This window comes from Mycetocola sp. 2940, from assembly GCF_040548835.1.
GTDB lineage: Bacteria > Actinomycetota > Actinomycetes > Actinomycetales > Microbacteriaceae > Mycetocola_A.
The window spans coordinates 1-55,252 of record NZ_JBEPSK010000018.1; the positions used below are offsets into that span (position 1 = coordinate 1).

Sequence of the window (55,252 nt, forward strand, 5' to 3'; positions counted from 1 at the left end):
CGGCCCACGGCATCCGCGCGCCCACTTCACGCACTCCGGACCAAAACACCCGGCGCAGCGCGTGAACTCGACCGCACCGAGTGAATTCGCGCCCAGGACGCGCCCGACCCGACCGCCTACTTGACCGAGCCGGCCGTCAGGCCGCTCACGATGTACTTCTGAAGGTAGAGGAACAGTGCCATCACCGGCAGCGCAGCGAGCACCGCGCCTGCGGCGAAGACGCCCCAGTTGGCCGTGAAGTCGTCGGAGACGAACTGGTACAGCCCGACGGCGAGCGTCTGCTTCTCGGGGGTGATCAGGATGACGCTCGAGATGACGAAGTCGTTGGTGGTGGCGATGAAGCTCAGCAACCCGACGACGGCGAGGATCGGTGCGACGAGGCGCAGGATGATCGTGAAGAAGATCCGCGCATGCCCGGCGCCGTCGAGCTTGGCGGCTTCGTCGAGCGAGTCAGGCACCGTGTTGAAGAAGCCGTACATCAGGTAGGTGTTCACACCGAGGGCGCCGCCGAGGTAGACCATGATGAGCGCGATCTGGTTGTCGAGGCCCAGGATCGGGAAGACCTCACCGAGGGTGGTGAGCAGCAGGAAGATCGCAACGACAGCGAGCAACTGAGGGAAGATCTGCACGATCAGCAACGACAGCAGGCCGACGCGGCGGCCGGTGAATCGCATCCGGCTGAAGCAGTAGGCGGCGAGCGCGCCGAGGAACACGGTGCCGAGGGCGGTCGTGATGCCGATGACGAGGGTGTTGGCGAACCATGCCGCATACGGACGCTCGGGCGAGGAGAACAACTCCACATAGTTCTCGACGCTCAGCGACGAGAACAGCCCGTTCGACTGCAGCAGCGTGCCGCTCCTGTTGAGCGATGCCGAGAGCACGTAGAGCAGCGGGAACACCGAGAAGACGACCATGGCGATGCCGACGAGGTGCCGCCACCCGGTGGCCGCGAACCAGCGGGAGAACCGGAACGGCCGCTTCGCGGGAAGGAGCGGGGTCGGTGTCGTCGTCTCGGGAAGGACGGGTGCTGTCACGGTCATTAGTTCAGATCCTCCAGGGCCTTGGTCTGCCGGAAGCCCACAATGGAGATGATCGCCACGATGAGGAAGATGAGGATGGAGAAGGCGCTGGCGAGGCCGTAGTCACGGCTCGCACCGACGAATGCCACCTTGTAGACCATCGAGATCAGGATGTCGGATGCTCCGACGTTGATACCGGCGGCAGCGTCGCGGGGTCCGCCGTTGGTGAGCATGTAGACGAGATTGAAGTTGTTGAAGTTGAACGCGAACGAGGCGATCAGGAGCGGGGCAATCGACACCAGCAGGAGCGGGAACTTGATGCGCCGGAACACCTGCCAGGGATTCGCGCCGTCCATCCTCGCTGCTTCCTGAAGCTCGTCCGGTATCGACTGGAGCGCCCCCGTGCAGACGAGGAACATGTACGGGAAGCCGAGCCAGAGGTTGACGAAGAGGATGCTTCCCTTGGCCAGCCACTCGTTGGTGAGCCAGGGTATCTCGGCGCCGCCGAGCAGCGCGAGGTTGACGAACCCGAAGTCCTTGTTGAGCATGCCGGCCCAGACGAGCGCGCCGAGGAACCCGGGGAACGCGTAGGGCAGGATCATGAGGACGCGGTAGAACTTGCGCCCGCGCATCCGCATGTCGTTGAAGACGATAGCGAGGAACAGGCCGAGGGCAAAGGTGGTCGCGACGCTGAGGATCGCGAATGCGAAGGTCCACGCGGTGACGCTGAGCAGCGGCCCGCGGATGCTCTCCTCGGTGAGCGCCTTGACGTAGTTCTCCGCGCCGACGACGACGCTCCAGCCGGGCAGGAGCTCCTCGCCGGCCTCTGACGTGAACGCCCCGTTGCCGGTGTCCGAATAGACGACCCCGGACTCGGCGTTCGTCATCGTGTCTGCGGATGCGTCGTACGACAGCGTCGACAGGTACAGGAACGCACTGGAACCATCAGGGGTGCGCAGCGCCCCGTCGTTCGGGTCATCCGAGAGCGGCACACTCATGGCCGCAATGGTGTCCTGGTTGGCGATGATGTCGGTGAAAGTCAGGGTGTTGTAGCCGGGAAGCGCGACGGCCTTGCCACCGGAGATCTCGGCGTCGGAGACCTCGCTGAGCGGTGTCTCCGTGTTGCCGACCGAGACGTCGCCGTCCGGGTCGGTGACGAGGAAGCTGAACTCACCGAGCCGTTCGACGACCGTGAGCCCGTAGCTCGGCGATTCGGGCACGCGGTACTGGGCGGACTGGATCAGCGAGGTGACGGCATCGTCTTTGGTGCTGTTGTGGCCGGTGCCGTAGTTCGTGAACGAGATGTATGCGGTGTACCCGATGACGAAGATCTGGAAGATGAGCAGAAAGACCAGTCCAGGTGCCAGATACTTGGCCGGCAGCATCCTCCTGGAGAAGTAGATGACGTTGATCGCTGCCGTGCCGATCACGACGATGGCGAAGAGAAGCCAGTCCTGCTTGAGCACGAGGATGAACAGGGCGTACACGGCGATCGCGTCGACGACGGCCAGCAGGCCGATCTTCACGAGAAGCGCGACGACACCGCCGGATGCCTGCTCGGCGATGCGACCGGCGCGCCTGGAGCGCTTCGATTCGGGGACCTCCGGGGAGGTGTCGTTCCTGGTGGGCAGGGTGCCTGTGCTCATTGTCGCCTCAGTGTGTGTGTCGATCGACGGGACGAAAACGCCGGCCGGGGATGCTGCCCGGCCGGCGTTCGCGTGTCGTTACTCTGCGATCGCGGCCTGGATGTCGGCGGCCATGGTGTCCCACAGCGTCGCCGGGGCACCGCCGTCGATGATCGCGGCCTCGGTGACGCCCCAGAACTGCCAGACCTTGCCCATCTGAGGGATGGACGGCTGCGGAGCGCCGGTGGCGCCGACCTCACCGAACGCGGCGACGATCGGGTCGGACGCGGCCGCTTCGAACGACGCGGTCAGCGCCGGCGGACGCTGGCCCTTTTCGAACAGGGCGGTCTGGACCTCTTCGGTGCCGATGAAGTTCGTGAGGAACTCGTTGGCGGCGAGGGTGTTCTTGCTCTTCGCCGAGACGAAGAAGCCCTGGACGCCGACGAACGGCTGGGCGACTTCGCCACCGGCCGACGGGATCGGGTCGACGGCCACGTCGATGCCGGCTTCCTGCGCCGGTCCGACGTTCCACGGTCCGGTGATGAAGAACGGGCTGGCGCCGGAGTTGAACTTCTCCTTGGCGATGTCACCGGTGATCGACGTGCTCAGCAGGCCGGCCGCGCCCTGCTCGGCGAGCCAGGCGGCGAACCCGGTGCCCGCGCCGATCTGGAGGTCGTCGGGGTTGTAGCTGCCGTCGGGGTTGGTGCCGAAGACCGGGGCGCCGAACGAGGTCTGGAACGGGTACATGTGGTACGGGTCGCCCTCGGCGGAGACCTGGATGAGGAACGGGAACTCGGTGCCTGCTGCCCTGCCGTCGGCGACCATGTCGTTGTAATCCGTGGGCGCCTCGGGCGCGAGAGCGGTGTTGCGCAGGAGCGCGATGTTCTCGATCGCGTACGGCACGCCGTAGGTCTTGCCCTCGTAGCTCATTGCCTGGATGGCGACGTCTTCGAAGCCAGCGGCGGTGTCGCCGAGTTCGATCGGCTGCACGACACCGTTGGTGACGAAGCCGCCGAGCCAGTCGTGCGCGCCGATGGTGATGTCGGGGCCCTTCCCGGAGGGAACCTGAGCCGTGAACTCCTCCTGGATCTTGCCGAAGTCCTTCTGGACGAGCTTGACCTTGACGCCGGACTCCTTGGTGAAGCTGGCGGCGGCATCCTTGAGGACGGGCGCGCGGTCTGCGTCGACCCAGACCGTCAGGGTCGTGTCCGCCTTGGCGTCATCGCCGGAGGAGGAGCCCCCGCCTGCGCAGCCGGCGAGTGCGAGCGTTGCGATCGTTGCGACCGCGCCCGCTTTCAGAAGTGAAGAGTTGTTCACCCTCATTGGTGTGTGCCTTTCATCGGGATCTGTCGAGCGAGTACCGGCCTCATTGCCTGTGCGGATGCCGGGTGCTGTGTCCCGGTTCCCCGTGCGGGGAACTCCTCGTCAGTGAAAGGCCGTTCTCTCGTGCCGGCATTTACTGCAAGCGTTTCCAGATATACCCGCTCGGAGATCAAAGTACAACCGCGGCTCGCAAGATGCTTGCGTAATCGTGACCTTCGAAAACCGATGCTGAGAGTAAGCGCTTCCACAGATGGAAGGACGTGCCTTAGAGTGGCGGCATGAATTCACGTACCAGCCCCGAGTGGTGGCGTTCGGCTGTCATTTACCAGATCTACCCCCGCTCGTTCGCGGATGCCAACGGCGACGGCCTGGGCGACCTGCCGGGCATCACGTCGCGGCTCACAGCCCTGCAGTCGCTCGGCGTTGACGCGATCTGGCTCTCCCCCTTCATGACCAGCCCCCAGAAGGATGCCGGTTACGACGTCTCGAATTACTGCGACGTCGACCCGATCTTCGGAACGCTCGACGACTTCGACGCCATGACGACGGCCGCGCACGCGAACGACATCCGGGTCATCGTCGACCTCGTACCCAACCACTCCTCGGACGCGCACCCCTGGTTTCAGGCCGCCCTCGCGGCCGCGCCGGGCTCGCCTGAGCGTGCGCGCTACATGTTCCGGGACGGACGCGGCCCCAATGGCGAACAGGCTCCGAACAACTGGCAGAGCGTGTTCGGCGGCCCGGCCTGGACCCGCACCGCGAATCCGGACGGAACCGGAGGCCAGTGGTACCTGCACATCTTCGATTCCAGCCAGCCCGACTTCGACTGGGGCAACGAGGAGGTCAGGGAGATGTTCCGCGGCGTGCTGCGGTTCTGGCTCGACCGCGGTGTCGACGGCTTCCGTGTGGATGTCGCCCACGGCATGGTCAAGGCCGATGGTCTGCCTGACTACACCCCGCCCCTCGAAGCCGGAAGCATGGGCGGCAGCACGCCGCTCGGCCTGGAACCCGGCATCGACGACTTCGAAGACATCGACGGCGGCGCTCCGTACTGGGGCCAGGAGGGTGTGCACGAGATCTACCGCGACTGGCACCTCCTGCTCGAAGAGTACGAGGGCGACCGTGTCCTCTGCGCCGAGGCGTGGGTGAACCCCCTGTCGAAGATGGCGGAATGGGTTCGCCCCGACGAGATGCAGCAGGCCTTCAACTTTCCGTACCTCGAGACGCCGTGGGAGGCATCCGACCTGCGCTCGGTCATCGACGAGTCACTCGAGGCATTCGGCGCGGTCGGAGCTCCGAGCACCTGGGTGCTTTCGAACCACGACGTCGTGCGACACGCCTCACGGCTCGCCCTGACGGCCGAGAACCCGCAGGGGCACGGAATCGGCCCGAAGAGCCCGGGCCAGCCGATCCGCGAGACGGGTCTGCGGCGTGCCCGCGCGGCATCCGCTCTCATGCTCGCACTGCCAGGAGGCGCGTACCTCTACCAGGGCGAGGAACTCGGACTCCCCGAGGTCATCGACCTGCCCGATGACGCCCGTCAGGACCCGACCTGGTTCCGCACGAACGGTGAACGGTATGGCCGTGACGGATGCCGCGTGCCGATTCCGTGGGAGGCCGGCGCCCCCGCGTACGGCTTCAACAGCACCGGCACCACCTGGCTGCCGCAGCCATCGGACTGGGACGGCTACGCCCGCGACGCCCAGGCCGGCGTGGCCGGATCGACGCTCGAGCTGTACCGTGAGGCCCTGCGGCTCCGCCGGGAGCACACCCTCGGGCTCGGTACCGTGTCCTGGCTCGACGGGTTCGGGGAGTCCGTTGCCGCATTCAGCAACGGGCCGGTCACCGTTCTCGCGAACACCGGGGATTCCGCCGTGGCCCTGCCTGCGGCGTTCGCCGGGGCTGAACTGCTGCTGGCGTCTGCGGACTTCGACGGGGCATCCGTCGCCGCCGACTCCACCATCTGGGTACGCACCCCGTAGGTTCGGTTACTCGTCCACGGGGCGGACGGCTTCGGCCGGCCGCCCCGTGTTGGTTTCGTCGAGGCTGTCGGGCACCGGCACCGGGTGCTTAGCTGGTCCCATGAGGGCAGAGGATGCCGCGGCGAGCGGCCAGCATACGAACGAACCGCACGCAAACGGTATCGCGTCGCGCCTGAACTGGCTCCGCGCGGGGGTGCTCGGCGCGAACGACGGGATCGTATCCGTTGCGGCGATCGTCGTCGGTGTGGCCAGTGCTACGAGCGCGTTCTTCCCGATCCTCACCGCAGGGATGGCCGGGCTGGTCGGTGGTGCCATCTCGATGGCGCTCGGTGAGTACGTGTCGGTCTCGAGCCAGCGCGACAGCGAGCGTGCGCTCGTCGCCCGGGAGCGGCGGGAACTGCGCGAGATGCCCGAGGAGGAGCTCGACGAGCTGACCGGGATGCTCCGCGACCGCGGGCTGTCGGCGTCGACAGCGCGGCAGGTCGCCGTGGAACTGACCGACCGCGACCCCCTCGCCGCGCACCTCTCGCTCGAACTGAACATCGTCGAGGACGACATCGCGAACCCCTGGCACGCGGCCGTGGCATCCGCTGTGGCGTTCACGATCGGCGCCATCCTGCCCATGCTCGCGATCCTCCTGCCCCCGGTGGAGGTCAGGATCCCGCTCACCTTCACCGCGGTTCTTCTCGCCCTCGCCCTCACCGGGGCGCTCGGTGCGAAACTCGGCGGGAGTCCGCTCCTCAGACCGACGATCCGGGTCGTCGTCGGCGGAGCGCTCGCCCTCGGTGCCACGTTCGCGATCGGTTCCCTGCTCGGCACCACTGTCGCGTGACACCCGTCAGTCGCGGACGATCTGTTCGGCGTTCGCCGTAACCCAGCGCAGCAGCGGCAGCAGTTGCTCCGCCAGTTCGTGACCGAGTTCGGTGAGGCTGTACTCCACCCGCGGCGGGATGGTGGGGTGGGCGTCGCGCAGCACGAAGCCGTCGGCTTCGAGCGTGCGGAGCGTCTGGGCGAGCATCTTCTCGCTGATGCCCTCGATGCTCCGGCGGAGCTCGCCCCAGCGCAGCGTGTCGCCCGACAAGGCGACGAGGATGAGCACGCCCCACTTGCTCGTCACGTGGTCGAGCACCACCCGGCTCGCACAATTCGCTGCGAACACGTTGGCACGGGAATCCGGGGATCCCACCAGTTCGGCGAGCCGATCGGCCACTGCTTTCGTCTTCATCCGAGTAGCTTACCTAAAAGTGGGTACCTCCAATCGGGAAGTACCAGGCCCGGCCCGTGGTTCCATCGAGGGACGGGCCCGCATCCGCGGGCTCACGAAAGGAACTCATGACCATCGTCGTCACCGGAGCAACCGGATCCCTCGGCCGCCTCATCGTCGAGCACCTTCTCACCCGCGGCACGGCCCCCGACCAGATCGTCGCGGCCGGCCGCAACACGGCAAAGCTCGCCGAGCTCGACGCCCTCGGGGTACACACCGCCGTCATCGACTACGCGGACCGTCCGAGCCTCGACGTGGCGTTCGCCGGTGCCGACACTCTCATGCTTGTCTCCGGCAGCGAAGTCGGTCGCCGTGTCGAGCAGCACTCAAATGCCATCAACGCCGCGAAAGCCGCCGGAATCACGCGAATCGTGTACACGAGCACGTCGCAGGCCGACACCTCCGCGCTGATCCTGGCGCCGGAGCACAAGGCGACCGAGGAGCTTCTCCAGGCCTCAGGCATCCCCTTCACCCTCCTCCGCAACGGGTGGTACACCGAGAACTACGAGGGCACGATCCCCCAGGTTCGTGCCACCGGCGTCTACCTTGCCAGCGCCGGAGACGGGCGCATCGCCAGCGCGTCACGCACCGACTATGCGGAGGCTGCAGCGATCGTGCTCACCGCCGATGGCCACGAGGGCGCCGTGTACGAGCTGTCAGGGGACGTCGCCTGGGATGGCCACGACCTGGCCACGGCGTTGAGCGATGTGGTGGGACGCGACGTTACCTTCTCGTCGGTGAGCCCCGAAGAGCACACCGTCGCCCTCACCGGCGCAGGACTCGACGCGGGCACCGCCGGCTTCCTTGTGGCCCTCGATGCGAACACCCGCGACGGCCTGCTCGCAGCCACAACCGGTGACCTCGCGCGGCTTCTCGGCCGGCCAACGACCCCGCTGCGCGACGGACTCGCCGCCATCGCCTAGCTTCCGCAGGGCCTTCCGCGCGGCCTGAACGCTCGACAGGAGCGAACGACCCGTTTGGGGCGTCGCTTCCTGTCGAGCGTTTTCCTCTGCGCTCAGCTGGGAATGGATGCCTCGGCGCCGGCGTCGAGAAGCAACTCATGCAGAACGTCGAAAAGCTCGGGGTCCGCGGCCAGGGTGAAGTCGGCACTGGCTGCGGCTCCGTGCAGGCCGGCGACCCGGGCACCGGCCTCCTGCGCGATCAGGGCCCCGGCAGCGTGGTCCCACGGGTTGAGGCCGCGTTCGTAGTATCCGTCGAGGCGGCCGCAGGCGACCGAGCAGAGGTCGAGTTCGGCCGATCCCATCCGGCGGATGTCACGGACCTGGCCGATGAGGTGCTGCACAACGCCGGCCTGCCAGATCCGCCGCTCGGCGCTGTACGCGAATCCGGTTCCCAGGAGAGCGAGCGGGGCGGGCACCCCTTGAGTGGAGTGGATCGTTTCGCCGTTGAGCGTCGCCCCCTCACCCAGCGCTGCCGAGAACGTCTCACCGGCGGCCGGGTTCGTCACCGTCGCGGCGAGCGCCTTCCAGGTGAGCGGGTCCGGTTCGCCTTCGACGACGGCGATGCTCACGGCATAGTTGGGGATGCCGTAGAGGTAGTTGACGGTGCCGTCGATCGGGTCGACGACCCAGGTCAGGCCGCTCGTGCTCGATGACGCCTCTGACTCCTCGCCGAAGAACCCGTCGTGGGGTCTGGCGTCCGCCAGCAGGCTTCGGATGAGGGCTTCGGATTCGTGATCGGCGAGGGTGACGACATCCTCGACCGACGACTTCGAGGTCGTGGCCGGCACGCCCTCGGTCCGGCGCCGGAGGATGAGTTCGCCGGCTCTCAGGGCGATCTCGGTGGCCAGGTTCTGCAGCTCGCGTGTCATGGCACCAACGCTAGACCACGAGCGCGGCCGGGCTCAGGCGCCCGGCTCGCAGGCATTCTGGGACGAGTTCCCAGGAGGGCATGACACGCCCGCCGACCCCGCCCAGAGCCCGTCTTCGGCGATGCGGGCACGGATCCGGGTCAGCGCCGACTCGAGCACATCCTGTTCGGCGGGGGTAAGCGGATCGAACACGACCTCGCGCACGAAGGTCACGTGCCCGGGCGCTGCCGCGCGGATCGCCGCCCATCCGGCGTCGGTGAGGACGACATCCTGGCCGCGGCCGTCGAGATCGGAGTGCATCCGCTCCACGACACCCTTCGCTTCCATCCTGCCCATGAGATGCGACAGCCGGCTGCGCTGCCAGCCGAGTTCCGCGGCGAGGTCTCCCGCCCGCATCCGCGCCTCGGGTGTCTCGGACAGCGTCGAGAGGACCGAGTACTCGACGATGGAGAGGGACGAGTCGCGCTGCGCCTGCCGGTCGAGGGCAGCGGGGAATCCCCAGATGAACTCGCGGAGGGTGAGCCACACCTGTTTCTCGCGCTCGTCCAGCCACCGCGTTGACTGGGAGTTGTCTGCGTTCATCACCTGGACCTCCCATTTAGTTGACACGACAATCAAAGTCCGGCAGACTTCCTCTGTCAGACTAATTGACACATCAACTATTGGAAAGGTCTTCAATGACTAAGATCGCCATCGTCACCGGAAGCACCCGTCCCGGCCGCGTCAACCGCGGCGTTGCCGAGTGGGTACTCGCACAGGCGCAACTGCGCTCGGATGCAGAGTTCGAACTGGTCGACATTGCCGACTTCAACCTTCCGCTGCTCGACGAGGCGTACCCGGCCGCGTACCAGAACTACACGAACGACCACACCAAGGTCTGGGCCGAGAAGATTTCCGAGTTCGACGGCTTCGTCTTCATCACGGGTGAGTACAACCACACCGTCACCCCCGCGCTCGCCAACGCCCTGTCCTACCTGAACGCCGAGTTCAGCAACAAGGCGGCCGGCATCGTCGGCTACGGTTCGGCCATGGGCGTCCGCGCAGCCGAGCACCTCCGTGGGATCCTCTCCGAACTGCAGATCGCTCACGTTCAGAAGACCGGCATGTTCAGCCTCTTCACCGATTTCGAGAACTTCAGCACCTTCGCTCCGACCGAGCAGTCGGCAGCGACGCTCGCACCGGTTCTCGACCAGCTCGTGCCGTGGACCAAGGCACTCGAGTCCGTTCGCGCCGAGGCTCTCGTCGCCGCGTAATCTGCTTTCTCCAACAGGGTGCCCCCGCCGTCGGCGGGGCACCCTGTTGGAGTTAAGGCATCGCGCCGCCTGACGAAAAGCGGGAAAGTCAAGCCACCGTCGAAAGAGGCAGACGACCATAGGCTGAAGTCCGGAGCGGCCATTCCGTCAATAATTTCTGCCGCACCGTTGGGGGATTGCAAAACACATGACAATCAGTAGCGAAACGTTGACCCACGACCCCGTGACAATGCAGGCAGTGCCTCCGGCACCCATCGAGCGGACCCACTTCACCCGGATGGGCGGGATCTACGCCTGGGTCCTCGTGACGGTCGCCATCTTCTTTCTCGCGGCGATGCTCGCCGGGATGGAGGACGCCCAGGCGTCCTCTGCAGGCGACACCCCGAACGACCGCGTGAGCGTGGCCGTACGGGATCAGCCTCGGGGCGAGTGAACGACACAGGACCCGGTTGGTGAGGGCACCTCCTGCGTTCGTCGCGGTGATCCTCGCGTAATACGGTCGTAACGTTCGGCGGCGATACTGAGAAAGCAACGTAAGCCGTTGCGGGCTTACCGGGCCAAAAAATCTCGGGGGCGTGTGAGAGATACCGGCGTCTCCACCCTCGGCAAGCGGTCTGATCGTTCGTCCGGGTGGTCGCGGACGGCATCCTCATTTCCTGTCAATCGGTATGAAGTGAGAAGCTATGGCACTGAAGGCGATGGTCGTCGTCGGCAATCCGAAGCCGAAGTCGCGCACCCTCAAGGTTGCGACAACCCTGGTCGAGACACTCCTCGTCCCTGGCACGTACGACCTCGAGGTCATCGATCTGGCCGACCACACGGCCGAGATCTTCGCGTGGCCATCGGACGAGATGGCGGCACTCAACGCCCGTGTGGCGCAGAGTGATCTTGTCGTCTTCGCGTCGCCCACCTACAAGGCCAGTTACACCGGCCTTCTGAAGGCGTTCCTCGACCGCTATCCGGCGAACGGGCTCGCGGGGGTGACAGCCATCCCCGTGCACACCGGCGCCGACCTGTCCCACGCCATGGGGCCGACGGTCAACCTCGCACCACTGCTGGTGGAGCTCGGGGCCGTCGTTCCCGGCCGCGGGTTCTATTTCGTGGCCGGGCAGATGGACCAGCTCGACGAGATCGTCGGGCAGGCCGCCGCGGAATACGCCGCCAACCTCGGCCGCCTGTCGGCCGTCGCCGCGAGCACGCGCGGTGCCGCTTCTCCTTCATCATCGGCTGTCTAACCGCAACGGGGAGCTGAATAACATGACAATCGCCCCAGAACAGACGATGACCACCCACCCCGCGTTCGACCCCCGCGTTTTCCGCGACACCCTCGGGCACTACGCCTCGGGCATCACGATCATCAGCGGCATCGACGAAGAAGGACCCGTGGGATTCACCTGCCAGTCGTTCTACTCGGTCTCCACCGAACCACCGCTCGTGTCGTTCAGCGTCATGACGAACTCGACCACCTATCCCCGCGTGCGGGAAACCGGGCGGTTCGCCGTGAACGTTCTCGCACACGACCAGCACACGGTGTCCAATCAGTTCGCACGCAAGGGCACCGACAAATGGGCGGGCATCGACTGGTCCCCCACCCAGGCCGGAAACCCCGTGATCTCGAACACCCTCATGTGGCTCGACTGCGAGATCTGGGCCGAGCATGAGGCCGGCGACCACTACATCGTCATCGGCCGGGTCCACCAGATGAGCCCGCCGGAGTGGCACACAGCGGACCCCCTGCTCTACTTCAAGGGCCAGTACCGGCACCTGCGCGACCTCGAGGGGTGAGCTGTTCGCCGCCCGGGCTGGAGCGCCCGCAGCCCGGGTTCGGCGAACATGTCAAGGACCGAGGTCTCGGGTATTTCCGCTTCAATTCGACCGTATTTCGCGTGTGAGAACTCGGACGGAAATCGCCGGTATCGGCCAATCAGACTCCCGCCCAGCGGTTAGTTTTGACATCCCGATCGAAAATCCCTCCGTCGGAGAACCGACCGAAAGGCTCCAGCCGTCGATGATCACCACTGACACCGGGATCCCCGGCACGATCCCCGCACCTGAGACGGACGTCAGCGCCGTGGTCGCCGACCTGAACCGCGTCCTCCCAGCCGGAGCCGTGTCGATCGACCCGGACGCCCTCGACGAAGTGGCGCATGACCGTTCCCATCACCACTACGCCCGCCCGGCAGTGGTCGTCCGGTGCACCAGCACGGAGCAGGTTTCGGCGACACTCGCCGTATGCCATCGGCATCGGATACCCGTTGTCCCCCGAGGGTCAGGCACCGGACTCGAGGGCGCCTCCAACGCCAGGGACGGCGTGGTTGTGCTCGACCTGCGGGGAATGGACGCGATTGTGGCCGTGCACCCCCAGGATTTCGACGCGGTGGTGCAGCCCGGGCTGATGAAGAGCGTCCTCAACGCCCGGCTCCGCGAGGACGGCCTGTTCTTTCCTGCGGGCCCGGGCGTCGACGCGTCGATGGGAGGCATGCTTTCCACCCGGGCAAGCGGCACGAACGCCGTGCGGTACGGCACGATGCGCGAGAACGTGATGGCGCTGACGGTGGTGCTGGCCGACGGCCGCGTCATCCGCACCGGTTCGCGCACTCGCAAGTCTGCCGCCGGGTACGACCTCACGCACCTGTTCGTGGGCGCCGAAGGCACTCTCGGCGTCATCACCGAGGCGGTCGTGAGGGTTCACGGCATCCCCCGCCACAGCGCGGCGATGATCTGCGGCTTCACCGCCCTGTCCGACGCCACCGACGTCGTCTATGAGGCGCTGCGCCGGGAGATCCCGATCTCCCGGGTGGAGCTGCTCGACACGCCGTCGATGGTGGCCATCAACCGGTTCACCGGCTCCGGGTTCGCCGAAGTTCCCACGCTCATCTTCGAGGTGCAGGGCAGTGAGGCCGCGGTGACCGAGGAGTTGCGCGTCCTCGCCGCTCTCGCCGGGGAGCGCGGGGCGATCGACCTGCAGTCGTCGCATGATCCCGTGACCATCGACGCAATCTGGAGTGCACGGCACGACGCCCTGCCCGCTTCTGCCGCCCTGGTCGACGGTGCGCACACCTGGTCCACCGATGTCTGCGTGCCGATCAGCCGGCTCGCCGAGTGCATCGCGCTCACCCAGGCGGATGTCGAAGCGGCCGGGCTGCTGGCCCCGATCGTCGGCCACGTCGGCGACGGCAACTTCCACCTGGCCTTCGTGCTCGTCCCCGGCGACGAGGACTCGCTTGCCAAGGCGCACGAGGTCAACGACCGGCTGATCACCCGCGCCCTGGCGATGGATGGCACCTCCACCGGCGAGCACGGCATCGGGTTCGGCAAGAAACCGGCGTTGCGGCAGGAACACGGAGACTCACTCGAGGTGATGGCCGCGATCAAACTGGCCCTCGACCCGCACCGGCTGCTGAACCCCGGCGTGATGCTCGACGACGAAGCCTTCCGGGCGGCTCAGGCCTGACCCGGGACCGCGGCGAGGGAGCCACCCCCGAACGAAAAAAGCCCCTTCAGAGTGAAGGGGCTTTCGGGTTGTTCGATGCACAATCCCAGCGTGGCGAGTGAGGGATTCGAACCCCCGAATGCTGAGCAGTCTGATTTACAGTCAGATCCCTTTGGCCGCTTGGGTAACTCGCCAGACGCACTCGACCGACTTGTACAGACAACCGAAGGCGCTTGAAAATAGTACTCTGTGACGGAGCTTTTCCGCGAATCGGCGGGCGCTTCACGCCACCGGCGGCAGCTGCAGCAGCGCACCGGAACTTCGGCAGGTGTGAGCGGCGATGAGCATGGCGTCGTCGAGCAGCCGGCCCCACTCCGCGTCGCCCGCCGGGAACCCTGCCGTGACGAGGGTGTGCACCACTGCGGCGAGCGTGGCATCCCCCGCTCCCATCGTGTCGACGACGGGTCCGGGCAGGTCAACGATGGGGCGTGAGACGGTCGTCGTCGGCGTCGAGACGGATGCCCCGCTCCGGCCGGCCGTCGCCAGCACGTTCGCCGCACCGACCTGCCTCAGTCGCGCAACGAGTTGCGGCAGGTCGGTGCCGTAGAGCAGCTGGGCATCCTCATCGCCGACCTTGCAGAGCAGGGAGGCCGCCGCCAGGCGCTCGAAGTTCGACACGAACCGCCCAGCGTCGTGCAGCATCCCCGCGCGTGGGTTCGGGTCGAGAACGAGCCGGCGCGCGGGGTTCGCCACCGACTCTTCCAGAGCGGCGGCTTGCTCGTCATCGTCGAACGGAAAGCAGCTGACCACGACGAGGCGGGCATCGGCGATCGCCAGCCGCTCCTCGTCGCCGAACACGATGCGGCGAGCCCGGGCGGCGGCGTTGAAGACGTACCGGGGCTCGCCCTCGGTGCGGTCGCTCGTCGCACGGGACGAGCCGAGCAGGCCGGGGGTCGCGAGCAGCTCCACACCGTACTGGTCGAGGAAAGCGCGGATGCGCTGTCCGTCGGCGTCGTCACCGACCATCGCGATCAGGGTGGTGGGCACGCCGAGCCGGGACAATCCGACGGCGACGTTGAGCGCGGCACCGCCGACGAAATCCTGGCTCCCGGCGGCATCCCGGAGCTCGTCGATGAGCGCGTCACCGACGACAACCACTCGTTCATCGTCCCTGTGCATGGGCATCCCCCTTCGTCCGTTACCGAGCGTCCCACACCGGCGTGCGCGGCGCCACCGCCCGTCGTGTGTGCCGCGGTGCGTCGCTAAGCTTGCCACTGGCATCCACTCTTACCCAAAGGGGTCCCCATGGCGGGCATCGACGAGGTCGCGCGTCTGGCCGGCGTCTCGACGGCAACGGTGTCACGGGCGCTCAGCGGCCGGGGCTACGTCTCCGAGGCGACCCGGTTGAAGGTCGCCCAGGCCGCCGCCGACCTCGACTACGTCGTGTCGTCGAACGCGTCGAGCCTCGCCTCCGGCCGAACCCGCAACGTCGGGGTCGTCGTGCCGTTCCTCAACCACTGGTTCTTCGCCTCCGTCATCGAGGGTGCGGAGAGCGCCCTGCTCCGCCAGGGCTACGACCTGACCCTGTACAACCTCACCGGGGGCGGCGAGGAGCGCAAGAGCGTGTTCGACCACTTCCTGCTGCGGCAACGGGTCGACGCGGTCATCGCGATCGGCCTCGAACTCACCGAGGCCGAAGTCTCGAGCCTGCACGCGATGGGTAAACCGCTGATCGGGGTGGGTGGACCCATTCCCGGGGTGTTCAGCCTCACCATGGACGACGTCGCCGTCGCCCGGCTCGCCACCGAACACCTGCTCGGCCTCGGCCACACCCGCATCGCCCACATCGGGGGCGGCAAGGAGTTCGACCTCGACTTCCACCTGCCGTCCAACCGGCGCATCGGCTACGAGGGTGCGCTGCAGGATGCCGGTGTGCCGGTCGACCAGTCCCTGTTCCGTCCGGCGGACTTCACCTTGCCCGGCGGTTACGAGGCGGCCAAGCAACTGCTCGGCAGCCCGCACAACCGGCCGACCGCGATCGTGGCCTCCTCCGACGAGATGGCGATCGGCAGCATCCTCGCCGCCCGCGATCTCGGCCTCCACGTTCCCCAGGATCTCTCCATCGTCGGTATCGACGATCACCAGCTGTCGGCGTTCTTCGGCCTGACGACGATCGCGCAGTTCCCCCGTCGGCAGGGCGAGCACGCCGTCGAGGCGCTGATGCAGCTGCTCGAGCCGACCGCGGATGCCCCGGAGAGCACCGCCGTGCCGCTGCCGTACGAGCTCATCGTGCGCTCGTCGACGGCGCGGCCCGCGCCCTGACGTCGCCAGGTCACCCACTACGGTCGAAGTCACCCGGCGCACCGGGTGACCCCGTCCGGATCGGATGACGTCGGGGCCCGCCAGCGCCCCTGCCCCTTCTCCCGCGGAAAGCCGTAGGCTGGGCCCATGGCAGATTCATCGTTTGACGTCGTCAGCAAGGTCGACAAGATGGAGGCGGACAACGCCCTCCACCAGGCGCACAAGGAGATCGAGCAGCGCTACGACTTCAAAGGCACCGGGGCGTCCATCGCGCAATCCGGCGACAAGATCCTCATGAAGGCGAACAGCGAAGAGCGCGTGAAGGCGATCCTCGACGTGTTCCAGACCAAGCTCATCAAGCGCGGCATCTCGCTCAAGAGCCTCGAGTCCGGCGACCCATACGCGAGCGGCAAGGAGTACCGCATCGAAGCGGAGCTCAAAGACGGCATCACGCAGGAGAACGCGAAGAAGATCAACAAGATCATCCGCGACGAGGGCCCGAAGGGCGTCAAAAGCCAGATCCAGGGCGACGAGCTGCGTGTGCAGTCGAAGAGCCGCGACGACCTCCAGGAGACGATCGCCCTGCTCAAGGGCAAGGACCTCGACATCGACCTGCAGTTCATCAACTTCCGCTAAAGCCAGGGATGTGACTGCGGAGTCATGGGCGTCATCGAGTTCACCCTGACCCGCGTCGTGCATGCGGAGATTTCGGATGTCTTCGCCCGGCTGGCCGACATCAACGGGTACAACGAGTGGATGCCCAAAAAGGGAAGTACGCTGCGGCGCACCCAGCAGACCTCGCCCGGGCCACCCGCCCTCGGAACGACGTACCGTGACCAGACGACCTTTGGTCCGACTCCCGGCGAGATCGTCGGGTTCCAGCCGCCGCACGCGCTGGTGTACCACTGGTGGGACACGTCCAAACGAGGCACGGTCACGCTCGAGGGATGGCCTGCGTACCGACTCGAACCGAGCGCTGAAGGCTCCACGCTCGTGCATCACGACGCCAGGCTGCAGACGTACGGGATGTACCGGCTGGCGACCGGCCTTCTGCGCAGGATAGCGAAGAAGGAACGAACCGTCACGCTCGAGGCTCTTGCAGCGTCCTTCGAGACGAGCAGGCGTTCGCCGTGAGTGTTCTCGTCCTGGGTGCCGGGGCGGTCGGGTCGACCACGACCCGCGCCTTCCTGGATCGCGGCCTCGACGTTCTCGTGGCGACACGGTCGGCGACGGCTGTGCCCGGCGCCGCGGCCGTCGGGCTCGACGCCGGCGACGCCGACGCACTCACCCGGGCAGCGACCGGACGCTCGACGATCGTCGTCTGCACGAATCCGCCGTACCACCGCTGGCGCATCGAGTGGCCTCCGATCGTGGATGCCGTTCTCCGCGCCGCGCGGACGACGGGAGCGGACATCGTGATGATGGGTACCCTCTACTCGTACGGGCGGGCCACGATGCCGATGACCGAGCATTCCCCGGAGGAACCCGCCGAGTCGAAAGGCGAGGTGCGGCGCGACATCTGGTCGGCCTTCCGCTCGGCCACCGAGCGCGGCGACGTGCGCGCGGTCGAGGTGCGCGCGAGCGACTACTTCGGCCCGGGCGCGGGAGCCGAGGCCCACCTCGGCACGCGCTTCTTCGACCCGATCCTCGCCGGCAAACGGTCCACCGCGATCGGCGACCCCTCGTTGATGCACAGCTGGGCGTACCTGCCCGACATCGCGAGCACGCTCGTCGCGGCATCCGGGTTTCCCGGCGACTGGAGGCGCATCTGGCATGTCCCGGCCGCGACGACACTGAGCCGCACCGAGATCTGCGAACAGGTCAACGACCGTTACGGGGTTCGCGGGTCGATCTCCGGTCTGCCGGACTGGCTGCTTCGCGGGGTCGGCGTGTTCAATCCGGTCCTGCGGGAGGTCGCGGCGTCGAGCTATCAGTTCCGGATGCCGTTCTTCTCGGATGCCGCCGAAACCGAACGGGAACTCGGGGTGCGGGCCACCGACTGGGACGCGGCCCTCGACGCAACCGTGGCGTTCTACCGCGCGTAGCCACCCCGTCGCGAGTTGCTGAACGTGAGGGGGTGCACCTCGGGCGGAACCCCCTCAAATGCAGCATTTCGCGGTTACCGCCGCCGCACCACGAGCCGACCGATGAGCCCGGCGGCGAGCACCGCCACCCCGACCGCGATCCCGAGTGGCGGCAGCGTGGCGACGAGGAGGAGGCATCCGGCCATTCCGAGCACCTGCAGCCACCGCGGGAAGCGGCGCACCGCGTGCTCCTGCCGGAACGCCGCAAGGTTCGCGACGAAGTAGTAGAGCAGCACCCCGAACGACGAGAACGCGATCGCCCCGCGCAGGTCGGCGATGAGCACCACGACGATAACGATCGCACCCAGCGTGAGCTCTGCTCGGTGCGGGACCCTGTACCGCGGATGCACCGCCGCAAGCGCGCGCGGAAGGTCACCTTCGCGCGCCATGGCCAGGCTCGTGCGCCCGATGCCGGCGACGAGGGCGAGCAGCGCACCAAGTGACGCCGCGGCTGCGCCGACCCGCACGACCGGGGCCGCCCAGTCCCAGCCCCCAGACAGGGCCACCTCGACGAGCGGCGCCGTGGACGCCGCGAGATCGACCGGCCCGAGTGTGCGGAGCGCCACGACCGCCACCACGGCATAGATTGCGACGACCGCGGCCAGCGCGGCAACGATGGCGCGGGGGATGGTGCGTGCGGGGTCGCGGACTTCTTCGCCCATCGTGGCGATGCGGGCGTACCCGGCGAAAGCGAAGAACAGCAGGCCCGCCGATTGCAGGATGCCGTAGACGCCCGCGCCGAACAGCCCGGGCGACCCGACCGACGATGACGGCGACGCGAGCCCGGCGGCCACCACCACCGCGAGCACGAGGAGGGACGCCACGACGAGGATGCGGGTGAGGAACGCCGTGCGGGTGACGCCGAAGTAGTTCACCAGGACGAGACCCGCGACGGCGAGGACGGCGATCGGCTTCTCCCATCCGACGGGCGCTGCGTACGCCGCGAAGGTGAGGGCCATGGCGGCGCAGCTCGCGGTCTTTCCGACCACGAAGCTCCACCCGGCGGCGAACCCCCACCACGCGCCGAGGCGTTCCCTACCGTAGACGTAGGTGCCGCCCGACGACGGGTACTGGGCGGCGAGCTGGGCCGACGCCGTCGCGTTGCAGTAGGCGATGATCGCGGCGAGAACGAGGCCGACGAGCAAACCCCAGCCCGCCGCGGCCGCAGCCGGGGCGAACGCGGCAAAGACGCCGGCCCCGATCATGGAGCCCAGCCCGATGAAGATGGCGTCGCCGAGGCCGAGGCGCCGTGCGAGAGGGGTATGCGGTGTCACGCTCTTCACTCAACCACAGCGAGGTGAACAACAGGCGCCGCGGGGTGCTGACGTTGAGGGGGTCCGCCGCCGGCGGAACCCCCTCACACCCAGCAACTCGCGTGGGATGTCAGGCGAAGTCCGCCAGCCACAGATCCGGACCGAAGACCTCGTACTGGATGTCGCTCGCCGGCACGCCCCGGGCGATGAGGGCGCTCCGCACCGCCTGCATGAACGGCAGCGGGCCGCACAGGTAGTACTCGGCATACGCGGGGAGCTCGATTGTGCTGACGTCCATGAAGCCGGCAAGTTCCCCGTCGACCACCTGCGTTGGTTTCGACGGTTCGAGGAACCAGGTGGTGAGGGACGCATCCGGCATCGCCGCGAGATCGTCCTGGATCTGACGGCGAAGCGCGAAGGTGTCGACCGAGTTGTCGGCGTGCAGGATGGCCACCCGGCGCTTGCTGCCGATCCGGACCAGGTGTGACAGCATCCCGGCCATCGGAGTCACACCGATGCCGGCACTGGCGAGCACGATCGGGCGGTCGGTGAGCTTGAGGACCACGTCGCCGAACGGCGCACTGAGCGTGACCTCATCGCCGACCTGGACACTGTTGTGCAGCAGGTTGGAGACCTCTCCGTCCGGCGCGTCCAGACCGTGAACCCTCTTGACGGAGAACTGGCGATGCTCACCATCGTCGGCCCGGGTCAGGCTGTACTGCCGGGGCTGGTGCACACCGTCTGGCATGAGCATCTTGATGGTGACGTACTGCCCGGGAAGCGACGGCTTCACATCGCGTTCATCGGTTCTTTCCACCACGAAGGTCACGACGTCCTCCGTTTCCTGGATTCGCTGGGCGACGCGCCACGTGCGCCACACAGTCTCCGGCGTCAACCGGACGGCGTCGTAGAGGCCCCGCTCATTGTTGATCAGCAGGTTGGCCATGAGCCAGTACACTTCGTCCCACGCGGCGGCGACCTCGGGGGTGACGGCGTCGCCGAGCACGTCGACGATCGCCCACATCAGGTGGTCGTGCACGACCTGGTACTGGTCCGGGCGCAGGCCAAGAGAGACGTGTTTGTGGGAGATGCGGGACAGCAGGTGGTCAGGCAGCTGGTCCGGGGTGGTCACCAGCATGCTGGCGAACGCCGCGACCGATCCGGCCAGAGCCTGCTGTTGGCGGCCGTCGGCCTGGTTCCCCCGGTTGAAGAGCCCGTCCATCAGCCCCGGGTTCTCCTCGAACATGTGCGCGTAGAAACGCTGGGCGATCTCCTGGATGTTCTCGCCCACCACAGGAAGTGTGGCTTCGATGACGGGACGGGATGTGTCGGAAAGCATGATGCGCTCCTAATGCTCGACCGCCTGGGTCAGAGTGAGGGTGTGATGCGCGAACCGTGAGACCGACGGTCGAAAGCCTCGCGCTCGCCGTCCTCAGGGTATGCCCCATGACCTCCAGCCGCTATTCGAGGTGCTGACATTGAGGGGGTCCGCCGCCGGCGGAACCCCCTCACACCCAGCAACTGGCGGGAGGGGTCAGACCGGGAGCTCGTCGAGCGCGTCGTCCTCCTTCCCGTCCGAGACGCCGCGGGAGAGGGTCTCGCCCCGGAAGAACGCCGGACGGCGGATCGCCTGGACGATCATGATGACGATGCCCGACAGGATGACGGCCATGCCGAGGATGAACACGAGGCCGACGCCGCCGATGTTCGAGCCGGAGCCGTAGTCCGGGTCCATGCTGTCGATGATCGTGGTGAAGAACAGCACCGCGAGGATGAGCCCGCCGACCAGCGGGAACAGCAGCTGGAAGAAGAAGTTCCTGGCCGACGCGAAGACCTGCTTGCGGAAGTACCAGACCACCGCGAACGCCGTGATGCCGTAGTAGAAGCAGATCATCATGCCGAGCGCCGTGATGGTGTCCCAGAGCACGTCTTCGGAGATGAACCGCATGATCGCGTAGAAGGCGGATGCCACGACGCTCGACACGATCGTCGCATACCCGGGAGTGAGGAACCGCGGCGAGACCCGGGCGAACTGTGACGGCAGAGCACCGTAGTGGCCCATCGCGAGCAGCGTTCGCGCAGGCGAGACGAACGTCGACTGCAGCGACGCCGCCGAGCTGGAGAGCACGGCGATCGACACGAGGATGGCGAGCGGACCGAGCACCGGACCGGCCAGTGCGAAGAACACGTTGCCCTGGATCTCCTCATTGCCGAGCCCGAATTCGCCCGTGCCGATGCCGGCGAAACTGATCGAGGCGGTCGCGATGAGCAGGTAGAGGAGGACGATGATGATGATCGTGAGCGTCGCGGCCCGGCCGGGGGTGGACCGCGAACCCTTCGTCTCTTCGTTCATCGTGAGCGTGACATCCCAGCCCCAGAAGATGAAGATCGACAGGGAGAGGCCGGCGGCGAAGGCGCTGAACGACTCGACCGCGAACGGGTTGAACCACTCGAGGGTCACGGGTGTGGGGTCGAAGGCGGTGCCGTTGGCGACGTGGATGAACGCGACGACACCGAACAGGACGAGCACGAGCACCTGGAACCCGACGAGGACGTACTGCACCTTCTGGGTGGTCTGCATGTCGCGGTAGGAGATCGCCGTCGCGCCGAGCATGAACGCCAGACAGGTGGCCACGTTGATGATCGGGTTGAGCGCGAGGTCCGCGAGGTCCGGGTTGTTGAAGATCTGCGAGAGCATCAGGTAGAAGAAGTCCACGGCGATGCCGGCCAGGTTCGACAGGACGAGGATGGTGGCCGCGATCAGCCCCCAGCCGGCCATCCAGCCGATCCACGGTCCGAAGGCGCGGGTGGCCCAGGTGAACGACGTTCCGCTGTCGGGCATGGCCCGGTTGAGTTCCCGGTAGCCGAACGCCACGAGAAGCATCGGGATGAACCCGACGAGGATGATGGCGGGCACCTGGAGGCCGACCTCGGACACGGTCGGGCCGAGTGCCGCGGTCATCGTGTAGGCGGGGGCGATGCACGAGATGCCGATGACGATGGCACCGATCAGGCCGACCGAGCCGGCGCTCAGCCCTTTCTTCGACAGCCCGGTAGCGGGCTTCGTTGTGGACATGGGTCAATCCTCCAGAGTCAGAGCGGGGTCGCGGGGAACCACGACCATGGGGACGGACAGTTCGCGCAGCATCTTCGCCGCGGTCGTGCCCAGAAAGATGTGTCGCGGTTTGGCGAGCCGGCTGGATCCGACGAAGACGATCTCGCCCGGTTCCCAGTCCACCTGCCCGACGGCCTCCTCGACGCGGGTTCCGGATGCCGTGAGCACGGTGACGTCGATGTCCTTCGGCAGGTGCTCGGCGGCGTACGCGAGCACGCGTTCGGCGTGTGTTGCGGCGCGTTCGGCGATATCCGGCGGGGTCGCCATGTCGTCCATGTCGAGGGTGACGAGGGAGATCAGCCGCAGCGGCACGCGGGCCGCGCGGGCGACGAGGACGGCGGCATCCAGCAGTTCAGTGGCACCGGCTCTCGTGCCGAGGGCGCAGGTGACCCTGGTGAGTCGGTTCAGGCCGACGGTGGATCCCGACCCTTCCGGGGCGAGGGCCACAGGAACCACGGCGGAGTGGAGGAGGGCACCGGCCACACTGCCGACGGTGGCGCGGCCGAGGAGCCCACCGCGCGCTGCTCCGATGATGATCATCGACCCGTCGAGGTCACGGCTCACGTCGAGCAGGCCGCGGGCGAAGGATTCGGCGTAGACGATGTGGCCCTCGGACCTCACATCGCGCGGGACCGCCGCAGCGGCGTCCTTCAACCAGCCCTGCGCCGTCTCGTGGAGAAACCGCTCATACCCGGCGTCCGCCGGGACGAGCGTCGGTCGTGCTTCGCTCCGCAGCACGGTGACGATGTCGAGTGTGGCGTCCATTGACCGTGCCAGCCGCACTCCGAGCGCGAGCGCATCGGCGCCTGCCGGGGTATCGGTGTAGCCAACGATGTATCGCATGTGGCGATCGCTCCTTTGCGATTCCGGTCGTGTTGGGGTGCGGGGTCAGGCGCGGGCGGGCCGGGCGGGGAGCGGACGGTCGGAGTGCCTGGCGACGATGGCCTCGGCGGTTTCACGGCCGACGCGGATGGCGCCGTCGACGTGCTGGTACCCCTCGGCGGCGAGGTCACTGCACGACCAGTGGATCGGACCGACCGGCGTGCGCAGGTCAGCGCCGTACCGGGAGAGCCCGCCCATGTCGAAGCTGGCGGCGTATGCACCCCGCGTCCACTCCTCAGCGCCCCAGTCGCTCTCGTAGTAGACGACCGGGTCGAGCGCCTGCTCCCCGTAGTAGTGCGACAGCGAGGTGAGGATGGCCCGTTTGCGCTCCTCGGCGGTCAGGCCGAACATCGCATCGGCCTTGCGGTCTGAGACGAACCCGACGAGGGTGCCGCGCGGGTCAGCGTGGTTGGTGTTGTCGTAGGCCTCGTGCACGATCTCGTACGGGCTGAACGAGGTGCCGGAGAGGCCGGCATCCCGCCAGAACGGCGTCGAATAGACCGCGTGGACCTTGATGACGAACCCCAGCGAGAGGTGCTGGTGCATCTGCTGCTGGCGACGCGGCAGCGGCGGCTGGAAATCGATCCGGGAGTACAGGTTCGGCGGAACGGCGACGATCGCGTGCTTCGCGGTCACGGTCATGCCGTCGGCCACCGCGGTGACGCCGCCGTCGCTCCACTGGAGCCTCCGTACCGGCTGGCCCAGGAACACGTCGTCGCCGAGCTTCTCGGCCAGCAGCAGAGGCACCTGCTGCAGTCCACCGATGACCCGCTTGTCGAGGATGAAATCCGCGTCGACGAGGTGCGAGAAACTTCCGGCGGATGCCGCCATCAGGATGGCCTGCAGGGCCGAGAACGCATGCGCCGGCTTGGTGATCATGGCCTCGGCGATGAACAGGGCGATGTTGTCGCGCGCTTCGACGTCGTCGGTCTGGCTTTCGAGCCACTCGATCCAGGTGACCGAGTCGAGTTCCTCGGCCATCGGGTGCGCCCAGGGTTCACGCGCGCCGATGTCGGCGACGAGGGCATCGAGCACGTGGATGAGCCGTTCCATCTCGCGCTGGGTCGACGCCCTCACCGGAAACAGCTCCCCCGTGAACCGCGTCAGTTCACCGACGGCGTTGATGTAGACGCTGTCACCCTCGCGGTAACGGGAGTAGGTCTCGAGGCCGAGCTCAGCGAGCGTCTCGATCAGCGCATCCTGATCGGGCGAGACCCACTGGCCGCCGATCTCGAGAGTGGCCCCCTCGATCTCGTTCGTCCACAGGCGCCCGCCGACCCGGTCGCGCGCTTCGAGCACGGCGACACTGAGGCCCGCTTCGCGCAGTTTCGTGGCCGCGGTGAGGCCGGATGCCCCGGCGCCGATGATGACGACGTCGCGTTGCAGTTCGGTCATGAGTTTTCCTTCCTTCTTGCCGCGAGTTGCTGGGTTTGAGGGGTGGGCCACAGGCCCGACCCCCTCAAACCCAGCGACTCGCGGAGAGCGGGCTACAGCGCAGACATCACGTGCTTGATCCGGGTGTAGTCCTCGAGCCCGTACGACGAGAGGTCCTTGCCGTACCCCGACATCTTGAACCCGCCGTGCGGCATCTCGGCGGCGAGCAGGATGTGGGTGTTGATCCAGACGGCGCCGAAGTCCAGGTCACGGGAGACCCGCAGTGCGGTGCCGTGGTCTGAGGTCCAGACGCTCGACGCAAGAGCGTACGGCACGTCGTTCGCCATCTCGATCGCCTGCTCCTCGGTGGAGAAGGTCTGCACGGTCAGCACCGGGCCGAACGTCTCCTCCTGCACACAGGCGTCGATCTGGTTGACCCCGGTGATCACCGTCGGGGCGTAGTAGAAGCCCTTTTCACCGACCCGATGGCCGCCGGTGACGACCTTGGCGTGAGCCGGCAGGCTGTCGATCACGTTCGACACCTTCTCGAAGTGGGACGCGTTGTTGAGCGGGCCGTAGTAGGCGTCCGGGTCCTCCGCATCTCCGGTCCTGGTGGCTTCAGCCGCCTTGACCAGTTCGGCGACGAATTCGTCGTGGATGGATTCGTGGACGAGCACCCGGGTCACTGCGGTGCAGTCCTGGCCGGCGTTGAAGTAGCCGGCCCCGGCGACACCTTCGGCGGTCGCGGCGATGTCGGCGTCGGCGAAGACGATCGCCGGCGCTTTTCCGCCGAGCTCGAGGTGGGCGCGGTGCAGGTTCTTCGCCGCGGATGCCGCGACCGCCATCCCGGCGCGCACCGATCCGGTGATCGACACGAGGCCCGGCACGGGATGCTCGGTCATGAGCTGCCCGGTGGACGCGTCCCCGAGCACGATGTTGAGCACACCGTCGGGGAGGATGCCCTGCGTCAGGCGGGCGAGCACGAGCGTCGACTCGGGGGTCGTGTCGCTCGGTTTGAGGACCACGGTGTTTCCGGCGGCGAGGGCCGGTGCGATCTTCCAGATCGCCATCATGATCGGGTAATTCCACGGGGTGACCTGGGCGACCACACCGATCGGCTCGCGGCGGACCCAGGAGGTGTGCCCGTCGAGGTACTCCCCCGCACTTTTGCCTTCGAGCACGCGGGCGGCGCCGGCGAAGAACCGCAGGTGGTCTGCGCCGGTGATCACCTCTTCGACGCGGATCGTCTCGCGCGGCTGGCCGGTGTTGCGGTGCTGCGCTTCGACGAGTTCGTCGGCGTTCGCCTCCATGGCATCCGCGATCTTCAGCAGCATCGACTGCCGCTGGCCGGGAGTCGTGCGCTTCCAGGTGGTGAACGCCGTGCGCGCAGCGCCGAATGCCGCATCGACGTCGATGTCTGTCGACACGGGAGAGACGGCGACGACGTCGCCGGTCGCGGGGCTGACGACGTCGATCGTCCCTGGGCCGGCGGCGTCGACGAAGGAGCCGTTGATGTAGTTCTGGAGCAAGGCCATTGTTCTTCCTTCCATCACTTGTGCACGAGGTGCCTTACGTGGCCGGGATCATCGTGTACTTCGTCGAGAGGTATTCGTGGATCCCCTCGAATCCACCCTCGCGGCCGATCCCGGACTGCTTGACGCCGCCGAAGGGGGCGGCGGCGTTGGAGATGACGCCGACATTGAGGCCCATCATGCCGGTCTGCAGCTTGTCGATCATGCGCTGGCCGCGGGCGAGGTCCTTCGTGAAGACGTAGCTGACGAGACCGTACTCCGTGTCATTCGCGAGCCGGACGGCATCCGCTTCGTCCTCGAACGGAACGATGGCGAGGACCGGTCCGAAGATCTCCTCGCGCAGGATGCTCGAGCCCTGCTGCACGTCGGTGATCACGGTCGGCTCGTAGAAGCTGCCCTGGCGGTCGACGGCCTTGCCGCCGGTGAGGACCGTCGCGCCCTTGGCGACGGCGTCGTCGACGAGGTCGCCGGCCTTCTTGACCGCGCGGTCGTCGATGAGCGGCCCGATGGTGACGCCCTCTTCGGTACCACGGCCGATCGCAAAGCCCTTGACCCGGTCGGTGACCCTGCGGGCGAATTCGTCGGCGATCGACGCGTGCACGATGAACCGGTTCGCGGCGGTGCAGGCCTGGCCGATGTTGCGGAACTTGGCCGCGATCGCGCCGTCCACGGCGGCACCGAGGTCAGCGTCGTCGAACACGACGAACGGCGCGTTGCCGCCGAGCTCCATCGAGGTGCGGAGGACGTTCTTCGCCGACTGCTGGATGAGCTTCTGACCCACCGGGGTGGAGCCGGTGAAGCTCAGCTTGCGCAGCCGGGGGTCGTCGAGCAGCGGCTCGGTGACGGCAGCGGACGAGGACGTGGTGAGGACGTTGACGACCCCGGCGGGCACCCCGGCCTCTTCGAGAAGCTTCGCGAAGTACAGCGTGGTCAGCGGGGTGAGCGATGCGGGCTTGACGATGACGGTGCAGCCGGCGGCGAGCGCGGGGGCGATCTTGCGTGTCGCCATCGCCAGCGGGAAGTTCCACGGGGTGATGAGGTAGCACGGTCCGACCGGGTGCTGGGAGACGATCATGCGCCCTGTGCCCTCGGGGTTGGTGCCGTAGCGGCCGGTGATCCGCACGGCTTCCTCGCTGAACCAGCGCAGGAACTCGCCGCCGTAGGTCACTTCGCCGTTCGACTCGGCGAGGGGCTTGCCCATCTCCAGCGTCATCAGGAGCGCGAACTCGTCGCGGCGTTCCTGCATGAGGTCGAAGGCCTTGCGCAGGATGTTCGACCGGGTGCGCGGCGCGGTGGCCGCCCACTCGTCCTGCACGGCAACAGCCGCGTCGAGCGCCGCGGTGGCGTCGGCGGCGGATGCGTCGGCGATCGACACGAGGAGGTCACCGGTCGACGGGTCGAACACGTCGATGGTCTTCTCGGTCTGGCGCCATTCGCCGCCGATGAAGAGGCCGGTGGGTACCTTCGCGAGGAGTTCGGTCTGGGCGGTGGTGGGCGATTCGGTCTGGATGGTCATGCGTTCTCCAATGCGGTGAGGACGACGTCGATGCCTTCGGTGAGCAGGTCGACGGGGATCGAGAGGGGCGGGAGGAAGCGGATGACGTTGCCGTACGTTCCGCAGGTGAGCACGATGACGCCTTCGGCATGGCAGGCCTTCGCGACACGGCCGGTCAATGCGGCATCCGGTTCGTTCGTGTCGGGGTCGACGAATTCGACGGCGATCATGGCGCCGCGGCCGCGGATGTCGCCGATGCGCGGGTCCGTCGTCTGGGCGGCGGTGAACCGGTCGACGATCACGCTGCCGATCCGGCGGGCGGCGCCGGCGAGGTCGTCGTCGATGTAGGTGTCGATGGCGGCGAGCGCGGCCGCACAGGCCAGCGGGTTGCCGCCGTAGGTTCCGCCGAGGCCACCGGGGTGGGTGGCGTCGAGGATCTCGGCGCGGCCGGTGATCGCCGAGAGCGGGAGCCCGCCGGCGATGCCTTTCGCGGTGACGACGATGTCGGGCACGATGCCTTCATGGTTGCTGGCGAACAGGTCGCCGGTGCGGGCGAAGCCGGTCTGCACCTCATCGGCGATGAAGACCACGTCGTTCGCCTTCGCCCATTCCACGAGGGCGGGCAGGAATCCCGCGGCGGGGACGATGAACCCGCCCTCACCCTGGATCGGTTCGACGATGATCGCGGCGAGGTTCGTCGCTCCGATCTGCTTCTCCATCATCGAGATGGCCTGCTTCGCCGCCTCGGCGCCGCTGAGGCCGTCGCGGAACGGGTAGGACATGGGGGCGCGGTAGATCTCGGACGCGAACGGCCCGAAACCGCTCTTGTATGGCATCGACTTGGCGGTGAGCGCCATGGTGAGGTTCGTGCGGCCGTGGTAGGCGTGATCGAAGGCGACGACCGCCTGCTTGCCGGTGTAGCTCCTGGCGACCTTGACGGCGTTCTCGACGGCTTCGGCGCCCGAGTTGAAGAGCGCGCTGCGCTTCTCGTGGTCGCCGGGCGTGAGCTCGTTGAGCTTCTCGGCCACCTCGACGTACGAGTCGTATGGCGTGATCATGAAGCAGGTGTGGGTGAACGCGGCGACCTGCGCCTGGACCGCTTCGACCACGCGCGGTGCGCTGTTGCCGACGCCGGTGACGGCGATGCCCGAGCCCAGGTCGATGAACGAGTTGTCGTCGACGTCGACGACAACGCCCCCGCCGGCCGCCTGGGCGAATACCGGCATGGTGGTTCCGACCGCGGATGCCACGGCGCGGTTCTTGCGCGCCATGAGTTCCTCGGAGCGCGGTCCAGGAATCGCTGTCACGATGCGGCGTTCCTGGGCCAGCGCGGGCCCGCCGGTGGCGGTCCTGGTGAGAGTCATCGTCGTCGTTCTCCTTCGAAGTGCGTGTAGCCAGACTAGAAGCCCGCCCGCTTCCCGGGGAACTGCCGGACTGGCCAGCAGACTTACCCTCTTTCACCACTGTGGCAAATCGCCTACGGTGAGATCATGCATCCCACCGTCCGCCGCCTGCTCGACACCCGGGACCTCGAACTCAGCCTCCTGGCCGGGGGCCCCTCTGAGCGGATGACGGCGCCGATCTCGTGGATTCACAGTTCCGACCTCGCCGACCCGACGCCGTTCCTCGATGCCGGGCATGTCGTGCTGACCACCGGAACGCAGTTCGACCCGGTCTCCACCACACCGGGCGCTTATGACGAGTACGTGCAGCGCCTCGCAGCGCACGGCATCCTGGGCATCGGCTTCGGCACCGAAGTGGTGCAGGGCACGCCTCCCCAGCTCGTGACGGCGTGCGAGCGGCTGGGCATGCCGCTGTTCGAAGTCCCGTACCGGGTTCCGTTCATCGCCGTCATCCGGGAGGCGGCCGACCGACTGGCCGAGGCGGCGCACGCCAGGGACACCTGGGCGCTCAACGCCCAGCGCGCGATCTCGTTCGCGGCGCTCCGCCCGGATGCCACGGCGTCGATCCTCAAGGAACTGTCGCGCCAGCAGCGCCGCTTCGTCGCCCTCGTCGATGTGCGCGGGACGTTCTCGCTCACTTTCGACGAGGCATCCGCGATGCCTGCCCTGGCGGAGGAGCCGGCGCGGACCCGGATCCTGCAGGAGGCGGAGCGGCTGATCGGCCGCGGTCAGCGGTCGAGTTCGACCATGAGCGATGAGGCCGGGCACGTGACCCTGCAGACCCTCGGCCGCCGCGACGCCCTGCGCGGCGTTCTCGTTCTCGCCGGGGCAGGGCCGCTCGACTCCGCCGACCAGACCGTCGTGACGAGCGTGGTCGCGCTGACCGGGCTGGCGCTGGAACAGAACCGTGAACTCGGTCGTGCGCGAGGGCTCCTGCGCAGCGGCCTGCTCCAGACGCTGCTCGAGGGCAACGTCGCGCTGGTGCGGCGGATCGTGCAGCAGATGGGTGGGGAGCTGCCGGCCGAGCCGGTGAGCTTTGTCGCGTTCGCGCCCCCCGCCGTCGCCCGCGACGCGCTGTTCAGCAAGCTGGAGGCTCGAGGCGAGAACGTATTCTTCGCGGCGAGCGAGGGCAGGGTCTTTGCCGGCGTGACAGCCACGGATGCCCCGGCGGTGGCCGCCGACCTCGCCCGGGTGCTGGGCCTGGCGGCGGGCATCTCCGAGCCGCTGCACTGGGGTGAGGCGGCGACGGGCACCCGGCAGGCCGGGCAGGCGCTTGAGCGCGCCATGATCACGTCGAGCCGGGACGGGGGCGACGGTGCGGCATCCGTCGTCGTCTTCTCGGACGTGGCCGAGCGAGGCCTCGCTGCGCTGCTGCCGCACGGCGACGCGGTCGAGATCGCGCGCACGCTGCTGAGACCGGTGCGTGACCACGACGCCGTGAACGGCTCCGACCTGGTCAACGATGTGCGGACCTGGCTCGAACACCACGGCCAGTGGGATCCGGCGGCGCGGGCGCTCGGCATCCACCGGCACACGCTGAAGAACCGGGTCGCGCTCGTCGAGAAGCTCATCGGGCGCCCGCTCGCGAGCGTGGAGGAGCGCACGAACCTGTGGCTCGCGCTGCAGCTGGAGTAGCGCCGCTCGGGTCGTCGACGGTGACCGAGTCGCCACAGAGTGCTGCACCAGCGGATCGAGTTCCCGCAAACTGCTGCCCGACTTCGAGCCAGACGACACAGTCCGTCAACTCGAGGGCCGGTTTCCGGGGGAACGGCCAGCGGATGCTCCGCGTGCGGCGCGAACGGAGGCTACTGCTGGGCGGACGGCGGGGCCTGGCCTGCACCCTGGCCGTAGGGATTGGGCATCGGCGCCTGCGGGTACCCCTGCGGCGCAGCCGGCGCCTGCGGGTACCCCTGCGGCACGGCCGGCGCCTGCGGGTACCCGTACGGCACACCCGATGCCGGCTGCGGCGCATACGCCTGCGCCGCCTGCGGCTGTCCCGGGTACCCCTGGCCGTAACCCGGTGCGGGAGCAGCGGCTTGCGACGCCGGAAGCGCCCGGGCCACGAAGACACCGAGGGCGAAGAAGGCGCCGTAGTGCACGCCGGTCGAGATCGATCCGAGGATGCCGGCACTCACGATCATCTGGACCAGATACTGGCCACCGGTGACGACCGCGTAGACGAAGTTGAAGACGAGCAACGCGCCGGCGCCAACCCCGGCGGCGATCGCCAGCTTCTTGAGCAGGTCGACGGTCGACGTGGCCCGCGCCAGCGGCGCGACGTAGAGCGCGCTCGCCCCGGCTCCGACGACGAAGATGAGGGCGGTGAACACGCTCCAGAACAGCGAGAAGATCATCTCGCCGCGGAACGAGTACATCGCGCTGCCGATGATCTGCGTGAGGCTGGCGAGAATCGCGATGCCCACGACGATGGCGCCGCCGAACTGGATCTGCCTCAGCACAGCCCGGTCCAGGGGCGCCGACCGCCGCGGTGCCTGCTGGGGATAACCGGCAGGAGCGCCGCCCTGTGTCGTGCTGTAGGGATTCTGGGCGTTCGCTGGGTTCGACATGCCCTCCACCCTATCGGGCAGGGGGCCGGCGCCCGGTGGGGAGCGCCGCCCTAGGCGTCGCCGTTATTCGCGCGAGAAATGGCCACCATCTCGTCGCGCGGAACGACCTTGACCCGGGCGCGGCCCTGCGGCTCGCCGAGCGCGATCTCGTGCTGATCGAGGTTGTGCCAGCCGTCGAGGTCCGTGTACGTCACACCCCGGGAGTCGAGAAGGTCGATCACCGATTGCTCCGAGGGGAACTCCGGGCTCCACCAGCTGCCTTCGCCGTTGATGACGTGGCGGATCGTTTCCATGGCATCCGACTTGGTGTGGCCGATCAGCCCGACCGGCCCGCGTTTGATCCACCCGGTTGCGTAGACGCCGGGCACGACGTCGTTGCTGCCCTTGTGCAGGGCGACACCCTCACGGTTCGGGATGACGCCGTGCTTCTTGTCGAACGGGATGCCGTCGAGCGGCGACCCGAAATAACCGACCGCACGGTAGAGGGCCTGGATCGGGACCTCGCGGATCTCGCCCGTCCCGACGACGCCGCCCTCGGCATCCGGCCGGGTCCGTTCGTAGCGGAACGCGGCGACGTGGCCGTCCTCGCCGACGATCTCGATCGGCCGGGCGAAGAAGTGCAGATGCAGGCGGCGGGATGCGCCGCCGACCGGGCGCTCGCGCCACTTCTGCAGGATCTTGTCGATCACCATGACCTGTTTGTTGCTTGCGATCGCGGTCTTCGAGGCGTCGTCGTAGTCGAAGTCCTCGTCGTAGAGCACCATGTCGACGTCGTTCAGTTCGCCGAGTTCACGCAGTTCGAGCGGCGTGAACTTCACCTGTGCCGGGCCGCGGCGGCCGAAGATGTGCACGTCGGTCACCGGCGACGCCTTGAGGCCCTGGTAGACGTTCTCCGGGATCTCGGTCGAGAGCAGGTCGTCGGCGTGCTTGGCGAGCATCCGCGACACGTCGAGGGCCACGTTGCCGTTGCCGATCACGGCGACCGAGCGCGCGGTGAGCGGCCACTCCCGCGGAACGTCGGGATGCCCGTCGAACCAGCTCACGAAGTCGGCGGCCCCGTACGAGCCCTCCAGCTCGACGCCCGGGATGTTCAGCGAGGCGTCGCGCACGGCTCCGGTCGCGAAGATGACCGCGTGATAGTGGTGCTTGAGATCCTCGAGCGTGATGTCTGTGCCGAATTCGACGTTGCCGAAGACCCGGATGTCGCCCCGGTCGAGCACCTCGCGGAGCGCGTTGATGATGCCCTTGATCCGCGGGTGGTCCGGCGCGACTCCGTAGCGGACGAGCCCGTACGGTGCGGGCAGCCGATCGAAGAGGTCGATCGACACGTCGAACTTGCGTTCCGCTTTGAGGAGGATGTCTGCCGCATAGATTCCTGCGGGTCCGGCGCCGACAATCGCGAGTCTCAGTTTGGTCATCTGCGTCTGGTTCCTTTACTTGCTGCGGTCGACGATCGTCTCCGCGAATCGTGTCAGTGCCTGTTTGACGGGCCCGTCGGGCAGCGGTTCGAGCGCCTCGACGGCGTCGTGCGCCCATCGGTGCGCCTCGGTGAGGGTGCGGGTGGTCACGGGGTGCTGGCGGAGCTCGGCGATCGCATCGGTGAAGTCGGCGGATGCCGCGCCATCGGTGCCTGCGGCGGCTTCCGCTTCGATACGGGCGAGGAGGGCGGCTGCGGCATCGTCGGTCTCGGCGAGAACGCGGAGGTGGATCAGCGGCAGGGTGGCGACGCCGGCGCGGAGGTCGGTGCCGGGCACCTTTCCGGTCTCCTCCGGCTGGGGCGACAGGTCGATGACGTCGTCGATGAGCTGGAACGCGACGCCGATCTTCTCGCCGTAGGCGATGACGGCCGGTTCGAAGGTTTCGTCGGCGCCGGAGAAGATGACGCCGGCCTGCGCGGCTGCGGCGATGAGCGATCCGGTCTTGTCGGCGAGCACCTGGAGGTAGTGCGCTTCGGCGTCTTCGCCGTCCTGCGGGCCGACGGTTTCGTGGAGCTGGCCGAGGACCAGCCGTTCGAAGGTGTTCGCCTGCAGCCGGATGGCCCGTTCACCGAGTCCGGCCATGAGCTGGCTGGCCCGGGCGAAGAGCAGATCGCCGGTGAGGATGGCGACCGAGTTGCCGAAGACGGCGTGGGCGCTGGGCACCCCGCGCCTGCGGTCGGCGTCGTCCATCACGTCGTCGTGGTACAGCGAGGCGAGGTGGGTGATCTCGATCGCTTCGGCGGCGGTGATCACATCGACGGTGTTCCCCGCACCGAGCTGTGCGGTGAGGAGGATGAGCATCGGGCGCACCCGCTTGCCACCCGCTTCGAGCAGGTAGCGCGTGGACGCATCAGCGACAGAGTCGGTGAAGATGAGTTCGGCGTCGAGGCCATGTTCGATCAGCTCGAGACCGTCGTCGACGGCGGCGAGGAGCTGCTTCGTTCTGGGCGAGGCGAAAATGCGATCGGTCTGGCCCAGGTGGCTGGAGAGGCTCGTGGCACGCCGCATGGCACTCGGATTCACGGGTCTAGCCTACCCGTGCCTGAGCAGGCAGTTACTTCTCCTCGATCCCCCACGGCGAACCGTAGCCTCGCGGGGCATCCGCCGCCAGCAGATCGAGGAACGGGCGGGCGTCGAACGCCTCGGGGCCGAGCACGCCGGACCCGCTCCAGACTCCGGTGGCGAGAAGCTCGAGGGCGAGAACCGGGTTGATCGCGGTCTGCCAGACCACCGCCTGCGAACCGTACTCAGCCATCGACTGTTGGTTGTAGACGTGGTCAGGCCGGGGATGCCTTGGCCAGGTCCCCAACCACGGACTCCCCAAGTCGGCGCTGAAAGCGCCGCAGATCCTGTATAAAACTGGAGGACGTCGCGTTCGGGCCCAGCTCGATGATTTCGGGCCCGCGCGGAAAGAGAGCCATGGCGAGTTCGGAGACGAAGCCTTTCTCGCAGATTGCCTTCAGTTCGGCGTCAGACCGCGAGGGAACGGCGCGCGCCAATGCGAACGGCTCATGGAGGGTGTGGCCGAATCGCAAAGCTTCTGTGATTCGACCCCCGCGCCACAGCTGCAACATCTTCTCGATTGCGCGCCCCCTGACCTCAAAATAGAACTGCATCGTATAGTCATCGGGTGGACCACCTATCCGGTGAAAGAGATATGAGTGCACCACTGCTAAGGAATATTCGCGGGCCGCGTCGCTGATGTCGTCACTCAGCCACGCGCAGTCCGCGCGCAATCTGTGGATGTTCGCGATCAACTCCTCGTCTGGCGAATTCTTATCCAGGACCGCGTACAGCGAGTTGACCGCCGAGGTTGCCTCAGAAAGCGCGAGAGCGAGGTCACCGTCCTCTAGAGCAAGATCCCCGCGCTCAAAGATCACCCATGGGACGTCCCACTCGCGCCTACCGAGGTCGAACCACCGCTCCGCCCGCGCATAACATTTTCTCGCCTCCACCCGGTCTGCTGGGGTGGCGAAACGATACGTGTGGGCAAGGAAAGCTTCGAGCACAGCGGCTACATGGCACTCAAGCTCGGTCGTACCCGGGTCAGGTTCCATCGCAAGGCCGCACAATTCACGGATCTCGAGGAGAGCGTCTTCGACTTGATCCCAGCGAGCTTGCGGGTATGCCCTGTCGAAATCCTGCCGCAACTTGGCACGGTACGGATAATTGCTGATGAAACGCCTCACTGCGCCGGCGAATGCCGAAAAGTTGTCTTCGTCACCAGACACCCAAACAAGGTTGTCGAAGTCGGCCGCCAGCTTCTCGCAAAATTCGAAATGAACGTAGCTACCCCACCACCAGAACGTGTCGAGGAATACTTTAGCGGCCTGCAAAATAGCGGTTCTACGGTCACCGGAGTGAGCCGAGTGGTACAACCACTTGCGCAAACGCGCCTGCTGGGCTGGCTTCTCGAGGCCGAACATCGAGTCGTATGTCTCGAAGCCGGTGAGCTGGCCATAAAAAAACTCGGCAGCGATCGAGTGTAGGCGTTCTTGTTCTGACGGCGCGTATTTGCGCATATGGTCAGAGAGCCCACCCCGGATAAATGGGTGCAAGGCGATGTAGTGCCTGTCATCCGTTACGGAGTCGTACTCCTCGGTGAAGCTGAACGCTTCTAGGCTCTTCATCAGTCCCGGTGCCTCGTCAGGGCTGACGCCGTCGTCGGCTAGAAGCTGTGTTAACAAGTCGATGTCGCATTCCTCTGGAATGCTCGCAGCACGAAGGGCCTTCCCCAAGAGCCGTCCTTCGAGGCGCTCAACCATCTCGGTGACGACTCTCGCCAGGCGTGCCTCCGCGTTGCCGGGGAGCCGGGAAAGGCGAGTTTCCAGCTCTTCTCTCCCCAAGTGCATATCCGGATCGTTCATGAGGTCGACAAGTATCTCCAGGGCGACGGGCACTCCCCCGGTCCACTCGTGAAGCAATGCAACCAGATCCGGAGCGGGAGCCTGTGCGAGCTTCCTGGTGAGGAATTCCGCGACTTCCTCCCTAGAGAAGGGGGGAAGTCGGAAGGTCTCGCCGAGTCCCTGGGACAGGTCAATTACGGAGTCCGGTTCGTGAGCGAGCACCACGACGCAGCCCTGCAGTCGGGAGATCATACGCGAGATCCAGTACCAGAGGTCCTGACCGACGACGGTATCCGCGTTGTCGAGAAGGAGAAGTACGGGTCGGTCCCGGGCAGTTTCGTTGAGGCAGGAGATGAGCGCATCGGTGAGCAACACCTGCGCTTGCCGTATCGCTTGGACGAAGCTCGCATCCAACGCTGTCTTATTATCAACATTGACCGTAACGTGCTGCGGCGAATCGGACACTGTAGCCGAGGACCCGGCAGAAACCTCGGCGTAGACGTTCACGTCGGCGTTTTTTATCTGGTGCACCCGGAGGAGTCCGGCGTCTCCTACTTGTTCGATGCGACTAATGGACGCGGGGCTGACTGCGCTCACGACTTGTTTCGCGAGATGCATCAACTGATCATGGCTCTTAAGACTCTGCCCATAAGTCTGCTCTCCGCCACCCCGACCCTTAGAACCTGCTTCATACTGACCCAAATCGACGTGAGCGACTATCGCAGCCGAGTGGAGTCGGCCGCTGCGCCTTCTAACCTCCGCCATGAGTGCCGATTTGCCCATCCCGTGTGCACCACTCACGTCGTCTGCACGAATTGACTGACCTGGGTCCAGACCTCGCAACAGCTGCGCGACGATGTCCTGGCGCCCGATGAAGAAGTAACCCTCGTTATCCTGGACCATGTCAGACCTCAGTCCTCCGGCGGTCCGAATGTGATGATCTGGTCGCTGTTCTCGACACGGGAGTTCTCACCGGCGTGTTGCACCTGCTCAACCTTCTGGGACGTTACCCCCTGAATACGTTGGGCCGAGCTGAGAACGGTAGCTCCTTTGGCCAGTTCACGAATCTGCTTCACATCAAGGCCGGTGGCAGTCGCGACGGACTTAGCAAGTGCTATTAGCTCGTCATCTTGGTCGATGCCGTCTTTCTTGAGGTTTTGCTCGAGGGCTGACTTATGCAATGGCGAGCCAGGATCTGCCTCCAACGCTCCGATGTTTGACTTGATGTTGACGTCGTCATCGAACCGCTGAAACAGCTTTGTCCGCAGTGCAGCGTAAGCACGCGTGACCTCGCCCTTGATTGCGTCCGTCAAACCGGCCGACGCTCCCGCGACGACCGCGGCGACGATGAGAGTTACTGGGTCCATGCCGTCCTCCCCAGGCGAGCCCGAACTTTATCCCCTCGGCCACGCACTGTAGCAAACGGTTCATCTCCATGTCACTCCCCCACGTTCACTCAGGAGAAACGTCCGCATAGCCACATACGTTGCCTCATTTGAAACCTCCGCTCCGCCGTGGTTCGAGCGGGGATCGAACCGACATTGGTGAATGTCACATCTACGTCCGTCAGAAGGTTCAGTTGAGGCTGGAATGGTGCGAAGCTTTTACAAGCCCGCTCCCTTTCCGACTTCCGGCGACGATGGTAGCATCGCCGCACGAATTGGCAGTCCGGCAGAGGAGAAGGGTCCGCCGGCGTCATTGGCCGTGCTGAGTTAGCGTCATTGGCCGTGCTGTGTAGGCGGGGAGATGAAGGAGGTCCCATGCTGGTCGTCCTATTCGAAATCCGAGCCCGTGACGGCGTCGACGAGACGGCGTACGAGGAAGCATTTCTTCACATGTTGGAGCTAGTACAGGACGTTCCGGGATTCGTCAGCTTCGCCAGCTATACCTCGGTCGAGGGCACTGAGTTGGCGGTGGCGCGATTCCAGGACGACATCGCCCTGGGTCAGTGGCGAAACCAGCCGGAGCACGTTCTTACTCGTCGCCGGGGCCGCGAAGAGTTTTTCGAGTCGTACGAGATCACGATCGCAACGGTGGGGCGACAGTACAACTGGCAACGCACTCCCGTTGGTGACGCACCCATCGCCGACCCGTCCCTCGACGTTACTGCCTGACGCGACTCAAAATTTGCTGGCGAACGGGATGCTGGAAACCATCGTTCCGCAAGGGCTAAGCCGGGGCAGGCTGACAAACAGGCCGTTAGGACGTCGGCAGTTCTGCCCATCGGCTAATGGGCCAGGCCTCACGATCGAGATCCAAGTCTCTCGCTGACGCGAGAAGGTGCGCCACACGCGGATCTCGGAGAGACGCCAAGCCTTCGCACACAGTGAAGTACTCCTCCAAGAACGCTGCAAGCAACTCGCCAGTCACGGACGGCGCTTTGTCTAGACGCAAGAGCAGCATGCCTTCCACGCGCGGGGAGCCCGGCCGCAGTGAAGGCTGAAAATACTGCACTGGGAGAACGCGCGCTCCCCAGCGGTCGTAAAAGCGCAGGCGGGCGTGTGGCTCTCCCGCCTCATCGCTCCCCGGCCAAGTTCTGGGATCGTCGACCTCCGCGAGAACAAGAACGTCCTCCTTCCCGTTGCACCAACTGGTTAACACTTCGCTGACGAGGTGTGCGCCCAGCCCTAAGCCGCGCGCTCGCTGGTTCACCGACAGGTATGCAAGCAAAAGTACTCTCTGGTCGGCATACCATTCGCCCAACATGACTGCGACCGGGGTTCCGTCTTTCAAGACCACGACAGACGGATCAGTTCCTGGCCCACAGTACGTCTCTTCAATTTCGTTGAGCGTGGACAACTCCTCGGGTCGGAACGCCGGCACCAACAAGCGGTAGTAGACGTCTTTGACCAAAGCCGGCTCTAGGTCCGAGAGCGCAACCTCGACTGTTGCTCCACTCTCACCATCCGGCGCACCGTGGCTTGATGAACCCTTCTTCCCCATCCCACAATGATGCTTGCTCAGCTATCCGACGTCCACCACGTTTTGGGTGCGAGGCGCATTCCGGGGTCGTCCGGCGTTATTTGGGCGGGATCAGACGTAGCCACGCGAATGGGCGGCTGAACGAGAGGGCTACGGCCCTACCGTTTCACCTGTCAACACCCCGTGAGCCGGGTTTTCCGTCGTCGTTGACGGATGCCGACAACCGGCGGATCATGGAACTCCTTGACAGGGCGAGCGACAGAAAGCGGGAGCGGGAATGATGTTGAGAGGGTTGGCCACGGTCAGTTTCTTTGCTGACGATATCGACGCAGCTCGGGAGTGGTACTCCGAACTCCTCGGTATTCAGCCGTATTTCGTGCGCCCGGAATCCGGGCCGGCGGCGTACATCGAGTACCGGATCGGCGACTACGAACACGAGCTGGGGATCATCGACCGGCGGTACTCGCCGCACGCGTCGGTGACCGAACCCGGGGGCGCCGTCGTGTTCTGGCACGTTCCCGATGTCGAGGACGCCGTGGCCAGGCTTGTGGCCCTCGGCGCCCGAAAGCACGAGGCGATCACTCCGCGCGAGGCGGGGTTCGTGACGGCATCCGTCGTCGATCCCTTCGGCAACATCCTCGGCGTCATGCACAACCCGCACTACCAGGAGATCCTCGAGCTCCGCAGCGGTTCCATGCTGGGCGAGTGATGGCCCTCGAGCAGGAAACCCTCCGATTCGACGGGCCTGACGCCTTCCGCGAGTGGATCGAGGAGAACCAGGATTCCTCGCCGGGCATCTGGCTGGTGATCGCGAAGAAAGGGTCGGGGCAGACGACGGTGACGTATGCCGAAGCGCTCGACGTCGCGCTCACGTACGGGTGGATCGACGGGCAGACACGCAGCGTCGACGAGGCGACGTACGAGCAGAAATTCACCCCACGGCGCCCGAAGAGCCCATGGTCGATGCGGAACGTGGGTATCGCAGAGGCGATGATCGCGGACGGCAGGATGAAACCCCGCGGCCTGGCAGAGGTGGAGCGCGCCCGCGCTGACGGGCGCTGGGAACGGGCGTACCACGGGCCGAAGAACGCCGAGCCGCATCCCGACTTCCTCGCCGCGCTCGAGGCGAACCCGCAGGCCGCCGAGTTCTTCGGCACCCTGAACAGCCAGAACCGTTTCGCGATCTACTACCGGATCCAGGACGCCAAGCGGCCCGAGACCCGGGCCCGGCGGATCGAGGATTTCGTCGCCAGGCTTTCGCGCGGAGAGAAGCCATCCGGGTGACCGTGTGGGTTGTGGAGATGCTGCGGGAGGCCGGGTGCGTGTTCGCCGAGGAGGAGGCTGAGCTGCTCAACGAGGCCGCGGCAACGCCGGCAGAACTCGACGCCCTCCTCGCCCGGCGGCTCGACGGCGAACCGCTCGAGTACATCCTCGGCTGGGCCTCGTTCTGCGGCCTTCGCGTCGGGGTTGAGCCCGGTGTGTTCGTTCCCCGCCGGCGTACCGGGTTACTCGTGGACCGGGCGGTTGCACGTGGAGCGGGAGTGGAGCATCCGCTCGTCGTCGACCTGTGTTGCGGATCCGGGGCGATCGGCCTTGCGCTCATCCACCGGCTGGAGGGCATCGAGGTGTTCGCGACGGACATCGACCCGATCGCCGTCCGGTGCGCCCGCGCCAACCTCGGCGAGCGCGGCCGCGTTCTCGAGGGCGACCTGTACGATCCGCTGCCGACGGGGCTGCGCGGTCGGGTCGATCTCGTGACGGCGAATGCGCCGTACGTGCCGACCGGGAGTATCGCCACGATGCCCCGGGAGGCTCGGCTTCACGAAGCGCGGGCGACGCTCGACGGTGGAAGCGACGGGCTGGACGTTCAGCGCCGGATCGCCGACGAGGCTTCCGCCTGGCTGAGGGTCGGAGGACACCTGCTGGTCGAGACCAGCGAGCGTCAGGCCGGGCGCACCGCCGACATCCTCGCCCGCGCGAGCCTGGAGCCGGTCGTCGAGAGCTCCGCCGAGTTCGATGCCACCGTCGTCACGGGCACGCGCCTCCCGTGAGATGACAGTCGCGCACCCAAAACGGGGCTGGGCGGCTGTTTCGGGTGCGTATGTGCCATCTCGCTTCGGCCGCGGCTCAGCGACGCCAGTGCGTCGGGCGCGTCACCGAGTCCGGCAGCATCGTCGTGTCGTCGCCGGTGGCCGCGTTGACCTGGAACTGGGTCAGGTACAGCGTGCTCTCGAGGAGAGCGCCGCCCAGTTCCGCATCGCGGAAGTCCGCGCCGAGAACGTCGGCGTTCGACAGGTCCGACGACCGGAGGTCGGCGGCGATCAGCCAGGCTCCACGCAGGTTCGCTCCCCTGAGGTCCTGCCCGGCGAGGTCGGCGCCCATCAGGTCTGCCCCCGGTTCGATCCGCTGAGCGGCCGGCGACGCCGGCGTCGCTGCCCGCACCAGTTCGCTGGCCCGGCCGAGCATCCCCGACAATGCCTCCCGGAGCGCGTCGAGGTCGAGGGCGCGGATGTCATCGGGTGCGGCCGCGGTGAGCGCCTCGGTCTCCCGGTACGCGCGTTCGAGTTCACTTCGGAGCGGTTCCGCTTCGGGGCGACCGGCGGCATCCGCCAGGTACCAGAGCATCTCCTGGAGCTGCCGGACCAGCGGGAACACTGCGAACATCGACTCCCGCACCCTGGGGTCGTCGCGCCAGCTGGCACCATCGAAGGTGTGTTGCGTCACCTTCTGTCCGGCGCCGAAGCAGTCGAAGACCGTGCAGCCCTTGAAGCCACGCGACCGGAGTTCCGGGTGGATGACGCAGCGGTAGTCGTCGTCGAGGTTGACGCAGGGTTCACCCGCGTCCTTGGTGAAGGCGAAGTCCGCCGACCGGGCGAAGGCCAGCGCGACACAGCACAGCCCGACGCAACGGGAGCAGTCGGCGCGCAGGTTCTCCCGCCGGTCGACCGGGGTCAACGGGATGAGCTCCATCGGACGCCTCCTCTCACGTGGTCATAGTCTGCCGCAGCTCGGCGTCTGGGGTCATCTCCCGGAGCCGGGAAGGTCGCCGAGCGGCGAAGACGCGTGCAGCAGGCCGCCGTCGACAGGGAGAACGTGACCTGTGATCCATGAGGCGTCCGACGACGCCAGGAACGCGACAGCCGCTGCCACGTCCTCCGGCTCACCGACACGACCGAGCGGGTAGAACGGGCGGAGCCGGTCGGCTCCTCCCGGTTGCGGGTCCCACACCCGGGTGCGGATCGTCGCGGGTTCGACGGTGTTGACCCGGATGCCATCCGGGGCGAGCGACGCCGCCAGATTCCGCATGAGGGCGGACAGGCCCGCCTTGGCCGCGGAATACGGTTCGCTGCCGAAGGCGACCTGTGCGTTGATGGAGCTGACCGTGACGATCGCCGGATCGCGTGCACTTCTTCTCAGGTGGGGAATCGCTGCTCGACAGCACCGCACGGCACCGAACAGGTTGAGGTTCAGCATCTCGTGCCAGACCGCATCGTCTGTCTCCTCGAAGCGGGGGTGTCCCCTGTCTCCGCCGGCGACGTTCACCAGGACGTCGAGTCGGCCGAGCTGGGAGACCGCCTGCGCGACGACGTCCTTGACGGATGCCGTGAGCGTCACGTCGAGCTCCAGCGCGAGGTGTGTCTCCGGCCGCGGCAGGCCTTCGACCACGGTTCTCGCGGCATCCGGGTCGAGATCGGCGACGATGAGCCGTGCCCCTTCGCGGGCCAGACGCATCGCACACGCGCGACCGATGCCGTTGCCCGCTCCGGTGACGAGCACCACACGGTCAGCCATGCGGGCGGTCAGCGACTCCGTCGTCGTTTCCATCGCGCCATCGTCTCACGCGTAGCCGAGATACCGAAAAGGCTCGCCAGAGCGGGTTTCGGGCCGATCAGAGAGCCCTTTCTGGCGTCTCGGAGCCCCCTCCGCCAGCTCAGACGCGCGGCTTGGTCCCTCGGTGCAGCGCGACGATGCCGCCGGTCAGGTTGCGGTGCCTGACCTCGGTCCACCCAGCACCGCGCAGCCACGACGAGAGCTCGGCCTGCGCCGGCCACGCCTGGATCGAATCGTTGAGATAGTCGTACGCGTCGGGGTTCGAGCTCGAGAACTTCACGAGGAGCGGCGTGACCCGCTGCAGGTAGAAGTCGTACAGGCCTTTCATCACCGGGTTCGGTGGAGTGGAGAACTCACAGATGACGATGCGGCCGCCCGGCTTCGTCACCCGGAACATCTCGGCGATCGCCTTCTTCGGCTCGACGACGTTGCGCAGGCCGAACGAGATGGTGGTGGCGTCGAACTCGTTGTCGGAGAACGGGAGATTCGTGGCATCCGCTTCGACGAATTGCATGTTGCGCACGCGGCCGAATTTCTTGCGGCCGACCTCGATCATGCCCGGCGAGAAGTCGGCGGCAATGACGGTCGCGCCCGATTTCGCGATCGAGGCGCTCGACGTTCCGGTGCCGGCGGCGAGGTCGAGGATGCGGTCACCGGGGTGCGGGTCGATCGCGCGGGTGGTGGCGACGCGCCAGAGCTGGTCGTTGCCCACGCTCATCACGGTGTTCGTTCGGTCGTAGTGGGTGGAAACCTGGTCGAACATGGCCGAGACCTGCGCGGGTTGCTTGGAGAGATCTGCCTTGTTCATGCCCCCAGTCTACGTCCGGGCTCCCGCGACGGCCGAGGGCCGAGAACCGGGCGTACGCTGGATGGGTGACTTCACCCGGCACGCTTCCGTCCACGCAGCACCTCGTCGTCGAAACCTCGCAGGTCGACGACGTCCGCTCGCTCATCGCCCTCGTCGACGCGCGGCGCCCGCTGCTGTGGCTGCGTAAGGGACGCGGTCTCGCCGGTGTGGGCGAAGCCCTCCGCCTGGAGTTCTCCGGTCCGACCCGCATGCAGGATGCGGCCGCCGCCTGGCGCGAGATCGCCTCGGCAGCAACGATCAGCGACCCGTTGCGGATGCCGGGCACCGGCCTGGTCGCCTTCGGCACGTTCGCGTTCGCCGACGAGTCGTCACAGTCAAGCGTGCTGATCGTGCCGCAGCTCCTCGTCGGCCGGCGCGACGGGGTGACCTGGCTCACGCGGATCCGCCTCGACACGTCTGGGCTGGACGCGCCGCCGGTGCGGTCGACGGCGTTCGGCCCCGAGTACCGGATCACGCTCACCCCGGGCATGGAGTCGGCCGAAGGATTCCAGAAACATGTCACGCAGGCGGTCGAGCGGATCCTCGACGGCGACCTCAGCAAAGTGGTGCTTTCGCGTGACCTCATCGGCCGCATCCCGGCCGACGCCGACCTGCGCCGGGTGGTCTCGGACCTCGCCGTCGGGTACCCCGACTGCTGGACCTTCGCTGTGGACGGCCTCGTCGGGTCGAGCCCCGAAACGCTCGTCGGCGTGCAGGACGGATCGGTCACCGCCCGGGTTCTCGCCGGCACCGCCTCTCGAGGCGCTGACGCCGAATCGGATCAGCAAGCGGCCGTCGACCTGGTCACGAGCACCAAAGACCAGGACGAACACCAGTTCGCCGTGCAGAGTGTGCTCAAGTCGCTCCGGCCGCACACCTCACACGTGCTCACCAGCGAGATGCCGTTCACCCTGAAGCTGCCGAACCTGTGGCACCTCGCCACCGACATCGAGGGCACGCTGACCGACAACGCGACGTCGCTCGACCTGATCGACGCCCTTCACCCCACCGCAGCGGTGGCCGGCTCGCCGACTCCCGCGGCCGTAGCCCTGATCGACCAGCTCGAACCCTTCGACCGCGGCCGCTACGCGGGACCGGTCGGCTGGGTCGGGGCCGACGGTGACGGGGAGTGGGCGATCGCCCTGCGTTGCGCCCAGGTGGAGCCGGGCGGCGACGTCACCGCCTACGCCGGCTGCGGCATCGTCGGCGAATCCGTTCCCGAGAAGGAGCTCACCGAAACCCGCATGAAGTTCCGGCCCATCGTCGACGCGTTTGGCTGATCCTGCGCACACTTATCTGACGCCGATGCCGACTTTTCGGCGCGAAACCCGACAGGTGCGTCAAACGAACGAACGGCATCCGCCCCACCCAACGTTTATCTGGCGCACATGCCGACTTTTCGTCGCAGAAACCGACATTCGGGGCAGACAAACCGGCCCGACTCAGGTCGCCGCCAGGCGCCTCTTCTGCTCCTCCACGTCGAAGTCGGCGGCAGGCCACTGCGGGTCGATCTCGGTGAGAGCACCGAGCAGCAGGCGTTGCACGGCGATCCGCGCGTACCACTTCTTGTTCGCCGGAACCACGTACCAGGGCGCCACCTCGGTCGACGTGCGTTCGAACACGGACTGGTACGCGGCCTGGTAGGCCGGCCAGTGCTGACGTTCCTCGATGTCGCCCGGGTTGAACTTCCAGTGCTTGTCAGGCCGGTCGAGCCGTTTGCCGAGGCGTGCTTTCTGCTCGTCGGCGCTGATGTGCAGCATCACCTTGACGATCCGGATGTCACGACTGGCCAGTTCCTGTTCGAAATCGAGGATCGCCCCGAATCGCCGTTCGATCTCGGCGTCGTCGGCAAGGCCGCGCACCCGCGCGATCAGGACGTCCTCGTAGTGCGACCGGTCGAAGACACCGATCATGCCCGGGTCGGGTACCGCCTTTCGGATCCGCCAGAGAAAGTCATGCGACAGCTCCGCCTTCGTCGGCGCCTTGAACGCGGTCAGCGCGACACCCTGCGGGTCGACCGAACCGACGACGTGCCGCACGATGCCGCCTTTCCCGGCGGTGTCCATCGCCTGCAGGACGAGCAGCACGGCATCCGTCGCGTCGACCTTCGATGCCGCGAACAGGCGCTCCTGCTTCTCGTCGAGGTCGTCGGCCGCCGCTTTCAGCTCCTTCTTTCCCGCTGCCTTCCCGCCGACGAAGCCGGGAGTCGCGTCCGCATCGACATCCGAGAGCCGGAAGTTCTCGCCGACGCGCAACAGGGTGGAGGGTTCAGCGTCCCACGCAGCATCGTTGTTCGGTTTCATCTGCACAGTGTGGCCGCGAAAGTCCCGGCGGGCAAGCGCTTGCGAGCCCGCGGTCACCGTGTGAGCGGGACCTCGATCAACACCCCGGATGCCACGGGCGCGGTCAGCGCCTGGTCGAGCTCACCCCGGTTGGTCGCCTTCACATAGGTCCAGCCGTACGCGGCGGCGAGCGAGGCGAAGTCCGCCCGCTGCGGCGTGTACAGCACCCGGTCGAAATCGGCGCTCTCGGTGGACTCAGCCACCTCGAGCCCGTCGAAGATCGTGCCTCCACCGTCGTTGCCGACGATGACCTGGATCCGCGGCATCGCCTCACCCATCCCGCCGAGCAGGGCGCCGGCGTCGTGGAGCAGGGTGAGGTCGCCGAGCAGCACGCGGGTGATTCCGGCGCCGTCGACCTGGCTCGCCAGCGCGATGCCGAGGGCTGTGGCGACGGTGCCGTCGATGCCGGCGAGCCCCCGGTTGGAGTGGACCGTGATCTTCTTGCCCGGCACCGCCTCGTCGACGTCGCGGATCAGCCGCGACGCGCCGATCACGAGCCGGTCGTGCGGCCAGGTCGCTCCCCACACCGCGAGGGCGAGCATCCGCCGGTCGACCCGGGCGCGGACCGCCTCGAACTCGGACTTCACGTAGCCCAGCCGGATGGCCGGGTCGTGCGAATGCGCGGCCTCCAGGTCCGGTGCGACGTCCTGAGATTTCGCCTCCGAGATCTGCCGGGAGGCCTGGACCCATGAGCCGATCCAGGCACGGTCGATGCTGCCGTCGACGACGGTGGCCGCGCCGACGATGTGGGCGGCACGCCGACCCGGGTTGTACACCTCATCCCCGGTCGGTGCGACGACGATCACCTCGACGCCATCCCGGCCGAGCAGCGCCGGCACCTGCCTGCTGAGGGTGGGGTGGCCGAAGACGACGGCGCGCTCGACCCGTCCGCCGAACTCCGGGTCGGCGAGCAGTTCACGGTAGGCGACCACGAGATTCCTGCCGTACCGTGCGCCGCTCGACACTTCGGCGAGAAGCGGCCAGCCGCCCGCGTGGGCGAGCGCTTCGGCCACCGGCCCCGAACCGTGGCCGGCGATCACCACCGTGCGTTTTCCACGCTCGAGGAGGATCCCGGGCCGGGTGATCCGTGGCGCGCCCGCTTCAGGGTGACTGGTCGCTTCGACGGGTTCGAGTGCCGCGAGCGGAGTCGACAGCGGCTCGCGCAGCGCCAGGTTCAGCTGAACCGGCCCGGCGCCGGCGGGCCCCACCCCGACCGCCGCATCGACGGCCAGCCGGGCGAGCGTCCGGGCGGATGACACGTCGCCGGGCGCTCCCATCGGCGCGGGAACGTCACGGGACAGCCGCGCTGCTGTGCCGAAGATGCCAGCCTGATGGGTGGTCTGGTTGGAACGGATGCCGCGCAGCTCGTCGGGACGGTCGGCCGTCAGCAGGAGCAGGGGCACCCCGGAATGGTGCGCCTCGAGGACAGCCGGGTGGAGGTTCGCGACCGCCGTGCCGCTCGTGACGATGACGGCGGCGGGCACCCCGCTTTCAATGGCGAGCCCGAGGGCGAGGAATCCGGCCACGCGCTCGTCGATGCGGACGTGGAGCCGGATCGAGCCTGCGCGCTCGAGTGCGGCTGCCGCGAGCGCGAGCGCCTGTGACCGTGACCCGGGGCAGACGACGACGTCTTGCACGCCGAGGCGCACGAACTCTTCGAGAAGCGCGACCGCGTAGGTGGTTGCCGGACCGGAGTCAGGCATCCGTTCTGCCCGACTCGTCGGGCGTGTGCCCGGCCGAGCCGTCAGGGCTGTCGTCCGGTGTCGGCGTGGCCTTGCCGGTCACGTCAGGATTGGGCGCATCGGAGTCCAGCGACGCGAGTTCCTCTTCAAGGCGTCGGATGCGTTCGTCCTGTTCGCGGTCACGGCCGAGTGTCCCGATGAAGGCGGGGTCGTCGTCGGGCGCGAGGCGGGGCTTCGAGACCTGGCTGGCGCGGGCACGGCCGATCGTGAACCAGAGGATGACACCGAGCACCGGCAGCAGAAGGATGATGGCGATCCAGGCCGGCTTCTTCAGGCCGCGGACCCGGTTCGCCGGAATCAGGGCGCAATCGATCACCGAATAGATCGTCACGACAACGAGAACGACCGCCAGAATGATCCACCAACGCATGACCCCATCGTAGCGCCGGGATCTGGGAGTTCCCCCACCTTGACGTGACCCCCAAACGGTCCTCCCGGCGTGCCCGCCTACACTTGAAAGAGTGAAACGCATCCCTCCCGTCGTGACCTACTCCGTGCTCCGCCTGCTCACGTTCGCCGTGCCGCTGACGGTCCTGCTGCTGCTCGGGATCGAGCCCTGGATCGCGACGATTCTCGCCGCCCTGATCGGCCTCAGCGTCTCCTACATCTTCCTGCGGACCCCGCGCGAAGCGGTCTCCCGGGATCTCTACGAACTGCGGCACGGTGCGAAGCCGGTGGCCGCCGACGAAAGCGCTGAAGACGCGGTGTCGGATGCCGCGGCATCCGACCCGCGGACCGAACGCTGACCTACTTCCAGAACGCCCAGAACAGCGCGAGACCGTAGAGGAGCTGCACGAGGCCCGTCAGCTTCAGCGCGAGCACGAATTCGCGTGGCGTGCGTGCCGTCGCCACGATGAGGGCGGCAGGCAGCGCCGCGAGCAGGGCGAACAGGGCGAACCAGGCGATCGGGTAGAAGACCGCGAGCCAGGCGGCGATGCCGAACGGCACGAGCAGGCAGACGATGTACAGCACCCGGCTGGCGGTTCCGCCGAGCAGGACGGTGAGGGTCCGCTTTCCTGCGGCCTTGTCCTGGGCGATGTCGCGGATGTTGTTGACGATGAGGGTGGCAACGGAGATGAGGCCGACGCCGACCGCGCCCAGCCAGGCCTCCTGGTTGAGCGTGAACGACTGGACGTACGCCGTTCCGAGGGTGGCGACGAGTCCGAAGAACACGAAGACGAAGAGTTCACCGAGCGCGTTGTAGCCGTACGGCCGGCGACCGCCGGTGTAGAACCACGCGGCCAGGATGGCGACGGCGCCGACGGCGATGAGCCACCACAGCCCGGTGATGATGGTGAGCACGAGGCCGGCGACCGCGGCGACGGCGAAGAAGGCGAGAGCCACGGCGCGTACGGTCTTCGGGCGCGCCTTGCCGCTGCCGACAAGCCGGAACGGGCCGACACGGTGCTCGTCGGTGCCCCGGATGCCGTCGGAGTAGTCGTTCGCGTAGTTCACGCCGATCTGCAGGCACACGGCGACAGCGAGGCAGAGCAGCGCGCGAACCCAGTGGTATTCACCGGGGTCGTTGGCCACCATCGCGGCCCCGGTGCCGACGAGCACCGGCGAGATCGACATCGAGAGGGTGAAGACGCGCGCCCCGGCGACCCAGTCCCCGAACGTGGCCGGGCGGATCTTCTCGTAGCGCTTCGCTGCCGGGTTCCCGCTCGGGCCGCGGCCCTTCGGCCGTGCGCCGCTCGGCGACTGCGGGGGTGTGATCCGTTGTGATTTAGCTGCCACCGGGCAACCTCCCTCTGTTCGTACGCAGTTTACCGGGGCGCGACCGGGCTGCTGTTCGCTCACGGCAAACAGGATCGGGCTGGACATTTTCCGGCTGCTGGCTAACATATTTTTCGGAAGTTGAGTCACATACGCTCAACTCTCAACTACACGCAGAACAGAACAAGGAGGACACAACAGATGGCACTCAACTTTGACCCGTTCCGTGAACTCGACCGCGCGACCGAGGCTTTGCTCGGCACCCGGCAGGGACCGCGTCTCATGCCCATGGACCTGTACCGCGAGAACGATCACTACGTTCTCTCCGCCGACCTGCCTGGCATTGACCCCGGTTCCGTCGACATCGATGTGGACGGTCAACTGCTGACCATCCGCGCGGAGCGCACCTTGACGACGGCGGAGGGCGCCAAGTGGATCGCCCGTGAGCGGATGTCAGGCTCGTTCCTCCGCCAGTTGAACCTCGGCCAGGGTGTCGACGTCGACAAGATCGCCGCCAACTACACCAACGGGGTGCTCAGCGTCACCATCCCCGTCAGCGAACGAGCGAAGCCACGCAAGATCGAGGTCGCGGCAGGAAACGAACAGCAGACCCTCACCGTGAAGGAAGGACAGAAGTCGGTGGACGCCTGATTCGCAGGAGTCTCCGAAAGGCGGCGGCCGGGGGCAGCGCCCCGGCCGCCTTTCTGTGTTCAGAAGCCCTGTGTGCTCAGCCCGAGGTGCCTGACGGTCCGACCTCCGGGTCGTCGCTGTGCAGCGTGACCGCGACGATCGCGACGATCGCCAGGCGGTCGGGTTTGCCTGACGGCAGCAGCGGCAGCTCATCGAGGCGAACGATGTGGGCGGGGCGCGCCGGCTTGCCCAGCGAGTCTGCGACGGCATCCGCGATTTCGGCGAGCGACGGATGCCCGCCTGTCGTCACGACAACGGGAACCTCGCCCCACTCCCGATGCCGCGCGGCCACGACGACCGAGTCGGTCAGGTCGGGCAGTCCGCGCACCACGTGCTCGACCCGGTCCAGGGAGACGTTGACGCCCCCGGAAATGATGACGTTGTCGGCCCGCCCGGTGACGCGCAGCACACCGTCACTGAACTCGCCCAGATCGCCGGTGCGATACCAGCGGTGACCGTCGGCGACGGGGAAGGTCTGGGCGGTGAGTGCGTCATCGCCGAGGTACCCTTCGGCGAGCATCGGCCCGGCGAGTTCGACTTCACCGTGGACCACCCGCACGTGAACCCCGGGCAGCGGGACACCGTTGTAGACACAGCCACCTGACGTCTCGCTCGAGCCGTAGGTGCGGAAGATCGGCAAGCCCAGCTGCTCGGTGCGCCGGAGCAGCTGCGGCGGCGTCGCCTGCCCACCGACGAGGATGCCGTCGAAACGGCGGAGCGCCATCAGCCCGGCACGGCTGTCGAGCAGTCTGGCGAGCTGCAGCGGAACCAGCGACGTGAAATGCCGCTCGCCGGAGAGTGCTTTCGACCCCTCGACGAAGGCGGCCGGGTCGAACCGGCCGGAGGGGATCACGACGGGTATCGTGCCTGCGGCGATCGACCGCACGAGTACCTGGACCCCGGCGATGTAGTGGGCTGGGAGGGCGAGCAGCCACTGGCCCTGCCCGTCGAGGATCGTGGCGCTGGCCGCCGCACTCGCGAGAAGAGCATCCCGGCTGAGAGCGACCCGCTTGGGGACCCCGGTCGATCCGGACGTTTCGATCACGACGCCGACCGGTTGCGGAACCTCCTCGGGTCCGCCGGCGCTCGGCTCCTCGGGCACGGGGGTGACGGCCGGTCCCGAGAGGTCGAGGGCGCGCCGCAGTTCGACCATGAGGTCTAGTGGCCTCGTCGCCGGAACCCTCACGAGCATCCGCGTCATGCTCTCAGTGTAGGCGTCTCTCCAACCAGCGGGGCCGACTCGTTCAAGGGACGCGAACCGCTGTTAAATCCCGGCTTAGCAGCGTTTTTCGTCCCTTGAACGGCGCTTCGCCCAGCGCCGCGCGCCGCTGGCGCGGACGTGGTGAGGCTCGCGTCAGGTGTGTTGCGCGTCGGCGGGGTCGGCGGCTTCGTCCGCTTCAGTGGCGTCGAAAGCCCGGTGATCGGGTGCCGTGCCACGTCTCGGCCAGGCCACCTCGAGGATGCAGTACGCGAGCAGCGCGAACCTCCACCACGTCGACCCGAGATCTGCTCCCTCAGCGAGCCGCATGACCAGCATGGCCGCGGCAAGAACGAACCCGGTGCCCATGAGCGCCAGATATCCCGGAGCGCGCCGCCTCCTCCACTCCCGCCAGCGATCCTGCCCCGCCAAGGGGCGCTCCCACTCCTCGCGGCCGATGTCTGTCAGCTCACGCCCAAGGTCCTTGAACTCCCGACCAATTCCCTTCAGGTCGTCAAACGTCGCCGCGAGCTCCTGGCGCAGGGTACTCGGCTGAATCGTCTCCACCCCATCGACGTCGACCAGTTTCACTCGTTCGGAAGCAACATCCGAAAGGAGAGTCGGTAGACCGAGCACTGTGACGAGTCGGTCGAACGTCTCGTCGTCGCTCGACTGTTTGCGGAGCAGTACCCGCAGTTGTTCGGCGCGCTCATCGTCGAGCCCGAAGTTCGTCATCCACGGCGACGGCTCCGCATGGGGCACGAGGAGGTCGACATAATCCCTGACACGCCGACCGTCGGCATCGACCTCCCAGGGCTGGGAAGGGTCCACAAGAATCCACCTTTCATCCCACCAATGCACGACTGGCCCCTGCTTCGACGAAAAGCCTGCACCTCGCCGGTCACCCGATCGCGCAAGGAAGACTCCGCCCTTCGCTTGCCAACACCCACTCTCGGAGACCGAATTGGGCGACTCCGTCGGCCCCGCAACGTACCCGGGACCGGTCGCGCAGACCGTCAGCGCCTGACCCGCCTGCTGGGCGATCAAGCCCACGATGTCGGGCGCGCCCGGTGTGTACCACGTGAAGGATTCCACAGCGAAAGCCGAATCGATCGCCGCGATCTCGACGTCCATCTCGGCGTTCTCGTCGGGATCCTCGTCGACGTCTTCTTCGGCCCAGGGAAATCCCGCCGCGCCTCCGAAAATTCCAGACGCCGTCGCGACAACGCTGTCGAGCTCAGTGCTCAACTCGGCGACGAGATCCGTCCATTCGAACGCCTGCAGACCGTGCACGCCAATGGCATGAGTCGCCCAGCGCAATGGCCTTCCCTTCTTGTCGCTCAGGAGCTTGACCAGAACGGAATGGAAGACGCCGCGCTGGACGTCGACCAACAGGACGGCAGGAACTCCCAGGCGCACCAGCGACGTTTCCACTCGGCCGCGGAAGTCTGCATCCGTTCCCAGCAGCGTGAGAACGATCTCGTCGGCGGGCTCGGCCACCTGGGGAAGATTATCTGCTGCCACCGGCCCATAGTGGCATCACGACAGGGGAAGGAACAGGTTCTCGGCCCTCCCACCAACCCCCAGTTACGGCGTCACAGCTCCCGCCCAGGCGGGTCGGGACTCAGAACTGCCAGGGGTACTGCGACCAGTCCGGGTCACGCTTCTCGAGGAATGAGTCGCGCCCTTCGACCGCTTCATCGGTGCCGTAGGCGAGGCGCGTCGCCTCCCCGGCGAAGACCTGCTGGCCCATCAGCCCGTCGTCGACGGCGTTGAAGGCGAACTTGAGCATGCGGATCGCGGTCGGCGACTTGGTCAGGATGGTGCGCGCCCAGTCCAGCGCGGTCGATTCGAGTTCGGCGTGCGGCACGACGGCGTTCACCGCGCCCATCTCGTACGCCCGCTGCGCGGAGTACTCCTCGGCGAGGAAGAAGATCTCGCGGGCGAACTTCTGCCCGATCTGGCGGGCGAAGTACGCGCTGCCGTAACCAGCGTCGAAGGAGCCGACATCGGCATCCGTTTGCTTGAATTTGCCGTGTTCGCGGCTGGCGATGGTGAGGTCGCAGACGACGTGCAGCGAGTGGCCGCCGCCCGCCGCCCAGCCGGGGACGACGGCGATGACGACCTTCGGCATGAAGCGGATGAGCCGTTGCACCTCAAGGATGTGCAGGCGTCCGCTGCGGGCGGTGTCCACCCCGGATGCCTCCTCGCTGGCGGAGTACTGGTAGCCGTCACGCCCGCGGATGCGCTGGTCGCCGCCGGAGCAGAACGCCCAGCCGCCGTCCTTCGGGCTCGGCCCGTTGCCCGTCAGCAGCACGACGCCGATGCGCGGGTTGGTGCGGGCGTCTTCGAGGGCGCGGTACAGCTCGTCGACCGTGTGCGGCCGGAACGCGTTGCGCACCTCGGGCCGGTTGAACGCGACCCGGGCGATCCTGCCGGTGGTGTCGTGGTGGTACGTGATGTCGGTCAGAGCGCCGATCCCGGCCACCTCTTCCCACGCGGTTTCATCGAAGATCTCAGACACGGTCATGGAATCAGCCTAGAGCGCGTCTGCATCTGCTGGCGCGGGGCGAGGTGCCGCCCTCACTCGGGCGGGCCGACCCGTTCCTCCAACAGGATGATCCGCGCTCGGCGCACAGTCGACAGGAAGATGCGGCCCAATTCCGTCCGCACTTCCTGTCGAGCGTGGGCCGCTCGCGGCGGTCCCCCAGTTGCGCCCCGGGCACGGCAGAATGAGTGCATGCCTGACACAACGTCGTTCGCCCGGCCGGTGCCGGAACTTGCTGATCTTCTCGCCTCCGCGCGAGTGGTGGCCCTTCCGCTCGCGACCCGGTTCCGCGGCATCGAAGAGCGCGAGGCACTCCTGCTCGAGGGCGAGAACGGCTGGGCGGAGTTCTCGCCGTTCGTCGAATACGGCGATGCCGAAAGCGCGACCTGGTTGCGCGCTGCCGTGGAGTTCGCGTGGGGTGACCTGCCCACCCCGCTGCGTCGCAGCATCCCGGTCAATGCGACAGTGCCCGCGGTGCATGTCGATCGGGTCGCCGGCATCCTGAAACGGTTCGACGGATGCCGCACCGCCAAGATCAAGGTCGCCGAGCGCGGGCAGACCCTCGTGCAGGACGTCTCGCGGGTTCGCAAGGTGCGCGAGCTGATGGGCCCCGAGGGCCGGATTCGCGTCGACGCCAACGGCGGCTGGAACGTCGACGAGGCCGAGCACGCCATCCATGCCCTGGCCGAATTCGATCTGGAGTATGTCGAGCAGCCGTGCGAGAGCGTGCCGGAGCTCGTCGAGATCCGCCGCAGGACCAAGTACATGGACGTGCCGATCGCCGCCGACGAAAGCGTGCGCAAGGAAGCCGACCCGCTCACGGTAGCCGAAGCCGGCGCCGCAGACATCCTCGTGCTGAAGGCGCAGCCGCTCGGCGGCATCCGCCGGTCACTCGACATCATCGCGCAGGCCGGCCTCCCGGTGGTCGTGTCGAGCGCGCTCGACACCTCGGTCGGGTTGTCGATGGGTGCGTGGCTCGCTGCGGCTGTGCCTGCGCTCGACTACGACTGCGGGCTCGGGACCGCCTCGTTGCTCTCCGCCGATGTGACGGATGATCCGCTGCGGGCCGTGAACGGAGCAATCGACGTGCGCCGGGTCATTCCGTCACCACGCCTGCTCGACGGCTATGCGGCATCCGCCCAGCGCCGCGACTGGTGGCTGGACCGCCTGCGCCGCTGCCACGCGCTGCTCTGACGGCGGCGACTTCACTTCATCCGGTCGGAAACACTCGGCGCACCGGGTGAGTTCGTCCGGAAAGCGTGATCTGCTAGGAAAACGATGGTGGGTTAGGCAATTGCTGGGGTGATGTGGACCTCGTATCCCAGGGACTTGAGTTGTTTCAGGGCCCGATTCTTG

At 67.0% G+C, this 55,252-nt stretch carries 52 protein-coding genes, 1 tRNA gene and 1 pseudogene; 21 read left to right on the forward strand and 33 right to left on the reverse strand.

Annotated elements, in window-relative coordinates; translation table 11 throughout:
* Window positions 1-116 precede the first annotated feature (116 nt).
* The 3 genes from ABIE24_RS16000 to ABIE24_RS16010 form a co-directional block, all read right to left on the reverse strand.
* Window positions 117-1,040 carry a sugar ABC transporter permease gene (locus ABIE24_RS16000; protein WP_354501439.1) on the reverse strand — a complete coding sequence of 308 codons (924 nt, stop codon included), beginning with the start codon at window positions 1,038-1,040 and terminating at the stop codon, window positions 117-119.
* Complete coding sequence (locus ABIE24_RS16005; RefSeq protein ID WP_354501441.1) at window positions 1,040-2,665, reverse strand: ABC transporter permease subunit; 1,626 nt, start codon at window positions 2,663-2,665, stop codon at window positions 1,040-1,042. Before ABIE24_RS16005 ends, ABIE24_RS16000 begins: the two co-directional genes overlap by 1 nt.
* Window positions 2,666-2,743: 78 nt before the next feature.
* A complete protein-coding gene (locus ABIE24_RS16010) occupies window positions 2,744-3,967 on the reverse strand; it encodes a sugar ABC transporter substrate-binding protein (RefSeq protein ID WP_354501442.1) in 1,224 nt (407 codons plus the stop codon).
* 278 nt (window positions 3,968-4,245) lie between these two features.
* On the opposite strand from ABIE24_RS16010, the gene ABIE24_RS16015 reads away from it, so the two are divergent.
* Both ABIE24_RS16015 and ABIE24_RS16020 read left to right on the forward strand, forming a co-directional pair.
* On the forward strand, window positions 4,246-5,949 hold the full coding sequence (locus ABIE24_RS16015; RefSeq protein WP_354501444.1) for a glycoside hydrolase family 13 protein: 1,704 nt from the start codon (window positions 4,246-4,248) through the stop codon (window positions 5,947-5,949).
* 100 nt (window positions 5,950-6,049) lie between these two features.
* Entirely contained in the window at window positions 6,050-6,781 is a 732-nt protein-coding gene (locus ABIE24_RS16020) for a VIT1/CCC1 transporter family protein (protein WP_354501446.1), read from the forward strand.
* Window positions 6,782-6,787: 6 nt separating this feature from the next.
* Here the strand turns inward: ABIE24_RS16020 and ABIE24_RS16025 are convergent, their stop codons facing one another.
* Window positions 6,788-7,174 (reverse strand): winged helix-turn-helix transcriptional regulator, encoded by a 387-nt coding sequence (locus ABIE24_RS16025; protein ID WP_354501447.1) that lies wholly within the window; start codon window positions 7,172-7,174, stop codon window positions 6,788-6,790.
* Between the two features lie 107 nt (window positions 7,175-7,281).
* Between ABIE24_RS16025 and ABIE24_RS16030 the strand changes: the two genes are divergently transcribed.
* Window positions 7,282-8,136 (forward strand): SDR family oxidoreductase, encoded by an 855-nt coding sequence (locus ABIE24_RS16030; RefSeq protein ID WP_354501449.1) that lies wholly within the window; start codon window positions 7,282-7,284, stop codon window positions 8,134-8,136.
* A 92-nt stretch (window positions 8,137-8,228) separates the two neighbouring features.
* On the opposite strand, the gene ABIE24_RS16035 is transcribed toward ABIE24_RS16030, so the two are convergent.
* Both ABIE24_RS16035 and ABIE24_RS16040 read right to left on the reverse strand, forming a co-directional pair.
* Window positions 8,229-9,044: an inositol monophosphatase family protein gene (locus tag ABIE24_RS16035; protein ID WP_354501450.1), complete on the reverse strand. Its 816-nt coding sequence runs from the start codon at window positions 9,042-9,044 to the stop codon at window positions 8,229-8,231.
* A 33-nt stretch (window positions 9,045-9,077) separates the two neighbouring features.
* Entirely contained in the window at window positions 9,078-9,653 is a 576-nt protein-coding gene (locus ABIE24_RS16040) for a MarR family winged helix-turn-helix transcriptional regulator (protein WP_354501452.1), read from the reverse strand.
* 68 nt (window positions 9,654-9,721) lie between these two features.
* Here ABIE24_RS16040 and ABIE24_RS16045 point away from each other — a divergent pair, with 68 nt between their 5' ends.
* From ABIE24_RS16045 to ABIE24_RS16065, 5 genes are all read left to right on the forward strand, one after another.
* On the forward strand, window positions 9,722-10,297 hold the full coding sequence (locus tag ABIE24_RS16045) for an NADPH-dependent FMN reductase (protein ID WP_354501454.1): 576 nt from the start codon (window positions 9,722-9,724) through the stop codon (window positions 10,295-10,297).
* Window positions 10,298-10,484: 187 nt separating this feature from the next.
* Window positions 10,485-10,730, forward strand: a complete 246-nt coding sequence (locus ABIE24_RS16050; RefSeq protein ID WP_354501456.1) for a hypothetical protein — start codon at window positions 10,485-10,487, stop codon at window positions 10,728-10,730.
* Between the two features lie 250 nt (window positions 10,731-10,980).
* Window positions 10,981-11,532: an NADPH-dependent FMN reductase gene (locus ABIE24_RS16055; protein ID WP_354501458.1), complete on the forward strand. Its 552-nt coding sequence runs from the start codon at window positions 10,981-10,983 to the stop codon at window positions 11,530-11,532.
* Window positions 11,533-11,554: 22 nt separating this feature from the next.
* Complete coding sequence (locus ABIE24_RS16060) at window positions 11,555-12,082, forward strand: flavin reductase family protein (RefSeq protein ID WP_354501460.1); 528 nt, start codon at window positions 11,555-11,557, stop codon at window positions 12,080-12,082.
* A gap of 223 nt (window positions 12,083-12,305) precedes the next feature.
* Complete coding sequence (locus ABIE24_RS16065; protein ID WP_354501461.1) at window positions 12,306-13,751, forward strand: FAD-binding oxidoreductase; 1,446 nt, start codon at window positions 12,306-12,308, stop codon at window positions 13,749-13,751.
* Between the two features lie 91 nt (window positions 13,752-13,842).
* On the opposite strand, the gene ABIE24_RS16070 is transcribed toward ABIE24_RS16065, so the two are convergent.
* Both ABIE24_RS16070 and ABIE24_RS16075 read right to left on the reverse strand, forming a co-directional pair.
* Window positions 13,843-13,924, reverse strand: a tRNA-Tyr gene (locus tag ABIE24_RS16070).
* Window positions 13,925-14,012: 88 nt separating this feature from the next.
* Complete coding sequence (locus ABIE24_RS16075) at window positions 14,013-14,909, reverse strand: PfkB family carbohydrate kinase (protein WP_354501463.1); 897 nt, start codon at window positions 14,907-14,909, stop codon at window positions 14,013-14,015.
* Between the two features lie 126 nt (window positions 14,910-15,035).
* On the opposite strand from ABIE24_RS16075, the gene ABIE24_RS16080 reads away from it, so the two are divergent.
* The 4 genes from ABIE24_RS16080 (at window position 15,036) to ABIE24_RS16095 (ending at window position 18,076) form a co-directional block, all read left to right on the forward strand.
* Complete coding sequence (locus tag ABIE24_RS16080; protein ID WP_354501464.1) at window positions 15,036-16,052, forward strand: LacI family DNA-binding transcriptional regulator; 1,017 nt, start codon at window positions 15,036-15,038, stop codon at window positions 16,050-16,052.
* Between the two features lie 126 nt (window positions 16,053-16,178).
* Complete coding sequence (locus tag ABIE24_RS16085; protein ID WP_354501466.1) at window positions 16,179-16,667, forward strand: YajQ family cyclic di-GMP-binding protein; 489 nt, start codon at window positions 16,179-16,181, stop codon at window positions 16,665-16,667.
* Window positions 16,668-16,691: 24 nt separating this feature from the next.
* Window positions 16,692-17,165: an SRPBCC family protein gene (locus ABIE24_RS16090; RefSeq protein ID WP_354501468.1), complete on the forward strand. Its 474-nt coding sequence runs from the start codon at window positions 16,692-16,694 to the stop codon at window positions 17,163-17,165.
* Window positions 17,162-18,076 carry an NAD-dependent epimerase/dehydratase family protein gene (locus tag ABIE24_RS16095; protein ID WP_354501470.1) on the forward strand — a complete coding sequence of 305 codons (915 nt, stop codon included), beginning with the start codon at window positions 17,162-17,164 and terminating at the stop codon, window positions 18,074-18,076. Before ABIE24_RS16090 ends, ABIE24_RS16095 begins: the two co-directional genes overlap by 4 nt.
* 74 nt (window positions 18,077-18,150) lie before the next feature.
* On the opposite strand, the gene ABIE24_RS16100 is transcribed toward ABIE24_RS16095, so the two are convergent.
* The 8 genes from ABIE24_RS16100 to gabT all read right to left on the reverse strand — a co-directional run bounded on the left by ABIE24_RS16100 (window position 18,151) and on the right by gabT (window position 29,130).
* Window positions 18,151-19,389 (reverse strand): APC family permease, encoded by a 1,239-nt coding sequence (locus ABIE24_RS16100; RefSeq protein WP_354501472.1) that lies wholly within the window; start codon window positions 19,387-19,389, stop codon window positions 18,151-18,153.
* Between the two features lie 109 nt (window positions 19,390-19,498).
* The gene (locus tag ABIE24_RS16105; RefSeq protein ID WP_354501473.1) at window positions 19,499-20,707 is read right to left on the reverse strand and encodes a globin domain-containing protein; all 1,209 of its coding nucleotides are present in this window, start codon (window positions 20,705-20,707) and stop codon (window positions 19,499-19,501) included.
* A gap of 195 nt (window positions 20,708-20,902) precedes the next feature.
* Complete coding sequence (locus ABIE24_RS16110) at window positions 20,903-22,444, reverse strand: APC family permease (RefSeq protein ID WP_354501475.1); 1,542 nt, start codon at window positions 22,442-22,444, stop codon at window positions 20,903-20,905.
* 3 nt (window positions 22,445-22,447) lie between these two features.
* Window positions 22,448-23,326, reverse strand: a complete 879-nt coding sequence (locus ABIE24_RS16115) for a universal stress protein (RefSeq protein ID WP_354501476.1) — start codon at window positions 23,324-23,326, stop codon at window positions 22,448-22,450.
* Between the two features lie 45 nt (window positions 23,327-23,371).
* On the reverse strand, window positions 23,372-24,760 hold the full coding sequence (locus ABIE24_RS16120) for a flavin monoamine oxidase family protein (RefSeq protein ID WP_354501478.1): 1,389 nt from the start codon (window positions 24,758-24,760) through the stop codon (window positions 23,372-23,374).
* A gap of 92 nt (window positions 24,761-24,852) precedes the next feature.
* Complete coding sequence (locus tag ABIE24_RS16125) at window positions 24,853-26,274, reverse strand: gamma-aminobutyraldehyde dehydrogenase (RefSeq protein ID WP_354501479.1); 1,422 nt, start codon at window positions 26,272-26,274, stop codon at window positions 24,853-24,855.
* Between the two features lie 34 nt (window positions 26,275-26,308).
* Window positions 26,309-27,787, reverse strand: coding sequence for an NAD-dependent succinate-semialdehyde dehydrogenase (locus ABIE24_RS16130; protein WP_354501481.1), 1,479 nt, complete (start codon window positions 27,785-27,787; stop codon window positions 26,309-26,311).
* Window positions 27,784-29,130 (reverse strand): 4-aminobutyrate--2-oxoglutarate transaminase, encoded by a 1,347-nt coding sequence (gene gabT / locus ABIE24_RS16135; protein WP_354501482.1) that lies wholly within the window; start codon window positions 29,128-29,130, stop codon window positions 27,784-27,786. The genes ABIE24_RS16130 and gabT overlap by 4 nt, the downstream gene beginning before the upstream one ends.
* A 126-nt stretch (window positions 29,131-29,256) precedes the next feature.
* Here gabT and ABIE24_RS16140 point away from each other — a divergent pair, with 126 nt between their 5' ends.
* Window positions 29,257-30,804 carry a PucR family transcriptional regulator gene (locus ABIE24_RS16140; RefSeq protein WP_354501484.1) on the forward strand — a complete coding sequence of 516 codons (1,548 nt, stop codon included), beginning with the start codon at window positions 29,257-29,259 and terminating at the stop codon, window positions 30,802-30,804.
* Between the two features lie 170 nt (window positions 30,805-30,974).
* Here ABIE24_RS16140 and ABIE24_RS16145 read toward each other — a convergent pair whose 3' ends face one another.
* From ABIE24_RS16145 to ABIE24_RS16170, 6 genes and pseudogenes are all read right to left on the reverse strand, one after another.
* Complete coding sequence (locus tag ABIE24_RS16145) at window positions 30,975-31,736, reverse strand: hypothetical protein (RefSeq protein ID WP_354501486.1); 762 nt, start codon at window positions 31,734-31,736, stop codon at window positions 30,975-30,977.
* Between the two features lie 50 nt (window positions 31,737-31,786).
* The gene (locus ABIE24_RS16150; protein WP_354501488.1) at window positions 31,787-33,154 is read right to left on the reverse strand and encodes an FAD-dependent oxidoreductase; all 1,368 of its coding nucleotides are present in this window, start codon (window positions 33,152-33,154) and stop codon (window positions 31,787-31,789) included.
* Between the two features lie 15 nt (window positions 33,155-33,169).
* Window positions 33,170-34,237: a polyprenyl synthetase family protein gene (locus ABIE24_RS16155; protein ID WP_502916294.1), complete on the reverse strand. Its 1,068-nt coding sequence runs from the start codon at window positions 34,235-34,237 to the stop codon at window positions 33,170-33,172.
* Between the two features lie 31 nt (window positions 34,238-34,268).
* Window positions 34,269-34,490: pseudogene (locus ABIE24_RS16160) on the reverse strand (ATP-binding protein); the annotation flags it as partial.
* Between the two features lies 1 nt (window position 34,491).
* Window positions 34,492-36,963: a hypothetical protein gene (locus ABIE24_RS16165; protein WP_354501490.1), complete on the reverse strand. Its 2,472-nt coding sequence runs from the start codon at window positions 36,961-36,963 to the stop codon at window positions 34,492-34,494.
* Between the two features lie 8 nt (window positions 36,964-36,971).
* A complete protein-coding gene (locus ABIE24_RS16170) occupies window positions 36,972-37,427 on the reverse strand; it encodes a Het-E N-terminal domain-containing protein (protein ID WP_354501492.1) in 456 nt (151 codons plus the stop codon).
* 393 nt (window positions 37,428-37,820) lie between these two features.
* Between ABIE24_RS16170 and ABIE24_RS16175 the strand changes: the two genes are divergently transcribed.
* On the forward strand, window positions 37,821-38,174 hold the full coding sequence (locus tag ABIE24_RS16175) for an antibiotic biosynthesis monooxygenase family protein (RefSeq protein WP_354501494.1): 354 nt from the start codon (window positions 37,821-37,823) through the stop codon (window positions 38,172-38,174).
* Window positions 38,175-38,259: 85 nt separating this feature from the next.
* On the opposite strand, the gene ABIE24_RS16180 is transcribed toward ABIE24_RS16175, so the two are convergent.
* The gene (locus ABIE24_RS16180) at window positions 38,260-39,003 is read right to left on the reverse strand and encodes a GNAT family N-acetyltransferase (RefSeq protein ID WP_354501496.1); all 744 of its coding nucleotides are present in this window, start codon (window positions 39,001-39,003) and stop codon (window positions 38,260-38,262) included.
* A gap of 256 nt (window positions 39,004-39,259) precedes the next feature.
* Here ABIE24_RS16180 and ABIE24_RS16185 point away from each other — a divergent pair, with 256 nt between their 5' ends.
* Genes ABIE24_RS16185 through ABIE24_RS16195 form a run of 3 tightly spaced genes read left to right on the forward strand, consistent with a single transcriptional unit; the run spans window position 39,260 to window position 41,033 of the window.
* A complete protein-coding gene (locus ABIE24_RS16185) occupies window positions 39,260-39,691 on the forward strand; it encodes a VOC family protein (protein ID WP_354501498.1) in 432 nt (143 codons plus the stop codon).
* On the forward strand, window positions 39,691-40,266 hold the full coding sequence (locus tag ABIE24_RS16190) for a YdeI/OmpD-associated family protein (protein WP_354501544.1): 576 nt from the start codon (window positions 39,691-39,693) through the stop codon (window positions 40,264-40,266). The genes ABIE24_RS16185 and ABIE24_RS16190 overlap by 1 nt, the downstream gene beginning before the upstream one ends.
* Window positions 40,263-41,033, forward strand: coding sequence for a putative protein N(5)-glutamine methyltransferase (locus ABIE24_RS16195; protein WP_354501500.1), 771 nt, complete (start codon window positions 40,263-40,265; stop codon window positions 41,031-41,033). The genes ABIE24_RS16190 and ABIE24_RS16195 overlap by 4 nt, the downstream gene beginning before the upstream one ends.
* A 76-nt stretch (window positions 41,034-41,109) precedes the next feature.
* Here ABIE24_RS16195 and ABIE24_RS16200 read toward each other — a convergent pair whose 3' ends face one another.
* The 3 genes from ABIE24_RS16200 to ubiE all read right to left on the reverse strand — a co-directional run bounded on the left by ABIE24_RS16200 (window position 41,110) and on the right by ubiE (window position 43,621).
* Entirely contained in the window at window positions 41,110-41,952 is an 843-nt protein-coding gene (locus ABIE24_RS16200) for a pentapeptide repeat-containing protein (RefSeq protein ID WP_354501502.1), read from the reverse strand.
* A 51-nt stretch (window positions 41,953-42,003) separates the two neighbouring features.
* Window positions 42,004-42,807: an SDR family NAD(P)-dependent oxidoreductase gene (locus ABIE24_RS16205; protein ID WP_354501504.1), complete on the reverse strand. Its 804-nt coding sequence runs from the start codon at window positions 42,805-42,807 to the stop codon at window positions 42,004-42,006.
* 106 nt (window positions 42,808-42,913) lie between these two features.
* Window positions 42,914-43,621 carry a bifunctional demethylmenaquinone methyltransferase/2-methoxy-6-polyprenyl-1,4-benzoquinol methylase UbiE gene (ubiE, locus tag ABIE24_RS16210; protein ID WP_354501506.1) on the reverse strand — a complete coding sequence of 236 codons (708 nt, stop codon included), beginning with the start codon at window positions 43,619-43,621 and terminating at the stop codon, window positions 42,914-42,916.
* A gap of 65 nt (window positions 43,622-43,686) precedes the next feature.
* On the opposite strand from ubiE, the gene ABIE24_RS16215 reads away from it, so the two are divergent.
* On the forward strand, window positions 43,687-44,940 hold the full coding sequence (locus tag ABIE24_RS16215; protein ID WP_354501509.1) for an isochorismate synthase: 1,254 nt from the start codon (window positions 43,687-43,689) through the stop codon (window positions 44,938-44,940).
* 162 nt (window positions 44,941-45,102) lie between these two features.
* Here the strand turns inward: ABIE24_RS16215 and ABIE24_RS16220 are convergent, their stop codons facing one another.
* From ABIE24_RS16220 to ABIE24_RS16230, 3 genes are read right to left on the reverse strand one after another with little or no spacing between them, the layout of a single operon-like run.
* Window positions 45,103-45,963, reverse strand: a complete 861-nt coding sequence (locus ABIE24_RS16220; RefSeq protein ID WP_354501512.1) for a PPK2 family polyphosphate kinase — start codon at window positions 45,961-45,963, stop codon at window positions 45,103-45,105.
* Window positions 45,964-46,016: 53 nt separating this feature from the next.
* Window positions 46,017-47,705, reverse strand: coding sequence for a 2-succinyl-5-enolpyruvyl-6-hydroxy-3-cyclohexene-1-carboxylic-acid synthase (gene menD, locus ABIE24_RS16225; protein WP_354501515.1), 1,689 nt, complete (start codon window positions 47,703-47,705; stop codon window positions 46,017-46,019).
* Window positions 47,698-48,114 (reverse strand): PLD nuclease N-terminal domain-containing protein, encoded by a 417-nt coding sequence (locus ABIE24_RS16230; protein WP_354501518.1) that lies wholly within the window; start codon window positions 48,112-48,114, stop codon window positions 47,698-47,700. The genes menD and ABIE24_RS16230 overlap by 8 nt, the downstream gene beginning before the upstream one ends.
* A gap of 91 nt (window positions 48,115-48,205) precedes the next feature.
* On the opposite strand from ABIE24_RS16230, the gene ABIE24_RS16235 reads away from it, so the two are divergent.
* Window positions 48,206-48,490, forward strand: a complete 285-nt coding sequence (locus tag ABIE24_RS16235) for a DUF4229 domain-containing protein (protein WP_354501521.1) — start codon at window positions 48,206-48,208, stop codon at window positions 48,488-48,490.
* A 1-nt stretch (window position 48,491) separates the two neighbouring features.
* On the opposite strand, the gene ABIE24_RS16240 is transcribed toward ABIE24_RS16235, so the two are convergent.
* Window positions 48,492-49,481 carry a 1,4-dihydroxy-2-naphthoate polyprenyltransferase gene (locus ABIE24_RS16240; RefSeq protein ID WP_354501524.1) on the reverse strand — a complete coding sequence of 330 codons (990 nt, stop codon included), beginning with the start codon at window positions 49,479-49,481 and terminating at the stop codon, window positions 48,492-48,494.
* Between the two features lie 180 nt (window positions 49,482-49,661).
* On the opposite strand from ABIE24_RS16240, the gene ABIE24_RS16245 reads away from it, so the two are divergent.
* Window positions 49,662-50,111, forward strand: a complete 450-nt coding sequence (locus ABIE24_RS16245; RefSeq protein WP_354501527.1) for an Hsp20/alpha crystallin family protein — start codon at window positions 49,662-49,664, stop codon at window positions 50,109-50,111.
* A 76-nt stretch (window positions 50,112-50,187) separates the two neighbouring features.
* Here ABIE24_RS16245 and ABIE24_RS16250 read toward each other — a convergent pair whose 3' ends face one another.
* The 3 genes from ABIE24_RS16250 to ABIE24_RS16260 form a co-directional block, all read right to left on the reverse strand.
* Window positions 50,188-51,351, reverse strand: a complete 1,164-nt coding sequence (locus ABIE24_RS16250; protein WP_354501530.1) for an AMP-binding protein — start codon at window positions 51,349-51,351, stop codon at window positions 50,188-50,190.
* 153 nt (window positions 51,352-51,504) lie between these two features.
* The gene (locus tag ABIE24_RS16255) at window positions 51,505-52,872 is read right to left on the reverse strand and encodes a hypothetical protein (RefSeq protein ID WP_354501533.1); all 1,368 of its coding nucleotides are present in this window, start codon (window positions 52,870-52,872) and stop codon (window positions 51,505-51,507) included.
* A 100-nt stretch (window positions 52,873-52,972) separates the two neighbouring features.
* Window positions 52,973-53,878 (reverse strand): 1,4-dihydroxy-2-naphthoyl-CoA synthase, encoded by a 906-nt coding sequence (locus tag ABIE24_RS16260; protein WP_354501536.1) that lies wholly within the window; start codon window positions 53,876-53,878, stop codon window positions 52,973-52,975.
* A gap of 210 nt (window positions 53,879-54,088) precedes the next feature.
* Between ABIE24_RS16260 and ABIE24_RS16265 the strand changes: the two genes are divergently transcribed.
* On the forward strand, window positions 54,089-55,090 hold the full coding sequence (locus ABIE24_RS16265; protein ID WP_354501538.1) for an o-succinylbenzoate synthase: 1,002 nt from the start codon (window positions 54,089-54,091) through the stop codon (window positions 55,088-55,090).
* Window positions 55,091-55,252 lie beyond the last annotated feature (162 nt).

Coding starts and splice junctions, on each gene's coding strand:
- ABIE24_RS16000 (WP_354501439.1), bottom strand. CDS start 1,040: ATGACCGTGACAGCACCCGTCCTTCCCGAGACGACGACACCGACCCCG.
- ABIE24_RS16250 (WP_354501530.1), bottom strand. CDS start 51,351: ATGACGCGGATGCTCGTGAGGGTTCCGGCGACGAGGCCACTAGACCTC.
- ABIE24_RS16090 (WP_354501468.1), top strand. CDS start 16,692: ATGGGCGTCATCGAGTTCACCCTGACCCGCGTCGTGCATGCGGAGATT.
- ABIE24_RS16010 (WP_354501442.1), bottom strand. CDS start 3,967: ATGAGGGTGAACAACTCTTCACTTCTGAAAGCGGGCGCGGTCGCAACG.
- ABIE24_RS16060 (WP_354501460.1), top strand. CDS start 11,555: ATGACAATCGCCCCAGAACAGACGATGACCACCCACCCCGCGTTCGAC.
- ABIE24_RS16230 (WP_354501518.1), bottom strand. CDS start 48,114: ATGCGTTGGTGGATCATTCTGGCGGTCGTTCTCGTTGTCGTGACGATC.
- ABIE24_RS16035 (WP_354501450.1), bottom strand. CDS start 9,044: ATGACACGCGAGCTGCAGAACCTGGCCACCGAGATCGCCCTGAGAGCC.
- ABIE24_RS16030 (WP_354501449.1), top strand. CDS start 7,282: ATGACCATCGTCGTCACCGGAGCAACCGGATCCCTCGGCCGCCTCATC.
- ABIE24_RS16130 (WP_354501481.1), bottom strand. CDS start 27,787: ATGACCATCCAGACCGAATCGCCCACCACCGCCCAGACCGAACTCCTC.
- ABIE24_RS16005 (WP_354501441.1), bottom strand. CDS start 2,665: ATGAGCACAGGCACCCTGCCCACCAGGAACGACACCTCCCCGGAGGTC.
- ABIE24_RS16170 (WP_354501492.1), bottom strand. CDS start 37,427: ATGGACCCAGTAACTCTCATCGTCGCCGCGGTCGTCGCGGGAGCGTCG.
- ABIE24_RS16085 (WP_354501466.1), top strand. CDS start 16,179: ATGGCAGATTCATCGTTTGACGTCGTCAGCAAGGTCGACAAGATGGAG.
- ABIE24_RS16190 (WP_354501544.1), top strand. CDS start 39,691: ATGGCCCTCGAGCAGGAAACCCTCCGATTCGACGGGCCTGACGCCTTC.
- ABIE24_RS16165 (WP_354501490.1), bottom strand. CDS start 36,963: ATGGTCCAGGATAACGAGGGTTACTTCTTCATCGGGCGCCAGGACATC.
- ABIE24_RS16125 (WP_354501479.1), bottom strand. CDS start 26,274: ATGGCCTTGCTCCAGAACTACATCAACGGCTCCTTCGTCGACGCCGCC.
- ABIE24_RS16020 (WP_354501446.1), top strand. CDS start 6,050: ATGAGGGCAGAGGATGCCGCGGCGAGCGGCCAGCATACGAACGAACCG.
- ABIE24_RS16265 (WP_354501538.1), top strand. CDS start 54,089: ATGCCTGACACAACGTCGTTCGCCCGGCCGGTGCCGGAACTTGCTGAT.
- ABIE24_RS16055 (WP_354501458.1), top strand. CDS start 10,981: ATGGCACTGAAGGCGATGGTCGTCGTCGGCAATCCGAAGCCGAAGTCG.
- ABIE24_RS16025 (WP_354501447.1), bottom strand. CDS start 7,174: ATGAAGACGAAAGCAGTGGCCGATCGGCTCGCCGAACTGGTGGGATCC.
- ABIE24_RS16140 (WP_354501484.1), top strand. CDS start 29,257: ATGCATCCCACCGTCCGCCGCCTGCTCGACACCCGGGACCTCGAACTC.
- ABIE24_RS16200 (WP_354501502.1), bottom strand. CDS start 41,952: ATGGAGCTCATCCCGTTGACCCCGGTCGACCGGCGGGAGAACCTGCGC.
- ubiE (WP_354501506.1), bottom strand. CDS start 43,621: ATGAACAAGGCAGATCTCTCCAAGCAACCCGCGCAGGTCTCGGCCATG.
- ABIE24_RS16150 (WP_354501488.1), bottom strand. CDS start 33,154: ATGACCAAACTGAGACTCGCGATTGTCGGCGCCGGACCCGCAGGAATC.
- menD (WP_354501515.1), bottom strand. CDS start 47,705: ATGCCTGACTCCGGTCCGGCAACCACCTACGCGGTCGCGCTTCTCGAA.
- ABIE24_RS16175 (WP_354501494.1), top strand. CDS start 37,821: ATGCTGGTCGTCCTATTCGAAATCCGAGCCCGTGACGGCGTCGACGAG.
- ABIE24_RS16260 (WP_354501536.1), bottom strand. CDS start 53,878: ATGACCGTGTCTGAGATCTTCGATGAAACCGCGTGGGAAGAGGTGGCC.
- ABIE24_RS16120 (WP_354501478.1), bottom strand. CDS start 24,760: ATGACCGAACTGCAACGCGACGTCGTCATCATCGGCGCCGGGGCATCC.
- ABIE24_RS16080 (WP_354501464.1), top strand. CDS start 15,036: ATGGCGGGCATCGACGAGGTCGCGCGTCTGGCCGGCGTCTCGACGGCA.
- ABIE24_RS16185 (WP_354501498.1), top strand. CDS start 39,260: ATGATGTTGAGAGGGTTGGCCACGGTCAGTTTCTTTGCTGACGATATC.
- ABIE24_RS16205 (WP_354501504.1), bottom strand. CDS start 42,807: ATGGAAACGACGACGGAGTCGCTGACCGCCCGCATGGCTGACCGTGTG.
- gabT (WP_354501482.1), bottom strand. CDS start 29,130: ATGACTCTCACCAGGACCGCCACCGGCGGGCCCGCGCTGGCCCAGGAA.
- ABIE24_RS16145 (WP_354501486.1), bottom strand. CDS start 31,736: ATGTCGAACCCAGCGAACGCCCAGAATCCCTACAGCACGACACAGGGC.
- ABIE24_RS16050 (WP_354501456.1), top strand. CDS start 10,485: ATGACAATCAGTAGCGAAACGTTGACCCACGACCCCGTGACAATGCAG.
- ABIE24_RS16045 (WP_354501454.1), top strand. CDS start 9,722: ATGACTAAGATCGCCATCGTCACCGGAAGCACCCGTCCCGGCCGCGTC.
- ABIE24_RS16180 (WP_354501496.1), bottom strand. CDS start 39,003: ATGGGGAAGAAGGGTTCATCAAGCCACGGTGCGCCGGATGGTGAGAGT.
- ABIE24_RS16075 (WP_354501463.1), bottom strand. CDS start 14,909: ATGCACAGGGACGATGAACGAGTGGTTGTCGTCGGTGACGCGCTCATC.
- ABIE24_RS16245 (WP_354501527.1), top strand. CDS start 49,662: ATGGCACTCAACTTTGACCCGTTCCGTGAACTCGACCGCGCGACCGAG.
- ABIE24_RS16220 (WP_354501512.1), bottom strand. CDS start 45,963: ATGAAACCGAACAACGATGCTGCGTGGGACGCTGAACCCTCCACCCTG.
- ABIE24_RS16065 (WP_354501461.1), top strand. CDS start 12,306: ATGATCACCACTGACACCGGGATCCCCGGCACGATCCCCGCACCTGAG.
- ABIE24_RS16105 (WP_354501473.1), bottom strand. CDS start 20,707: ATGCTTTCCGACACATCCCGTCCCGTCATCGAAGCCACACTTCCTGTG.
- ABIE24_RS16110 (WP_354501475.1), bottom strand. CDS start 22,444: ATGTCCACAACGAAGCCCGCTACCGGGCTGTCGAAGAAAGGGCTGAGC.
- ABIE24_RS16115 (WP_354501476.1), bottom strand. CDS start 23,326: ATGCGATACATCGTTGGCTACACCGATACCCCGGCAGGCGCCGATGCG.
- ABIE24_RS16015 (WP_354501444.1), top strand. CDS start 4,246: ATGAATTCACGTACCAGCCCCGAGTGGTGGCGTTCGGCTGTCATTTAC.